Origin of the sequence: Petrotoga sp. SL27, assembly GCF_002924605.1 — a bacterium.
GTDB classification, from domain to species: Bacteria; Thermotogota; Thermotogae; order Petrotogales; family Petrotogaceae; genus Petrotoga; species Petrotoga sibirica.
Genome location: NZ_JAIP01000012.1, coordinates 173014 through 228054, shown reverse-complemented (window position 1 = coordinate 228054; position 55041 = coordinate 173014). Strand labels below are relative to the sequence as shown.

The 55041-nt window shown below is 33.9% G+C and carries 56 protein-coding genes (1 of these 56 only partly in view); 35 read left to right on the top strand and 21 right to left on the bottom strand.

The window, feature by feature from the left end; genetic code table 11:
- From AD60_RS05505 to AD60_RS10175, 3 genes are all read left to right on the top strand, one after another.
- Positions 1-1316: ABC transporter ATP-binding protein (locus tag AD60_RS05505; RefSeq protein ID WP_103927449.1), on the top strand; the 1316-nt coding region annotated here is incomplete at its 5' end.
- A gap of 81 nt (positions 1317-1397) precedes the next feature.
- Positions 1398-1544 (top strand): hypothetical protein, encoded by a 147-nt coding sequence (locus tag AD60_RS10180; RefSeq protein ID WP_158248387.1) that lies wholly within the window; start codon positions 1398-1400, stop codon positions 1542-1544.
- A gap of 132 nt (positions 1545-1676) precedes the next feature.
- Positions 1677-1841 (top strand): hypothetical protein, encoded by a 165-nt coding sequence (locus tag AD60_RS10175; protein ID WP_158248386.1) that lies wholly within the window; start codon positions 1677-1679, stop codon positions 1839-1841.
- A gap of 34 nt (positions 1842-1875) precedes the next feature.
- Here the strand turns inward: AD60_RS10175 and AD60_RS10170 are convergent, their stop codons facing one another.
- Entirely contained in the window at positions 1876-2043 is a 168-nt protein-coding gene (locus tag AD60_RS10170) for a hypothetical protein (protein ID WP_158248385.1), read from the bottom strand.
- Between the two features lie 243 nt (positions 2044-2286).
- Here AD60_RS10170 and AD60_RS05500 point away from each other — a divergent pair, with 243 nt between their 5' ends.
- The 11 genes from AD60_RS05500 to AD60_RS05450 all read left to right on the top strand — a co-directional run bounded on the left by AD60_RS05500 (position 2287) and on the right by AD60_RS05450 (position 13306).
- Entirely contained in the window at positions 2287-3801 is a 1515-nt protein-coding gene (locus tag AD60_RS05500) for an IS1634 family transposase (RefSeq protein WP_158248384.1), read from the top strand.
- Positions 3802-3887: 86 nt separating this feature from the next.
- Entirely contained in the window at positions 3888-4250 is a 363-nt protein-coding gene (locus tag AD60_RS05495; protein WP_103876655.1) for a hypothetical protein, read from the top strand.
- 319 nt (positions 4251-4569) lie between these two features.
- On the top strand, positions 4570-5631 hold the full coding sequence (locus AD60_RS05490; RefSeq protein WP_103876654.1) for a hypothetical protein: 1062 nt from the start codon (positions 4570-4572) through the stop codon (positions 5629-5631).
- A gap of 109 nt (positions 5632-5740) precedes the next feature.
- On the top strand, positions 5741-7000 hold the full coding sequence (locus AD60_RS05485; RefSeq protein WP_103876653.1) for a hypothetical protein: 1260 nt from the start codon (positions 5741-5743) through the stop codon (positions 6998-7000).
- 468 nt (positions 7001-7468) lie between these two features.
- Entirely contained in the window at positions 7469-8110 is a 642-nt protein-coding gene (locus tag AD60_RS05480) for a TetR/AcrR family transcriptional regulator (RefSeq protein ID WP_103876652.1), read from the top strand.
- A 60-nt stretch (positions 8111-8170) separates the two neighbouring features.
- Positions 8171-9403, top strand: coding sequence for a beta-ketoacyl-ACP synthase II (gene fabF, locus AD60_RS05475; RefSeq protein WP_103876651.1), 1233 nt, complete (start codon positions 8171-8173; stop codon positions 9401-9403).
- Positions 9404-9418: 15 nt separating this feature from the next.
- Positions 9419-10267: a DegV family protein gene (locus AD60_RS05470; protein WP_103876650.1), complete on the top strand. Its 849-nt coding sequence runs from the start codon at positions 9419-9421 to the stop codon at positions 10265-10267.
- A gap of 5 nt (positions 10268-10272) precedes the next feature.
- Positions 10273-10692, top strand: a complete 420-nt coding sequence (fabZ, locus tag AD60_RS05465) for a 3-hydroxyacyl-ACP dehydratase FabZ (protein WP_103876649.1) — start codon at positions 10273-10275, stop codon at positions 10690-10692.
- 16 nt (positions 10693-10708) lie between these two features.
- On the top strand, positions 10709-11662 hold the full coding sequence (locus tag AD60_RS05460; protein WP_103876648.1) for a nitronate monooxygenase: 954 nt from the start codon (positions 10709-10711) through the stop codon (positions 11660-11662).
- A gap of 3 nt (positions 11663-11665) precedes the next feature.
- Entirely contained in the window at positions 11666-12541 is an 876-nt protein-coding gene (gene fabD / locus AD60_RS05455; RefSeq protein WP_103876647.1) for an ACP S-malonyltransferase, read from the top strand.
- A gap of 18 nt (positions 12542-12559) precedes the next feature.
- Positions 12560-13306 carry a beta-ketoacyl-ACP reductase gene (locus AD60_RS05450; RefSeq protein ID WP_103876646.1) on the top strand — a complete coding sequence of 249 codons (747 nt, stop codon included), beginning with the start codon at positions 12560-12562 and terminating at the stop codon, positions 13304-13306.
- A gap of 55 nt (positions 13307-13361) precedes the next feature.
- Here the strand turns inward: AD60_RS05450 and AD60_RS05445 are convergent, their stop codons facing one another.
- Entirely contained in the window at positions 13362-15536 is a 2175-nt protein-coding gene (locus AD60_RS05445) for a sodium-translocating pyrophosphatase (protein WP_103876645.1), read from the bottom strand.
- Between the two features lie 15 nt (positions 15537-15551).
- Between AD60_RS05445 and AD60_RS10705 the strand changes: the two genes are divergently transcribed.
- The 3 genes from AD60_RS10705 to AD60_RS05435 all read left to right on the top strand — a co-directional run bounded on the left by AD60_RS10705 (position 15552) and on the right by AD60_RS05435 (position 16643).
- On the top strand, positions 15552-15620 hold the full coding sequence (locus tag AD60_RS10705; protein ID WP_370445634.1) for a hypothetical protein: 69 nt from the start codon (positions 15552-15554) through the stop codon (positions 15618-15620).
- Between the two features lie 192 nt (positions 15621-15812).
- Complete coding sequence (locus AD60_RS05440) at positions 15813-16430, top strand: cyclodeaminase/cyclohydrolase family protein (RefSeq protein ID WP_103876644.1); 618 nt, start codon at positions 15813-15815, stop codon at positions 16428-16430.
- A gap of 24 nt (positions 16431-16454) precedes the next feature.
- Positions 16455-16643, top strand: coding sequence for a hypothetical protein (locus tag AD60_RS05435; RefSeq protein ID WP_103876643.1), 189 nt, complete (start codon positions 16455-16457; stop codon positions 16641-16643).
- A gap of 54 nt (positions 16644-16697) precedes the next feature.
- Here AD60_RS05435 and AD60_RS05430 read toward each other — a convergent pair whose 3' ends face one another.
- The 4 genes from AD60_RS05430 to AD60_RS05415 are packed head-to-tail and all read right to left on the bottom strand — an operon-like array spanning position 16698 to position 20370.
- Positions 16698-17456, bottom strand: coding sequence for an acyltransferase (locus tag AD60_RS05430; RefSeq protein WP_103876642.1), 759 nt, complete (start codon positions 17454-17456; stop codon positions 16698-16700).
- Positions 17457-17489: 33 nt separating this feature from the next.
- Positions 17490-18044, bottom strand: a complete 555-nt coding sequence (nadD, locus tag AD60_RS05425; protein ID WP_103876641.1) for a nicotinate (nicotinamide) nucleotide adenylyltransferase — start codon at positions 18042-18044, stop codon at positions 17490-17492.
- A gap of 15 nt (positions 18045-18059) precedes the next feature.
- On the bottom strand, positions 18060-19382 hold the full coding sequence (obgE, locus tag AD60_RS05420; protein WP_103876673.1) for a GTPase ObgE: 1323 nt from the start codon (positions 19380-19382) through the stop codon (positions 18060-18062).
- A gap of 16 nt (positions 19383-19398) precedes the next feature.
- Positions 19399-20370: a cation diffusion facilitator family transporter gene (locus AD60_RS05415; RefSeq protein ID WP_103876640.1), complete on the bottom strand. Its 972-nt coding sequence runs from the start codon at positions 20368-20370 to the stop codon at positions 19399-19401.
- Between the two features lie 229 nt (positions 20371-20599).
- Here AD60_RS05415 and AD60_RS05410 point away from each other — a divergent pair, with 229 nt between their 5' ends.
- On the top strand, positions 20600-21700 hold the full coding sequence (locus AD60_RS05410) for a nitronate monooxygenase family protein (protein WP_103876639.1): 1101 nt from the start codon (positions 20600-20602) through the stop codon (positions 21698-21700).
- Between the two features lie 127 nt (positions 21701-21827).
- Positions 21828-22994 carry an iron-containing alcohol dehydrogenase gene (locus AD60_RS05405; protein WP_103876638.1) on the top strand — a complete coding sequence of 389 codons (1167 nt, stop codon included), beginning with the start codon at positions 21828-21830 and terminating at the stop codon, positions 22992-22994.
- Between the two features lie 71 nt (positions 22995-23065).
- Here the strand turns inward: AD60_RS05405 and hisC are convergent, their stop codons facing one another.
- The 13 genes from hisC to acpP all read right to left on the bottom strand — a co-directional run bounded on the left by hisC (position 23066) and on the right by acpP (position 34355).
- A complete protein-coding gene (hisC, locus tag AD60_RS05400; protein ID WP_103876637.1) occupies positions 23066-24163 on the bottom strand; it encodes a histidinol-phosphate transaminase in 1098 nt (365 codons plus the stop codon).
- Positions 24160-24816: a bifunctional phosphoribosyl-AMP cyclohydrolase/phosphoribosyl-ATP diphosphatase HisIE gene (hisIE, locus tag AD60_RS05395; protein WP_103876636.1), complete on the bottom strand. Its 657-nt coding sequence runs from the start codon at positions 24814-24816 to the stop codon at positions 24160-24162. The genes hisC and hisIE overlap by 4 nt, the downstream gene beginning before the upstream one ends.
- Positions 24803-25561: an imidazole glycerol phosphate synthase subunit HisF gene (gene hisF / locus AD60_RS05390; protein ID WP_103876635.1), complete on the bottom strand. Its 759-nt coding sequence runs from the start codon at positions 25559-25561 to the stop codon at positions 24803-24805. The genes hisIE and hisF overlap by 14 nt, the downstream gene beginning before the upstream one ends.
- Positions 25561-26247: a 1-(5-phosphoribosyl)-5-((5-phosphoribosylamino)methylideneamino)imidazole-4-carboxamide isomerase gene (gene hisA, locus AD60_RS05385; protein ID WP_166667748.1), complete on the bottom strand. Its 687-nt coding sequence runs from the start codon at positions 26245-26247 to the stop codon at positions 25561-25563. The genes hisF and hisA overlap by 1 nt, the downstream gene beginning before the upstream one ends.
- A 22-nt stretch (positions 26248-26269) precedes the next feature.
- A complete protein-coding gene (gene hisH / locus AD60_RS05380; protein WP_103876633.1) occupies positions 26270-26860 on the bottom strand; it encodes an imidazole glycerol phosphate synthase subunit HisH in 591 nt (196 codons plus the stop codon).
- Between the two features lie 11 nt (positions 26861-26871).
- A complete protein-coding gene (gene hisB, locus AD60_RS05375; protein ID WP_103876632.1) occupies positions 26872-27408 on the bottom strand; it encodes an imidazoleglycerol-phosphate dehydratase HisB in 537 nt (178 codons plus the stop codon).
- Entirely contained in the window at positions 27405-28535 is a 1131-nt protein-coding gene (gene hisD / locus AD60_RS05370) for a histidinol dehydrogenase (RefSeq protein ID WP_341805470.1), read from the bottom strand. Before hisD ends, hisB begins: the two co-directional genes overlap by 4 nt.
- A gap of 52 nt (positions 28536-28587) precedes the next feature.
- Positions 28588-29211, bottom strand: coding sequence for an ATP phosphoribosyltransferase (gene hisG / locus AD60_RS05365; RefSeq protein ID WP_370445633.1), 624 nt, complete (start codon positions 29209-29211; stop codon positions 28588-28590).
- 5 nt (positions 29212-29216) lie between these two features.
- On the bottom strand, positions 29217-30002 hold the full coding sequence (locus AD60_RS05360; protein ID WP_103876629.1) for an ATP phosphoribosyltransferase regulatory subunit: 786 nt from the start codon (positions 30000-30002) through the stop codon (positions 29217-29219).
- Between the two features lie 313 nt (positions 30003-30315).
- Positions 30316-30924: a transglycosylase SLT domain-containing protein gene (locus AD60_RS05355; RefSeq protein ID WP_103876628.1), complete on the bottom strand. Its 609-nt coding sequence runs from the start codon at positions 30922-30924 to the stop codon at positions 30316-30318.
- A 37-nt stretch (positions 30925-30961) separates the two neighbouring features.
- Positions 30962-32407 (bottom strand): alpha-amylase family glycosyl hydrolase, encoded by a 1446-nt coding sequence (locus AD60_RS05350; RefSeq protein ID WP_103876627.1) that lies wholly within the window; start codon positions 32405-32407, stop codon positions 30962-30964.
- A gap of 19 nt (positions 32408-32426) precedes the next feature.
- On the bottom strand, positions 32427-34010 hold the full coding sequence (locus AD60_RS05345; RefSeq protein ID WP_103876626.1) for a CTP synthase: 1584 nt from the start codon (positions 34008-34010) through the stop codon (positions 32427-32429).
- Positions 34011-34097: 87 nt separating this feature from the next.
- Positions 34098-34355 carry an acyl carrier protein gene (acpP, locus tag AD60_RS05340; RefSeq protein ID WP_103876625.1) on the bottom strand — a complete coding sequence of 86 codons (258 nt, stop codon included), beginning with the start codon at positions 34353-34355 and terminating at the stop codon, positions 34098-34100.
- A gap of 267 nt (positions 34356-34622) precedes the next feature.
- On the opposite strand from acpP, the gene AD60_RS05335 reads away from it, so the two are divergent.
- The 16 genes from AD60_RS05335 to AD60_RS05260 all read left to right on the top strand — a co-directional run bounded on the left by AD60_RS05335 (position 34623) and on the right by AD60_RS05260 (position 52523).
- Positions 34623-35165: a hypothetical protein gene (locus AD60_RS05335; protein WP_103876624.1), complete on the top strand. Its 543-nt coding sequence runs from the start codon at positions 34623-34625 to the stop codon at positions 35163-35165.
- Between the two features lie 9 nt (positions 35166-35174).
- Positions 35175-35855 carry a 16S rRNA (cytidine(1402)-2'-O)-methyltransferase gene (gene rsmI, locus AD60_RS05330; protein ID WP_103876623.1) on the top strand — a complete coding sequence of 227 codons (681 nt, stop codon included), beginning with the start codon at positions 35175-35177 and terminating at the stop codon, positions 35853-35855.
- Positions 35827-37230 (top strand): exodeoxyribonuclease VII large subunit, encoded by a 1404-nt coding sequence (locus tag AD60_RS05325; protein WP_103876622.1) that lies wholly within the window; start codon positions 35827-35829, stop codon positions 37228-37230. The genes rsmI and AD60_RS05325 overlap by 29 nt, the downstream gene beginning before the upstream one ends.
- 115 nt (positions 37231-37345) lie before the next feature.
- A complete protein-coding gene (locus AD60_RS05320; RefSeq protein ID WP_103876621.1) occupies positions 37346-37618 on the top strand; it encodes a hypothetical protein in 273 nt (90 codons plus the stop codon).
- Between the two features lie 80 nt (positions 37619-37698).
- A complete protein-coding gene (locus AD60_RS05315; protein ID WP_103876620.1) occupies positions 37699-38004 on the top strand; it encodes an extracellular matrix/biofilm biosynthesis regulator RemA family protein in 306 nt (101 codons plus the stop codon).
- 3 nt (positions 38005-38007) lie between these two features.
- A complete protein-coding gene (gene clpP, locus AD60_RS05310) occupies positions 38008-38622 on the top strand; it encodes an ATP-dependent Clp endopeptidase proteolytic subunit ClpP (RefSeq protein WP_103927448.1) in 615 nt (204 codons plus the stop codon).
- Between the two features lie 183 nt (positions 38623-38805).
- Positions 38806-41259: a DNA mismatch repair protein MutS gene (gene mutS / locus AD60_RS05305; protein ID WP_103876618.1), complete on the top strand. Its 2454-nt coding sequence runs from the start codon at positions 38806-38808 to the stop codon at positions 41257-41259.
- Positions 41260-41312: 53 nt separating this feature from the next.
- Positions 41313-41747, top strand: a complete 435-nt coding sequence (locus tag AD60_RS05300; protein ID WP_103876617.1) for an Asp23/Gls24 family envelope stress response protein — start codon at positions 41313-41315, stop codon at positions 41745-41747.
- Positions 41740-42174, top strand: coding sequence for a transcription antitermination factor NusB (nusB, locus tag AD60_RS05295; RefSeq protein WP_158248383.1), 435 nt, complete (start codon positions 41740-41742; stop codon positions 42172-42174). The genes AD60_RS05300 and nusB overlap by 8 nt, the downstream gene beginning before the upstream one ends.
- Positions 42175-42237: 63 nt before the next feature.
- Positions 42238-44076 (top strand): 1-deoxy-D-xylulose-5-phosphate synthase, encoded by a 1839-nt coding sequence (gene dxs, locus AD60_RS05290; RefSeq protein WP_103876615.1) that lies wholly within the window; start codon positions 42238-42240, stop codon positions 44074-44076.
- Between the two features lie 21 nt (positions 44077-44097).
- Positions 44098-44616 (top strand): hypothetical protein, encoded by a 519-nt coding sequence (locus AD60_RS05285; protein ID WP_103876614.1) that lies wholly within the window; start codon positions 44098-44100, stop codon positions 44614-44616.
- The gene (locus AD60_RS05280; RefSeq protein WP_103876613.1) at positions 44610-46943 is read left to right on the top strand and encodes an endonuclease MutS2; all 2334 of its coding nucleotides are present in this window, start codon (positions 44610-44612) and stop codon (positions 46941-46943) included. The genes AD60_RS05285 and AD60_RS05280 overlap by 7 nt, the downstream gene beginning before the upstream one ends.
- A 17-nt stretch (positions 46944-46960) precedes the next feature.
- On the top strand, positions 46961-49048 hold the full coding sequence (locus tag AD60_RS05275; protein ID WP_103927447.1) for a cell division FtsA domain-containing protein: 2088 nt from the start codon (positions 46961-46963) through the stop codon (positions 49046-49048).
- Positions 49026-49385, top strand: coding sequence for a holo-ACP synthase (gene acpS, locus AD60_RS05270; RefSeq protein WP_103876611.1), 360 nt, complete (start codon positions 49026-49028; stop codon positions 49383-49385). The genes AD60_RS05275 and acpS overlap by 23 nt, the downstream gene beginning before the upstream one ends.
- A 14-nt stretch (positions 49386-49399) precedes the next feature.
- On the top strand, positions 49400-51406 hold the full coding sequence (gene ligA, locus AD60_RS05265; protein WP_103876610.1) for an NAD-dependent DNA ligase LigA: 2007 nt from the start codon (positions 49400-49402) through the stop codon (positions 51404-51406).
- Entirely contained in the window at positions 51393-52523 is a 1131-nt protein-coding gene (locus AD60_RS05260) for a hypothetical protein (RefSeq protein WP_134079987.1), read from the top strand. Before ligA ends, AD60_RS05260 begins: the two co-directional genes overlap by 14 nt.
- Positions 52524-52550: 27 nt before the next feature.
- On the opposite strand, the gene AD60_RS05255 is transcribed toward AD60_RS05260, so the two are convergent.
- Together AD60_RS05255 and AD60_RS05250 are read right to left on the bottom strand one after the other, a co-directional pair.
- On the bottom strand, positions 52551-53567 hold the full coding sequence (locus AD60_RS05255) for a 6-phosphofructokinase (RefSeq protein WP_103876608.1): 1017 nt from the start codon (positions 53565-53567) through the stop codon (positions 52551-52553).
- Between the two features lie 37 nt (positions 53568-53604).
- Positions 53605-55041 carry the 3' portion of a sodium-translocating pyrophosphatase gene (locus AD60_RS05250; protein WP_103876607.1) on the bottom strand. Its footprint extends 546 nt past the window's final position, so 1437 of the gene's 1983 nt are visible here — the last part of the coding sequence; the start codon falls outside the window, past its right edge — the gene reads right to left on this strand; the stop codon is at positions 53605-53607.

Here is a 55041-nt window from a genome sequence, read left to right as displayed (position 1 = left end):
CAATGGCTCTTGTATTACCAACCATGTGTTTAAACTTTTTGAATTTAGTAGTTATTTCTGCTATACTGACTTATCTGAATTGGCAATTATTTTTGATAGTACTTGCTTCTTTACCTTTCTATTGGCTTATTATCAGAAGTTCGCAAACAAAGTTGCAGAATTATTCAAAAATAGAAAGAAAATCTTTTGGAAAATTAACTTCTTCTATAAAAGAAAAGTTAGATGGTCAATTAATTATTAAAGTATTTGGGAAAACAAAATACTTTTCAAATTCATTTTCCAAGGATGCGGAAAATTGGTCTATGCAGGCGACTAAAGCAGGGATATTTCAAATAACTATTTTAAATATAGCCTTTTTTATCAGTTATGTAATTCCTGTGATTATATTAGGATTGGGAGGATTACTTGTGATAAGAGGGAACATGTCTTTGGGAACTTTAATAGCTTTTTATTCTTTTGTGCCATGGATATACGAACCCATAGGGATCATAAATGAAAATTTGGTTCAACTACAACGGGTTGAACCTCTAGCTGAAAGATTCTTTGAAATCCTCGATATGCCAGAAGAGGAAGGTGATGGTATATATCTTTTCCCTAAGGATTACAACATCGAATACAAAAACGTTTCATTCAAATACAGAGACGAGATAGTTTTGAAAAACATAAATCTCTTCTTTGGCAAAAACGAAAAGGTAGCGTTGGTAGGAACAAGTGGATCTGGCAAAAGTACTATGGTGAGTCTTCTTGTGAGATTATATGATCCCACAAACGGTAAAATACTATTAGGGAATAAAAACATAACAGATTACAAATTACAAGAAATCAGAGAAAAGATAAAGTTAGTCAGAGGTAACGAACCCTTATTCAACATGACGGTCAAAGAAAACATAATGTTGGATGATGAAATCACTGAAGAAGAATTCATGAAGGCGGTAAAGAAAGCGAAGGTAGATAAATTCATAGGGCTTTTAGATGAAGGATACGATACTGTAGTAGGAGAAAGGGGAAGTAAGCTATCAGATGGGCAAAGGCAGAGAGTAGCGATAGCAAGAGCATTGATAAGGGAACCAAAGGTATTGATACTGGATGAAGCAACGTCAGGGGTAGATTCACAGACAGAAGAAGAAATATTCGATGAATTGAAAGAGTACAAGATGACTTTGATAATAATATCCCACAGATTGTCAACGATAAGAAAGGCTAACAAAGTGATACTGTTGAAAGATGGAGAGATAAAAGGAGAAGGAGTACATGAAGAGTTATTAAAAAATGCTCCCATTTACAAAGAAATAATAGAAAGTCAGTTGGTTGTATGAAAGTTTAAATACCTACTATTTTGGTAATAGAACCTCTTGTTTTTTATAATAGGATTCACAGTTATTTTTGGTGGCAGTTATTTGACTTCAACTTTTCCTGTGACAGAAGAGTTCAATGACATACTGTTATGGATATTGTTAGGAGCAGGGGTATTTTTATTTTTCTTCACAGTAGTAGCTGGGAAAAAGATAACAAAAGAGACTGTAGTGTTAACGATTCCAGATTAAAGAGATTTAAGAATATGGCAAAGCTATTTTATCTTTCCTTATGGGTAGGTTGCTGGGCAAAGGGGAGCTATATACAAGGTTTCAGAGTTTGTAAAGTCAGTAAGAATTCATATGCAAAGAGGTAGGATAATTATGAAAAAGAAAAAACTTGAACAAAGAAAAAGCAAAGAGGAAAATAATTTTTTTGAAAGATTAAAAGACAAACTTAATAATTATAAGAAGAAGCTAAGGTATAACGCTATAACTCATAAAACGCCGTATAAGAAAAAAGGAAAAAACAAACGTGACGATGGATAATATCAGTATATCTAACAAAATAATTGTTTAGATATCATATTAAATGATAATTAATAACCATTGAAATAAGATAATGGGTGGATTGTATTCCTGTCAATAAAAAGATTATGTCTAATCCAAACAAAGTTTCAATATTCAAAGAACTATTCTTTGTTGAATTCTTCTCTTTCTTCCTCTTCAAAAACATAAAAAGAAACAGCAAAGGTTCCCTCTGTAATACTTTATCGATACATATTTGAACCCCTGAGTTTGACAGTTGAGAGATGATTTTTCAGTAAACCGAACGGAAGAAAGCGGGTTTGAGGGGATAAAACACCTATTTTTTTGAAAAAAATTTTTTTGATGTAGTGACACTTTTTTAGTTTTTAAATATATTATTCTCTTGACTTCATAATATTTCTGTGGTATAATATTAAAGACATTATGAAGTTGGGAGATGATTTGGATGTATGTTAGAACCGTAAAAAACAATCAAGGGAAAGAATACTTAAGAATAGTAGAAAGTTACCGTGAAAACGGTAAGAACAAACAAAAGATTATCGCTAATTTGGGTAGAATCGATACTATCAGTAGAAAAGAAGTGGAAAATATTGTCGATAAATTCGTACAGATATATGATATAAAAGGTTATGTGAATTTGAATAGTGTTGAGGAAGCACCTGATAAGAAGAATTACGGAATAAAGGTAATAGTGGATAAATTGTTTGAAAGGTATGAGATGGATAAGTTCTTTGAAAAGATGGATAAAAAGATAAGGTTCGATGTAGAAGATTTGCTGAAAATAATGGTTATGAACAGAATAATAGAACCGAAAAGTAAGTTGGGAATATTCAAAGAACTAGATTACTACGGCTTCAAAAGAATAGATGAGGCAGAAACAGACGAAGAAGGGATAGCTTTACAATGGATGTACAGGACGCTAGATGTGTTAGCGCAAAAGAAGGAAGAGTTAGAGAAACATCTGTACCGTCAAAGGATGAGTTTATTCAATTCTGTAGTAGATTTAGTGTTTTACGATGTAACGACATTAGCCTTTGAGACACAACAAACGAACGAGTTACTACAGATGGGGTATTCGAAAGATAAGAAGTTCAACGAATCACAGGTAGTTTTAGGGATGTCGATAGATAGGGATAGGATGCCGGTTAGTTTTGATATATATCCAGGTAACACGTTCGAAGGGCATACGTTCAAAGATACGATAGAGGTGATGAAAAAGAGATATCAGTTGGGAAAGGTAATAGTGGTTTCTGATAGAGGGATGATGAGTAGAACCAATATGGAAATAGTAGAGAATTCCGATTACGAATTCATAGTGGGTAAATCGATAAAACAGTTAAAAAAGGTGGATATATTCGATGGAGGATTCACTGAAATAGCAAAAGGGATTGAATACAGAGAAACAGAATACGAGGGTAAAAGATTACTCATAATACATTCAAAGGAAAGGGCAGAAAAAGATAGAAAAGACGAAAAATATGACGGATACTATGGAATAATAACCAACACACAGTTGAATCCAAAACAGATATTAGAGCAATACCATACCTTGTGGAAAGTGGAAGAAAGCTTCAGAACACTAAAGAATTATCTTGAGACAAGACCGATATTTCATTGGACACAGAAAAGGATAAAGGGACACATTGTGATGAGTTTCGTATCTTACATAATGCAAAGAACGCTAGAATTAGAACTAGAAAGGAACAATATAGAATACTCACACGAAAAGATAAGAGAAGCGATTAAAAACATGGAATACATAGATATTAAACCCAACGAACAGCATTTTGCCATTAGGACTAACATGAATCTTTTGGCTCAGAAGATATTGAAGATACTTAATATACCAATTCCAAAAGTAGTAACCCCATATGAGGAATTCATAGAGAAACTAAAACTACAGAACGAAAATAAGGAAATTAAAGGATTAGAAAGGAGCAAAGCGAAAACGCAAGTCTAAAACACTGATAAACAAAGGAAAAGAAAGGCATGTAGTGACACTTTTGAAAAACAGAGAAAGCAAAAAACGCTTTTTTGCAATTATTCATGCCTATTTTAGAATTCTTACGTTTTTGTAACTGTCAAACTCAGGATAATCCAAATGATGTTCCAATCACAGCATCGTTTAGCCGTTCGGTGTCAAAAAGCGTTACAATCTCAACATCTGCAGGATTTAGTCACGTAGTAGAAGCTGAAATAGGTTATTCGGAAGGGTACACAGTTACGGACACTATTGGAGGCGAAGTTACTCTCCAACCTGGTGAATGGGTTTATTGGTATGTTGATTGGTACTTGTGGTACCATTATGGAAACGCTCAATACAGGAATTTTTGGGGGAAAATAACTGATTACGGTAATTGGTCAGCATATGTTCCTAGATATCCTGTCCTAGTTCCTGATATTAATTGAACATTCTAAATAACCTAATCTTTATTAATGCAAAAGTTGCTTTTGTCGATCAAGGGAGTTTCAGTGTTGGATGAACTTTATTAAAAGGATAAAGGGGGAACATTTCCCGGGAATCTTTCCCTTCAAAAAAGTATCGGTATATTCAAAATTGAATGTAACAAACCTTTGCCAGATTGATTAATCATATAAATATTCCTAACATAAAATATTCACTTCCAAGCTAATCTAAAAAATAAAGTGAAGTATGGTATTATATAAAAGAAAAACGAAAAATATTGGTTATATTAAAAACGAACAAACATAGAATGGAGGGATTTTAATGAAAATGATTATTGAAAAGAGGATGTTGTTATTTGTTCTCTTATTCATGTTTACCGCTTTTGGTGTTAGCAGTTTATTTGCTAACGAAGCAAAGGGGGAAAAGGAAGATATGTTTATGAATATTTCCCCATCTCAAACTTTGTCTCTTACTTTAGCAGTTGATAATCCTTCCCCAATTACGGATGCATTTTCTTTTTTCGATAATAAGTTTTATGTTTACTCTGATCCGGATAACCTCCTTGTGGAAAATTTTATCGAAATCTACTCATTTATGAGACCTGAAGATTATACGACACACAGTATTGCTCACACATTTCCGAAAGAAGAATATCAAGATTACGAATTAAGTAACTTAATCTCTGTAAAATTAGGAAGAATACCAGGTGAAGGTTCAGTGTACTATGTTGGTTATTCGGAAAAAATAAAGGAAGTAGTTGTTTTCTCTTTAGAAGGTGATTTAGTCAATACAATAGACGTAGGAATTGATTCAAAAAATGACTTATTGCTTTCCTCGCCTAATAATTTTGGATATATTCAAAATGGATCTTTAAAGAAAGGAGATTTTTGGCTTATCGATAAAAAGAAAAATGAAATTATCATGATGACGATATCAGGTGAGGTTCTTTCTTCAGTTCCTGCAACAGCAGGAATAAAATATGAGGGTATAGATGCCCGACAATTTGAAGAAGTTTTAACTTTTGAAGACAGTTTATTTATTAGAGATTCTTCAAACCATATTTTTCAATACATTTACCCCCAAGGATTTTTTAAGGCGATATTTGTCGAAGAATTGAAAGATGTTGAGATTATCAGTTTTGCAATCGATTCATTAGGGAATATCTTCATACTTTATCATTCTATATCAGGCAACAAGCTCAAAATGGCTGTACTTGTTGAAGAAGATGATGGGAAATATTCAGCTAAAATATTTCACGAGGAACCATTTAGAGAGAAACCGGTAAAATTATTGGCGCACAAAGGATTTTTAATATTAGTTACTAAAGAAAACTACCAGATATATCAAACTTTACCGATAATAGAAAAACTAAAAGGTAAATAACAAAAATACAAGAAATAAAAAATAGCATGTAGTTAAGGTTGAGCAAAAAAATAAAATATGTAATTTGTATTCATATGCAACCTTTCATCAAGAAAGGAAAGGCTACATTATGAGAAGAAAAGTTATGTTTTTGATGTATATTTTGCTAAGCTTATCTCTTTTAGCTAATTCTTCTAACATCTATTGTGCGATTGAAGAACATGTTAAAGCACTAGACACTTATGACAAAAGAACCTTCAGTAACCAAGTAAATCAACTAACCATGGAAGAACAATTAATTAATTTTAATCCCATTCCATCAACAACTTTCACTTTTAATCAAAACGACTATAGTATAAATATTTCTAAGGATTTAAGAGATATCTTGTATATAGGGAAGATAAAAGAAGAAAAAGAGAAAGAAGTTATCAAGGCAAAATTTCAAGAAATAAATGTGGAACAAGAACTCATAATTTCTGTATTCTCGTCATTTTTGAATTACTTCATTCAAGGAGAAATATTAAAAAATTATCAAAATTACTATTCTTATTTTGAAGAAGAAGTTGATAAGTTAGAAAAAGATTACAAGAAAAAATTAATGAGTTATGAAGAATACCTCAGCAAAAAAGTAATGATTTCTCAATACATGGCTAACTTTGATGATATTAATAACTCCTTCGCTTTGAGTGAAAAAAGAGCAACTAATTTGAAAATTATTCCCATAGAAGCTGAAAAGTTGTCAGAATTAAACCTAGAGAATTATATACAATACTTTTTGAACTCTTACAATAATTCAATATCCATTGATTACATTGTTCAAATGATAAGAGAAATTAATGAATATTATTATATTACATTAGCGCCAAAATATTATACCAATGCTCCCAGTATATCCTCCAATTTAACTTACAGAAATTCATATACATTCGATGATCCAAATATTTCATATTCGTTAAATCTTGAAAATACTTTTAATGTGGGGGATTTCTTCTCTTTATCTCCAAATATATCTTATAACGTCTCAAATGGTTTTTCTGTTGGAATATCTTTCAAAACTATATCTACTTTCCCTCCGCAGAATAATATTGATGATTTAAGACTATTAGTGGAAGAGCAAAATAACAATCAAATAATGAATATTTATAATATTCAAAATAATATCGATAAATGGGAATCATCCGTTGAAATCTATTCTATGAATTTAGAACAATTAGAATATTTATTAACTCGTTATCCTAATGATTTAAAACTCATATCAGATTATTTAATGATTTACTCTTCTCTTCTAAATGCAAAGGGTAATTTAGCTTATTATTGTTTCCTTATGGAATGTGAAATTAATACGTTAGAAAAGAAATATAATTTAATTACTAACAAAAAAGAGGAATGAAATTAGTATCCTCTAATATATGTTTCAGATTGGAATAAGTTTAAGTGTTGCTTGCACCTTTGAACTGTATCTTATACTTGGTTGTTCTTTTCCCATCGAATATCAATCGTGATATATTTTGTGTTTTTCAGAATGAAACCATATGATTTAATCCTTTGTTCATATTCAATTTTTTCTACCAGCACTATTTGAAAGAGAATCTATACTTCTTTGGTTCTCTTTTCTTTTTTTGAATTCTTCTTAGTATCTCTTTCTTGAAGCAGATATCTCTTTTTTTAAAAGATTTTTGTTTTCGGAGAGTTTGAGGGGGGTTACCCCCTCAAAGACATCGAATTATAATCTAACCAATCTTTTTCGCGGACATGTAATATGATCTAATGCGAAAACTTGAAATACATTTTTGGTTGTGGTATAATCTTATGAAAGTGATGACCTTTGGTCATTTTTATTTTATTAGAAGGTAAAAATATGAGGGGAAATAGTTTGGAAAAGAAAAATAAAGAGGGAAAGTTGAATTTAATAATGAATGTAGCAGAAAAAATTTTTGTGGAAAAAGGTTATGAGAAAGCTACAATGACCGAAATTGCAAAGAGAGCTAATCTTGCAAAGGGGACGTTGTATTTGTACTTTTCAAGCAAAAAAGATCTATATTTTACTTCTGTTGAAAGAGCATTATCCGCTTTGCTCGCATCGATTATTAAAAAATTTTCTTCTTGTAAAAACGGTTTTGAAAAGGTTGTATCAATGGGAGAAACATACGTATCTTTCAGTCTTGAATACGTTGATTATTATAAATTGATACTGAATTATGAAACCTTGGAAGTTCATTTCGGCGATAAAGATCCTCATGTAAAGAAGGCATATGAAAAGAGTGAAGAGATTTTTCGGCTATTAGTTAGCTCCGTTGAAGAAGGAATAAAAGATGGTTCAATAGATGAAAGATTAGAACCTTTAAAGATCGCAATGGTTTTATGGAGTGAGATAACTGGAATGGTTCAGCAAGTAAGCCTTCGAGAAACGTTGTATGAAAAATGGACGGGGTTAAAACCTCTGCAAATATATGAGTATTATATAGAAGTAACAAAAAAAATGTTGGCTTCTTCTTTATAATCTTACATCTATCAAGATAGCCTTAACAAATTCATAAAATAACAGTCAGGAGGTATGTGGATGCATAAAGTCGTAATAACTGGAATGGGAACTATAAACTCGATAGCAAAAAACACAGAAGAATTTTTAGAAGGTTTAAAAGAAATGAAAAACGGTATAGATAAAATAACTCAGTTTGATACCTCAGATCATAAAGTTAAGATAGCGGCTGAAATAAAAGATTTTGATCCTCAAGAGTATATGGATAGAAAAACAGCCAAACGTTATGATAGGTTTTTGCAATTAGCTATTGCTGCCTCAGATGAAGCTATTGAAGACGCCGGGTTGTCACAAGATCAAGATTGGAGAGAAAATGCTGCGGTAATAATAGGTTCTGGAATTGGTGGTTTTAGAACGTTGTATCGCGAGTTTGGAGTCATGAACAAAAAAGGTCCAAAGTATGTTAGCCCTTTTTTAATTCCAATGATGATTGCTGATATGGCAAGTGGAGTTGTTTCTATAAGGCATAAATTAAAGGGACCAAATTTCACAACGGTTAGTGCCTGTGCTTCAGCTGTCCACTCAATAATAAGTTCTGTGATGTTGATAAGGAGTGGAGAAGTTGATGTGGCCATAACTGGAGGTTCTGAAGCGGTTATTGATCCTATGCCTATAGCGGCTTTTGCTAATATGATGGCTCTTTCTCAAAGAAATGATGAACCTAAAAAAGCATCAAGACCTTTTGATAAAGATAGAGATGGATTTGTGATGGGAGAGGGAGCTGGGATATTAGTTTTAGAATCAGAAGAACATGCAAAGGCAAGAGGAGCCAAAATTTATGGATATATAGCGGGATATGGAATGACAGGAGATGCTTACCATATTAGTCAATCTGATCCAGAAGGTGAAGGTGCTGCAAGGGCAATGAAGAACGCCCTAAAAATGGCTGAATTGGATCCTTCAGAAGTGAATCTTATAAATTGTCATGCCACAAGTACTCCTGTTGGTGATAATTCGGAGGTGAAAGCTATTAAAAAAATATTCGGTGAATTCGCTGATAAACCATATTTACAATCAACTAAAACTTTAATAGGACATACTTTGGGAGCTGCTGGTGCAATTGAATTAATAGCTTCAGTTATAGAAAGTCATAATCATTTTGTTCATGGAATGCCAAATTTAGAAGAGTCCGATGAAGAGATGAAAACACTCAATATCCCAAGAAAGACTCAAGACGCTGAAGTAAATGTAGTTTTAAAGAACTCCTTTGGTTTTGGGGGACACAATGCATCTTTAATTTTTGTTAAATCATAAAAGGGGGGTACAATTATGCCTAAAATAGGAATAGTAACCGATAATACATGTGACATCGATCCAAAGCAATTAGAAGAAATGGGGATAGGCTACGTTTCATTGTATGTAAAGTGGAAAGGTAAGTTTGAAAGGGCTGTGGACATTGATACAGACGACTTCTATGAGTTTTTAATAACATCTGACTATATACCTGCCACTTCACAACCCACGCCTCAAGATTTTGAAGAGGTCTATAAACAAATGTTGAAAGATTACGATGAGTTAATATCTGTCCATCTTTCAGGAAAACTGAGTGGAACTTATAATTCTGCTAGGATAGCTGCTAAGGAAGTAGATGAAAAAAGAATCCATATAGTAGAAAGTTATGAAGCCACATGGGGTTTGGGTTATTTAGTACTAGAATTAAAAAAACTTATAGACTCAGGAGATTATAATGTAGAAGAGTTGAAGAGTTTCGTTGAACATTTTCAAGAAAAAGTGAATGTATACTTTACCGTTGGAAGTTTAAATTATCTTGCAAAAGGTGGAAGAATAGGGAAAGCAACTGCCTTTGTGGGAAGCATGTTAAACATTAAGCCATTGTTAAAACTGGAGAATGGTGAAATACTTCCCGTTAAAAGAATCAGAGGATACAATAAAATAATTAAAGAGCTCACCTCGTTGGCAATGGAAGAAAAAGGCAAAGGAGAGTTAAAAAATATAACCGTTGAACATACGGGAAGCTTGAAATTAGGCGGCGATTTATTAGATGAATTAGTTAAATTGGGAGTTCCAAGGGAAAAGATAATCTTTGAGCCAATGGATATAATAATAGGAATGCATTTAGGACCTGATTCCGGTGGAATAGTAACCACGTGGGAGTGAAAATTATGAATGTCGAGGAAATAATGAAAATATTGCCCCATCGCTACCCTTTTCTGCTTGTTGATGGGTTATTAGAGTTAAATGAGGAAAAGATCAAGGCTTTTAAAAATGTAAGTATTAACGAACCTTTTTTTCAAGGTCATTTCCCAAATTATCCCATAATGCCAGGAGTACTTATTGTTGAGGGTATGGCTCAAACCGCTGGATTATTGCTTCTAAAAGATACGGATGAGAATGTAATTCCTTTGTTTACAGGTATAGATAAGGCTCGATTTAAAAAGGAAGTAAGACCTGGAGATAAATTGATATACGATTTAGAAATTCTACAGAAGAAAGCAAACATGTTCAAATTAAAAGGAATAGCTACTGTTGAAGGGCAAATATGTGCACAAGCAGAGATAATGGTAGGTATCAAAAAGAGTTGAAGATGGAGGTGCTGAATTGGAACCAGTAAAAAATAGGGTTACGGACTTATTGAAAATCAAATATCCCATATTAGAAGGCGGAATGGCATGGGTGGGTACTGCAAAATTGGCTGCAGCTGTTTCTAATGCTGGTGGATTAGGAACTATAGGTTCTGGAAACATGGATGCAAAACTTTTAAAGAAACAGATTGATTTAATAAGAGAGATGACCGATAAACCTTTTGCCGTAAACGTTATTATGCTTAATCCTCATATAGATGAAGTCATAGATTTGATAATTCAAGAAAAAGTGCCTGTTGCCATTTTAGGAGCTGGGAATTCTAGCAAATACATTCCTATGCTTAGAGAAAATGAAATAACAACATTAGCCGTAGTCTCATCGGAAAATCTAGCTTTGAGGTTAGAAAATGCTGGTGCGGAAGCTATAATAGGTGAAGGAATGGAATGTGGTGGACACATTGGAGATGTAACCACTATGGTTTTAGTTCCAAAGCTTTCCAGTATCTTGTCGGTTCCTGTAATAGCAGCAGGTGGAATTGCTAACGGGCCTGGTGCGGTTGCAGCCTTATCCTTAGGAGCAGAAGGCATTCAGATGGGGACTCGCTTTATAGCCACATATGAATGTGAAGCCCATGAAAATTACAAAGAAAAAATAATAAATGCGGGGATTAGAGACACTATAATTACTGGTCAGAAAATAGGTCATCCAGCTCGCATAATAAAAACAAAGTTCGGTAAAAAAATAGCGAAGCTAGAAGTATCTTCACCTGAAGAAGCAGAAGAAGCTTTGGTAGGTAGCCTTATGAAGGCTTTCTTGTATGGTGACGAAGAAAGTGGGTCTTTTATGGCAGGACAATCCGCTGGTTTGATAGAGGAAATAAAAAGTGTTAACGAGGTTATTGAAGATATAATGTCATATATTTTGAAAAATTATGACTTAGAAAAAAATGTCGATAAAAGGAGGAAATAAGTTTTGCGATGTTTTGTGTTTACAGGACAAGGATCCCAATACTTGGGAATGGGAAAGGATATATTAGAAAAAAAACCCGAATATGAATTGTTTTTTGATAAAGTAAAGAATAAGATTGGAGTGGATATAAAAACTATAATATTTGGCACTGATGAAAAAGAGCTTACCTTAACCCAAAATGCCCAAGTCGCTATACTCACAATTAGTTATATGAAGTATTTGAAAGCTTTAGAAGAAGGTTTCAAACCTGATGTGGTAGCAGGTCATTCTTTAGGAGAATGGACAGCCCTTTTAGCTGCAAACGTGATCGATTTTGAAGAGGCAGTTGAAGCGGTTTATTATAGGGGATTGTACATGAGTGAAGCTTTTGAACCAGGAAAAGGCGGTATGGCAGCGGTAATAGGCATGGATTTAAATGAGATTGAAAAAGTTTTAGCCAATTATCCAAACGTTCAAATAGCTAATTACAATTCTCCCTCACAAATTGTAATTAGTGGAGAAATGGAAGAGCTTTTGATCTCTATGGAAAAGCTCAAGGAAGAAGGAGCCAGAAAGGTTGTTCCGTTGAATGTAAGTGGTCCGTTCCATTCCAAATTTCTAAAAGATGCAGAAGAAAGGTTGAGAAAAAAAATTGAATATATAGAATTCAAAAAACCAACGGTTCCGATTGTTCAGAATGTGACGGCGAAGTTTGAGACAGATCCTGTTTTCATCAAAGAAAATGTAATTAAGCAAATAACTTCTCCCGTTAGATGGATAGAGTGTATTGAGGAATGTGTGAATAATGGTGTGGATGAATTTGTTGAAATTGGGCCGACAAAAGTGCTCACAAAATTTATTAAACAAATAAATAAAACTGTCAAATTGCTTAATATATAAAAATCGGGGGTGTTCCCTTTGAAGTTAAATCAAAAGATTGCGATCGTAACAGGTGGCTCTAGAGGAATAGGGAAAGAAATATCACGGAATTTCATAAAAGAAGGAGCCAATGTAATAGCAATCGCTATAGATGAAAGACCTCAAATAGAAGAAAACGAAAAAAGTGATTTTCCAGAAGATAGGTTCATTTATTATCAGGCAGACATAACTGATTTCAGTACGGTTAGTGAAATTGTCACTCAGATATATAACAAATACCAAAAAATCGACATATTAGTAAACAATGCTGGAATGGCAAAAGATAACTTCTTAGTTATTATGAAAGAAGAAGATTTTGATAAAGTAATACAAGTGAATTTAAAAGGAACATTTATAATGACAAAAGCAGTTGCCAAGATAATGAGAAAACAAAAGTTTGGAAATATAATAAACATGGCAAGCGTGGTAGGTATGGAAGGAAACATCGGTCAAACTAATTATTCAGCAGCAAAAGCAGGTATAATAGGGATGACAAAGTCTTGGGCGAAAGAACTTACAATGAAAGGGGAAAATATCAGAGTAAACGCCATAGCACCCGGTTTTGTTAAGACAGGGATGACAAAAAGTTTAAAAGAAGAATTGGTAGAGTATGTTGTAGAAAATACCTGTTTAAAACGATTGGGAGAGCCTCAAGATATAGCAAAATTAGCGGTATTTTTAGCCAGTGATGATTCTTCCTTCATAACAGGACAAGTTATAAGAATAGATGGTGGATTAAGAATTTAATGTTTTAAAATAAAAATCCCGAGGTCATGTGTCTAATAACCTCGGGATTTAGTTTTTAAAAGAGATGGTAAACTTTAAAGATTGAAACGGTTATAAGTGCCGTTACTGACATAATCTTGATTAGTATATCAAGCGAGGGACCAACGGTATCTTTCAGTGGATCCCCAACTGTATCTCCCACGATTGCTGCCTTATGGGCATCAGTACCTTTCCCTTCTCCTTCGACTCCACCAGATTCTATTCTCTTTTTAGCGTTATCCCATGCACCTCCAGAATTAGCAGAAAATATTGCTAACATAACACCACTAAGAGTAGTACCTATCAAAAGTCCTCCTACGAAGTTTGGACCAAGTAAAAGTCCAGAAATTATAGGTGTTAAAGTGGCAATGAGAGCCGGGAATTTTATTTGACTTAGAGAACCTTCGCTACTAATCCTGATACATCTTTCGTAATCTGGGTCTGCAGTTCCCTCCATCAATCCAGGTATTTCTCTAAACTGTCTTCTTACCTCATCAACCATCTTGTTAGCAGCATTTACCACGGCATTTATTAGAAAAGAACTAAAAAAGAAAGGCAACGCTGCACCAAAAATAGCTCCGGCTATTGTTCTTGAATCTATCATGTTCAAGATCAAGATACTTTCTAAATGCCCTACTCCTCCATCTCCAGGACCTGCTTGAGAATAAATAAAAGATGCAAAGAGTGCTAATGCCGCTAAAGCAGCGGAACCGATAGCAAAACCTTTACCTATAGCAGCCGTTGTGTTCCCTACAGAGTCTAGTTTATCGGTTATCTCTCTAACCTCTGGTGGCAAATTTGACATTTCACTTATCCCACCAGCATTATCTGCGATTGGACCGTACGAATCAACTGAAACGGTTGCTGCAACGAAAGAAAGCATACCCATAGCAGCCATTGCTACACCGTATAACCCTGCTATTTCAAAGGACACAAGGATTCCTAACATCAAAAGGAAAACAGGCAGTAGAACACTTTCCATTCCCAAGGCTAATCCTTTTGTAATGACAATAGCAGGACCACCCTTAGCGAATTCGCTTAATTCCTTTGTGGGATGGTATGCATCGTTAGTGTAATATTCCGCTATAAGACCCATAAAAATACCGTCTATTATACCTATAACAGCAGCCAACCAAGGGGAGAAGTATCCTAATCTGAAACCGATATTTTGAAATTCAGTGACACTAATGCCTCTCAAGTAGAAAAAGCTAAGAAAAAAAGTTATAATTAAAGTTAAAAATGCTGATGTCATCAAAGAGAAATTTAAATCTCTATGGGGATCATCAGAAGGCTTTTTTAAGATTATGTATAATATGCCAATCATCGAAGAAATTAATCCTAGTGATATAAAAAGTATCGGATAGTAAGTTAATCTCATGGTAGTATCATGAGAAAGATTTTGAGGACCCAAAAGGAAATAAGAATACAGTATTAGAACTATAGATGAAATTACGGCACCTACATAACTTTCCAACAAATCAGCTCCAAGTCCTGCAACATCTCCAACGTTATCTCCGACGTTATCAGCGATAGTCGCGGGATTTCGTGCATCATCTTCCGGCAGAGCTAATTCTGTTTTTCCAACTAAGTCTGCACCCATGTCCGCAGCTTTTGTGTAAACTCCTCCTCCAACCCTATCAAACATAGCGATTATTGAGCATCCAAGAGCGTATCCTGAAACAGTCATAGTGAAAGGAATGTAATTTATTCCCAACCAGTTGACTTTGATTACCAAATTTTCTGCAGAAAGCTGTCCCAGCCAATTTCCAAAAATAATGTATACTAAAAATAAACCTAATAGAGCCAATCCAGAAACGCTGAGTCCCATAACGCTTCCGCCTTGAAATGCAACTTTTAAAGTTTTTCCTATACTTTTCTCTGTTCGAGCCTTATTGCTAACTCTGACGTTAGCGTAAGTAGCTATTTTCATACCTATGTATCCTGCTAGGGCACTAAAAAAAGCTCCCATTACAAAAGCGATTCCAACATACCATTCTACCACGATACCTAAAGCTAAAGCGATAAATATACCATAAATTGATAATACTTTAAGCTCATGGTTAACAAAGGCGGAAGCACCAATTCTAATAGCCTTTGCAATGTGTTGCATCCTCTCCGTACCTTCATCTAATACAACGACTTGTCTAAAGTTAACACTTGCAAAAATTAAAGCAATAACAGGGACTACTGCCAAAATCCATAGACTACCCACTGTTTCACCTCCGAAGTGTTGTTAGATTTGAAGTATAACATAATACCCCATTTTATTATATCATTTTTTATTCAAAAAAAATAAGGTTTAAAAATACCAATTAAATGTGATTAGGAGCAATTAAACGACTTTAGAAACAATTAGAAGGATATATCCTCCAAATCGTATTTATTGTTTTTCAAATTACTTTTGATAAAATATATACCAAAGAACAGAAGTTATAAGAAAAATTGATATGTATATTGTGTTAAATATCACAAAAAGGAGGAGTTTTATTTGTTATCCGATATGAGCTTAAAAGAATTTTTAGAAAAGCTTTCGTCCAACGAACCTGCTCCTGGAGGTGGAAGTGCTGCAGCATTAGCGGGTTCTATTGCGGCTAGTTTGGGATGCATGGTAACAAATTTAACTATCGGCAAAAAAAAGTACGAAGAAGTTGAAAAAGAAATGAAAAATGTGAAAGTAAAGTTAGAAGAGTATAGAGACAAATTCCTTCAACTCATGGAGGAAGATGCAGAAGCTTTCAACGAGGTGGTAGAAGCATTAAAACTTCCAAAGAGTACTGAAAAAGAGAAAAGAGTCAGAAATGAAAGAATCCAAGAAAAAACAAAAAAAGCCACCCTTGTTCCTCTACAAATAGCCAAAGATGGGTTAGAACTCATGGAACTTTCAGGGGTTATAATAGAAAAGGGTTATAAAATGGCTAAAAGCGATGCTGCTATTTCGCTTATAATGGCTAAAGTAGCTGTTCATGGTGGATTATACAATGTAAAAATAAATCTCCCATCGATTAAAGACGAAGATTTTCTAAGAGACATCAACAGTCAAATTGAAAAAATTGAGGGAGAAGCAAACACCCTTGAATTAAGACTACTATCCAAAGCTAATATATAATTTTAAAAAAGGGGGTGGAACATAATGGATGAAAGAGAAAATTTAAGAGAAGGATTAATGAAAAAAAAGAAAACTTTAGAAGCAGAAAAGAAATCTATAGAAAAGTATATGGGTCCTCATGAACACGATGAATCTCTTGAAAAAGAATGGGAAAGGATTAACCAAGAGTTAGAGCAAATTGAAAAACAGTTGGAAGAAATAGAGAACGAATAAAAAATTGGCCGGTTCTCTACCGGCCATATTTTATGAAACTCATTTGAAAAGGATTTAGGGGTGAAAATAAGTTTGATTTTCCAACAATTCCTCTTTTGGTACGTTTCGAATCTCTTTGGCGGGAACACCGACGTATATTTTTTTTGGTTCCAAATTTTTAGTAACCACGCTTCCGGCGCCAACCAACACATCTTCTCCAATTATTTTTCCTGGTAATATTGTGGCGTTAGCTCCTATTCTTGCCCCCTTTTTGATAATTGGACCTTTGAAAAGCGTTTTTCTCTTCTCTGTTCTTCCTAAAAATTGATCGTTGGTAAAGGTAACTCCTGGAGCTATGAAACAATAATCTTCTATTGTAGAGATGGCCGTAATGTAAGCCTCTGTTTCTATCTTTACGTAACTACCTATTTTACTTTTATTTTCTATTGTTGCGCCTTTTCCGATGATAGTATGTTCTCCAATTTCTACATCTTCTCTTATGCTCGTCAAATCTCCAATAAAAACGTCATTTGATATTTTAGTACCTTTATATAAGATGCAACATGCTCCCACGATGACATTATTGCCCAAAGTTATAGGAGAAAAAGTTTTTGTTTCTGTTATGGCAGAATTTTTAGCTTTAAGAGGAGATTTCCCTATTATAGAATTATCTGATATTGTACAGTTTTCTCCAATAATACTACCTTTTTTTATTATTACATTATTTCCTATTATAGTACCTTTTTTAATAACAACATTTTCTTCAATTATAGCGTTGTAACCTATTTGAACGTTATTATCAATTTTAGCGCTTTTGGCTATATAAGAAGACATTTTTTAGCCCCCTTAGGTGTATAAAAAATAATTTTAAGAAAACTCTTTTAAAACTTCTTTTATTATCTTATCGTCTACCAAACCTTTAACGGTTTTTCCCTTTTTAATCCTTTGTCTGATGTCAGTTGATGAGATTTCAACGATAGGACTTTCCAATTTCACATACTCAAAATCTACACTGTCTGGTTTTTTTTCTTCAAAGTATCTAGGATAGACTACTAATTTTACCTTCTTCAATATTTCTTCCCATTTATACCATTTGTGAAAGTTTTTAAGGGAGTCTTCGCCTATCAAAAGATAAATATTTTTATCAAAGTTCGATAAATATTCGATGGTTCTGATTGTGTATGACGGTGAGGGCAGTTTATTTTCTATATCGCTTACTTCGAAATAATGTTCAAAAAAAACCATCTCACACCAAGAATACCTCTTATCGAAATTTGCTATGAAATCTATGCTCTTATGTGGGGGATTTTTAGAAGGTACTATTAAAAATCTATCAGGTTTAAATTCATCATAAGCTATCTCAGCGATTATTCTATGACCTATATGAGGAGGGTTAAAACTACCGCCAAAAAGCATCAACATGGCAAACACCTTTTCTTATGGAATGTATTCAAAAGCGAAATTTCCAATGTACACCGTATCTCCTTCTTTAACTCCCGCATTTCTTAGAATTTTATTCAGTCCGTTTTTTTCTAATGTATTTAAAATTAATAGACGAGAATCTTTTTGATGGATATCGTATCTGCTTAGCAACTTTTCAACGCCGTCCCCCACAACTTCAAATGTTTCATTATCCCACTTTATAACGTTGATTTTTATATAAGGATCGGGTTCATAGCTGACGGGTTGTATTTTTATTTTTTCTGTTACAATGGATTTCAACCTTTTTTGGAAAGACTTTTGTTGCTCAATTTTTTCTTTACTTATATGATTCCATACCATAGTTATGAGCTCTTTAATGTTTTCACCGGTATAAGCGGAAATTGGGAAAATATCTTTACCCGTTCTATTCTTGAAATCTACTAATCTTTTTTCCAGGGTGTCTTTCTGTATAGTATCTATCTTATTTGCAACTATGATCTCTTTCTTTTTAGAAAGAATATGAGAAAAAGACTCTAATTCTTTTCTAATTTTTATATAATCCTCTACTGGATCATCTCTTTCAAAACAAGATATATCTATAAGATGTACCAAAATAGAACATCTTTCAATGTGCCTTAGAAATTGATCTCCTAAACCTTTTCCCAAATGTGCTCCCTCTATAAGTCCGGGGATATCAGCTACCACGAAAGAATAACCTGTGTCTACTTTTACCACGCCTAAATTTGGAACTATAGTTGTAAAAGGGTAATCAGCGATTTCTACTTTGGCGTTTGAAATTCTTGAAATTAATGTAGATTTACCCACGTTAGGATAACCAATCAAGCCGACATCTGCTACAATCTTTAAGACGAGCTTTAGATTTTTAGATTCACCTTCAACACCTTTTTCTGCGATTTTAGGAACCTGTAGAGTTGAAGTTGCAAATCTCGCATTTCCTCTGCCGCCTTTACCTCCACGAGCAACAACCAAATATTGTTCCGGAGCTTTTAAATCTGAAAGTAATTCGTTGGTTTCAATATCATAGACACAAGTACCTACGGGTACCTCAATCAAAACATTTTCTCCGGTTTTTCCAGCTTTCTTTTTATTTTTACCATTTTCCCCGTTTTTTGCTCTAAAAATTTTCTTGTATTTAAAATCTACCAATGTATTTTTATTGAGGGTTGATTTGATGATAATCGAACCACCATCTCCCCCGTCTCCGCCATCTGGCCCGCCCTTTTCTACGTATTTTTCTCTTCTAAAGCTTACAGCTCCATCGCCTCCTTTTCCAGCAATCACTTTGATATTCACTTCATCTACAAAATCACCGATCAAAACGTTACACCTCCACTTATTTATCAAAAATCCTTTTAATAGAATTTTTATCGAATCCAAATTCTTCTTCCTCTATATTCCCTAAAGGTTCAACGTGGATTATCACATCTTTTATGTAAGGATTTATTTTTTTCAACTCCCTTTCAACTTGAGAGGCTATTTCATTAGCTTCTTTGATTGTCATGTCTTCGTCTACTTCGATATGAAGTTCGACAAAATAGACATATCCAGCTTTTCTCACTCTAATTTTATGGGGATTATAAGCTTTACCAATCTTTTCAACGGCTTCTAAAGTATTGTAATAGATTTCCCCTAACTCTTTTGAACTGCCCATAAACTCATCCGAAGTTTCAAGGAACATCTTTATTCCAACTCTGAATATGAACACGGATACAATAATTGCTACCAACGAATCTACCCACATTATATTTAACGTAAGGTAAAATATTATACCAATGAAAACAGACAAAGAGGTTAAGATGTCATTTTTCATATTTAAAGCATCGGCCACTAAAGAAGAATTTCTTATTTTATTTCCGACGGAGAATTTATACTTATATAAAAAATATTTGGTAACTATCGAAATCAAAGAAATCCATAGTACTAAATAAGGCCTGTGAATTAAAAAATTATGGTTTATTATACTTTGAATGGAACCTGTAAGAACTTGAAAACCTGCGTAAATAATTACTAAAGATAAAACCTTAGTAACTATCGTCTCAGCTCGTTCATGGCCAAAAGGATGGCTCTCATCTGCAGGCTTACTTGAGATTTTCGATGCAATTAAAGTTAGTATCGAAGTTATTATATCTGTAGTTGAATCTATTCCATCAGCTAAAATAGCCATACTACCCGTAATGAAAGAGATAACTAATTTTAAAAAAGCAAGGGCCGTGTTTATTATTATTCCCATCCATGAGACATTTGCGGCTAATTTTTCTCTTTTTGAATTAACCTGAAAAGCTTCTTCATTTAGTGTTTTCTTCAAATAATATTCTCCTTTGTTGACTTCTATGAATATCAGTTAAAATTGAAATGCAGTACACCTCTGTGCATTGCTTATTATACCACAAGTAATATTCTTTAAATGAAATTTTTTTTCACATAAAGTTCTTTTATGATATAATTAAAATGAATAATTAAATGGGTAGGGAGCGGGGCGAAGGGACGCCAAAGCAACTAGCAACTAAAAGTAGTGTAGAGCAAAAAAAAGGAGAGTGAATCTTATAAATATTTTAAACATCAATGGTTTAGTTCCAAAGTTGCCTATAATCCAAGGGGGTATGTCCGTTGGTATTTCTCTTGATAATTTAGCATCTGCGGTAGCAAATGCCGGAGGGATTGGAATAATAGGTACTGCGGGTATTGGGTTAATCGAAAATCCTGAAACGAGAAAAGTGAAAGAAGCCAATATAGAGGGTCTTAAAAATGTTATTAGAAAGGCAAGGGAAAAGACAAAGGGAATAATTGGCGTTAATATAATGACCGTTTTGACTGATTATAAGGAGCTTGTGAAAACATCGATAAAAGAAGGAATAGATTTAATAATATCTGGAGCAGGGTTGCCTTTAAGTTTACCTGAATTTCTAGATAAAGAATCTAAAACAAGGTTAGTTCCTATAGTTTCTTCTTTAAAAGCTGCCCAAATAATATTCAAAAAATGGTGGATGAAATATAAGTACATTCCTGATGCATTTATTGTGGAAGGTCCAAAGGCTGGGGGACATTTGGGATTTAAAAAGATTAACCTGGATAACCCTGAATTTCAACTCGAAGTTACCGTTCCTCAGATAGTAGGTTTCTGTGAGGAAATTAAAAAAGAATACAATAAAGAAGTACCTGTAATAGCTGCTGGTGGTATCAATACACCTGAAAAAGTAAATGAAATATTTGCATTAGGTGCAAAGGGGATACAAGTAGGAACTCCTTTTATAGCCACGCAAGAGTGTGATGCCGATATAAAATTTAAAGAGGCTTTGATAAATGCTAAAGAAGAAGATATAGTAATAATTGAAAGTCCCGTAGGCCTTCCGGGAAGAGCTATCAAAAACAAATTTATAGAAGATGTTTCAAAAGGGATTAAAAAGCCATTCAAATGTCCTTATCACTGTATTAAAACGTGTAATTTTGTTGATGCTCCTTATTGTATAGCCCAAGCGCTGCTTAACGCGGCAAAGGGGAATTTAAATGACGGATTTGTTTTTAGCGGACAATACCGTTACAAAATCGATAAAATTACAGCGGTACAAGAAGTAATAAACTATCTTTTTGGAATCAACGTAGATAAAGCGAAAGAGCCGTCTCCTCAACGCTCATAGAGACGGAAATTTGTGACAAGTTCAGCTAGTCACAAAAGTTGAGAAGATTCATTCCATGCGAAGAGGTTCTAAGTATAAATTTAAAAATTTTAAAGACAACAAAAAATAAAAAAGAGGAGGTCGCGTTATGTTAAATTTTAAATTTGTAAGTCCGACACGAATAATCTTCGGGAAAAAAGCCGAAGAAAAGGTTGGGGAAGAGGTAAAAAATTATTCCAATAAGATTTTATTTCACTATGGGCAAGGAAGCATTAAAAAAACAGGTTTGTATGATAAAGTGGTAAAATCTTTAAAAAATGTAGGAGTTGAGTTTGTTGAATTGGGTGGTGTTCAACCCAATCCCAGATTAAGTTTGGTAAGAAAGGGCATCGAAATATGTAAAAAAGAAGATATTACTTTTATACTGGCTGTAGGTGGTGGAAGTGTAATAGATTCCGCAAAGGCCATAGCAGCAGGAATGAAGTATGATGGAGACGTGTGGGAATTGTACGAAGGGAAGGGAATTTTGAAAGAAGCGCTTCCCGTTGGTGTCATTCTAACCATACCTGCTGCTGGTAGCGAAGCTAGTATGGGATCGGTTATTACAAATGAAGATGGATGGTATAAAAGAGCAATAAATTATGATATTTTAAGACCGGTTTTTGCAATAATGAATCCTGAACTAACTTATACTCTACCACCTTTTCAAACAGCTGTAGGAGCGGTAGATATGTTAACCCACGTAATGGAGAGATACTTCACCAACACCCAACATGTTGAGTTAACCGATAGGTTGAGCGAAGCCACTATGAGAACTATAATCCACAATGCACCTTTAGCCCTTAAAGACCCTTACAATTACGACGTCAGAGCTGAAATTATGTGGGCTGGTACCGTTGCACATAACGGTTTATTAGGAACCGGAAGGGAAGAAGACTGGGCAACTCATGGTATAGAACATGAAGTGAGTGGCATTTACGATGTTGCACATGGAGCAGGTTTGGCTGTTTTATTCCCTGCTTGGATGAAATATGTTTATAGGCACGATTTAAACAGATTTGCTAGGTATGCTGTAAATGTTTGGAACGTCGAAGCTGATTTCTTTAACTTAGAAAAAACCGCTTTAGAGGGTATTAATAGACTTGAAAAATATTACAAAGAGGATTTAAAATTACCAATCACCTTGAAAGAATTGAAAGTTCCCGATGACAGATTCGAAGAAATGGCACAAAAGGCAACGGAAAGAGGACCTGTCGGTAATTTTGTAAAACTTTACAAGGAAGATGTTCTAAATATCTTAAAATTGGCAAGGTAAAAAAGGGCTTTACGCCCTTTTTCCATTTTTAAGGATATTCTTATTCTTATTATTCTTATTATTATTGCTTTTTAACGTTCGTAAGTCTTAATCTGTTTATCAAAATTTTTGACTAATTCTTTAAAAAGAGCTAAAAACTTTTGATTTTCTTCTTTGGTTCCAACGGTTACTCTAATTTTATTTTCTAAAGTCCCAGAGTATTTTCTCAAAAGTATTTTATTTTCTAAAAAGTAGTTGTAAACAGCTTTAGCTGTTAAGCCATCTGTTTTATCAAAATCCAGGAGTATAAAATTAGCATCACTTTTTAAGGCAACTCTTCCAAGCTCTTTTGAAAGCTTATTTCTTTCTTCGATGATGTAATCAATTTTTTCTAAAATGAGATTATAATTTTCTAATAAGGTTTCTACCATCTTTTCAGTTAATACGTTGAAACTGTAAGGGGATTTTATTTTCATTATTTGTTTAACTATTTCTTCATTGGCTATTAAGATACCTGCTCTGATACCTGCCAATCCGAACGCTTTGGAAAATGTTTTTAATATTATAAGATTAGGGTAGTCTTTTAAATACTGGATCATGCTTGTTTTTGAGAAATCCGCATATGCTTCATCAACAATTACAGGGGATCCTGTTTTTAAGGCTTTTAAGATCTCTTTTTGGGGTTGCAAGTTTCCCGTAGGATTGTTTGGTGAGCAGATGAATATCATACTCGTTTGATCATCTGCGGCTTTATCTATGTCTTTTATTTCGTAATTGGTATTCAAAGGGATTTTTTTTACTGAAAGGCCATTGAGGACGGAATAAAATTCGTACATTTCAAAAGTAGGCGGACAAACTATTACATCCTTTCCAGAAAAGATTTTAACCAAGTAAGATATCGTCTCGTCACTTCCATTTCCAACCACTATGTTGTTCATGTCAAGATCTATATTATATTTTGAAAAATATGAGTTTAAGAAAGTCGCTATTTTTTGTCTGATGTTGTCAGCGGTTAATTCGGGGTACCGATTTATGTTTGTTTCTGTTATCTTTTGGAAAAAGATCTTTTTAAGGTCTAAAGAAAGATCGAAGGGATTTTCATTTTTGCTGAGATCTATGAATCCATCGTTGATATAAGTATTAGAAGGTTTGTATTCCTCAAAACTTTTTAAAATTGGGTTGAATTTCAACTTTGTTCACCTCCCTCTGGTGAATGTCTCTTTTTTAATTCTTGAACAACTTCTCCTATATCTATTCCTTCGTAGGTTAATAACACCAACAAATGATAAATCATATCAGCGGTTTCATATATTGTTCTTTCCCTATTTGGAGCAACTAAAACTTCAACAGCTTCTTCTCCAAACTTTTTATAGATTTTTTCCTTTCCTTCATTAAACAAATAAGTTGTGTAAGATCCTTCTTTGGGGTTCTTTTTTCTATCTTTTATAACTTCTTTTAATTGGTTCAGAAAATCCAGTGAGTAATCTATATTGGATTCAGGTAGTTTATCGATATGTTCAATTTTTCTAAAACAACTTTTAGTTCCTAAGTGGCAAGCTGGACCCGTTTGATCAACTTTTAAGAGTAATGTGTCATTATCACAATCTACGTACACTTCTTTCAATTTTTGATAGTTCCCGCTAGTTTCTCCTTTCATTCTGATCCTTTCTTTGCTTCTAGAGTAGTAATGAACATATCCTGTTTCTAAAGTTTTACTAAGGGCTTCTTTGTTCATATAACCTAAAGTTAATACGTCACCATCGAGACCTTGAACTATTACAGGTATGAGGCCATTGTTTTTTTCCCAGTCTAACTTGTCTATTATTTGCTCATAATCTAACATTTATTCCCACCTTCTTCAATTGAATTTTGAGGTCTTTTGCACTGTAGATACCAAAATGGAATATGGATGCAGCAAGAGCGGCATCTGCACCGATTTGAAAAACATCGATAAAATCTTTAACTTCTCCTGCCCCACCTGAGGCAATAACTGGGATTTCTACAGCGTCAACTATTTGTTTGGTTAAATTCAAGTCGTACCCTTTTTTTACACCATCGGTGTTCATAGAAGTAACTAACACTTCCCCGGCTCCCAATTCTTGGCACTTTCTAGCCCAGTCAACAACGTCTAAATCCGTTTTTTTACTTCCTCCATGTGTGTATACATAGTACTTCTCGCTTTCAGCATCTTTTTTTGCATCTATCGCTACCACTACGTTGGAGCTCCCTATTATTTTTGAACTTTCTTTAATTAAATTTGGATTTTCAACAGCAGCTGTATTTATAAACACTTTATCTGCTCCACATTTTATTATTTCTACCATTTGTTCTACCGTTTTCAATCCACCACCTACGGTGAAAGGAATGAAAAGTTCTTTGGCAATCTCCTCAACAAGATTTTTGAGTATATTACGTTTTTCTTTAGATGCAGTTATATCTAAGAATACGATCTCATCCACCCCATCTTTTTCATATTTTTTGGCTAATTGTACTGGATCTCCTGCGTCTTGTATATTCTCAAATTGTACCCCCTTTACAACTCTTCCTTCTTTTATATCCAAGGCGGCCACTATTCTTTTTGTCAGCATTATTGTTCACCTCTTAACTCCTGCAAATTGATTTTACCTTCGTAGAGAGCTTTTCCTATTATAGCCCCATTGAAACCTATTTTTTTCAATTTTTTTAAATCTTCTTTTTTAGTTACGCCCCCAGCATAAATTATTTCTTCATCTTGCCAGAATCTTTTTATGTTTAAAGAAACACCTTCTAAAGTTCCATCTTTGCTTGTGTCTGTATATATGAATCTGTTGGTGTATTTTTTAAAAATAGAAAAAGCATCTTCTAAGGTAATTTGTGAGTTTTCTAACCAACCTTTTGTTTTTAAAGTTCCGTTCTCGACATCCAAACTTATGGTGATATTGTTAAAAGCATTGGTGACATTTTCTAAGAATTCTAAGTTAAAGGCTGCCGTACCTATAATTACATAGCTCACACCTATTTCGTAGGCATCTTTTATGCTTTCAAAGGTTCTTAATCCTCCACCCAGTTCAACTTTCAACCCAGTTGATTGGATTATTTGTTTTACAACATCTAAATTTTTTACAATGCCTTCAAAAGCTCCATCTAAGTCAACAATGTGAATAAGATCAACATATTTTGAAAATTCTTTGGCTATTTCGATTGGATCTCCGTATTCTTTTATTTCATTTTTGCTACCTTTGAAGAGTCTTACCACTTTTTTGTTCATAAGGTCTATTGCGGGTATTATTTTTATGTTGTTGATAGACTTCACCTCGTTATAGATTTTTAAAATTTTCTAATAATTTAATACCTTTTTCGCCTGATTTTTCAGGATGGAACTGCACTCCGAATACATTTTCCTTTTGAACACTTGATGCAAATCTACAAATTTTTCCTCTGCTTTCGTATTCTGTGTATGAAATTATGTATTTTTCCTCAGTTGTTACGTAATAAGAATGTACAAAATAGAAGTAACTTCCATTTTCTATTCCTCGAAAAATCAGATAATCTTTTGTAAATTCAACACTGTTCCAACCTATGTGGGGTACTTTGATATTTTTAAACTTAACCACTTTTCCAGGTAAATATGAAAATCCCGTGCCTTCATCTTCTTCACTGCTTTTAAATAACAGCTGCATTCCTAAACATATACCTAGAAAAGGTTTGTTTTTGTCGATATGTTCCAATATATAATCTTTTAGAGGAAATATATTGTTTGAAACTATTCCAAAAGAGCCTACCCCTGGTAGTATTATTTTATCCGCTGTTTTTATGTCACTTATTTCATTGCTAATAATGCCTCCGACGGCTTTTTGAACATTTGAAAAGTTACCGACTCCACCATTTAATATGACTATTTTCTGCATATGTACCACCTCTAGACTTCGTAAACTCTATTTGTACTTTCGTGTTTGTCACTTGGTTCAAGGGCAGTTTTTAAAGCGCTACCCAAAGCCTTGAAAGAAGCTTCAATTATATGATGAGCGTTTTCACCATTTATTTGCTTCATATGGATAGTTGATTGCAAATACCTTGATAGCCCTAGAACTAATTCTTTGAAGTTGCCTAGGTCAAAGCCTTTTTCAGAGTCTTTAATGTTGATATCTATATTTGTATAAGATCTTGAAATATCAATCGAAACGAGTATAAGAGCGTCGTCCATTGGTAATATAGAGGTTCCGAACCTTTTTATCTTCTTGCCTTCCACTTCATTCTTTAAAAATTGGCCGATTGTTATTCCCATATCTTCCCATAAATGGTGATTAAGGTCGAACTTTGCCTTGATGATTACGTCCTTTTCCATGTAGTAGAATAGAGTTTTCAATAAATGATTCAGAACAAGATCCCCGGTATCAACAAATAATTCTTTAGAATAATTGATTTCTATGTCTGTTTCGTCAGTTTTTCTTCTCATTTCCTCACCTCCATAGATTTTTTGTGTTGGTACATACCTTCGATTTCCGCCATTCTTATACCTAAGTATCTCTCTTTTAACAATTCTTCTTTACTCACTTTTGCGATGGATATTTTTTTTGTAAAATCTGATAGGTTCAAAACCGAGGAGAAACGTGCTGCACCACCTGTTGGAAGTACGTGGTTAACACCCAAGAAATAATCCGCTGCGGGTACAGGTGTGTAATCTCCCAAATAAACAGCCCCTGCATTTTGTATGAGAGGTAGTACTGATTCAGGATCTTTTGTCATTATCTCTAAATGCTCAGGCGCTATTTCGTTGGTTTTAGCTGCACAATCTTCCATACTTTTGAAAAGATATCTCTCTATCCCCTCTCTTTGGCAATATTCATATAATTTTTTAGAAGTAGTGATTAAGAAAGATCTAGATTCATAACCATGTTCAAGTTGGGAGAGCAAGTCGTTTAGAATGTATTCTGGTTTTGCTGTCTCATCTGCTATCACGCAGATTTCTGATGGTCCTGCCAAGCTGTCTATTCCAACTTCTCCAAACACCTGTCTTTTTGCTTCATTCACGTATTGGTTTCCAGGACCAAATATTTTATCTGCTTTCTTCATACCGATGCCGTATGTCATAGCAGCAATAGCTTGAATTCCACCAATTTTGTAAACTTCTTTTATCCCCAACTTTTTTGCTATATAGATGATGTAAGGGTTTATTACCCCGTCTTTTGGAGAGGAAGTGATCAACATTTCTTTTACACCTGCAATTTTGGCTGGAATAGCGACCATCAACAAACTCGAAGGTAGAGGTTTACCACCTGGAACATAGATACCTATCCTGTTTATTGGTCTATTAATCAGTCCATAAGTTGAGTTGTATTCATTGGAATAAAAAATATCCTCTGTTTTTTGTTTTAGATGGTAATTCTCCAATCTTTGAATCGTTTTTTCTATAATTTCTTTATCTTGCGCGGGGATTTCTTCGTCGATATTCCATTCTTCAACTTTTAATTCTAAATCACCATTATAATTATCGAATTGTTTTGAATACTTTTTTACTGCAGGCATTCCGTTGTTTTTTATGTCCTCCAATATCTGTGAAACGTAGTTCTGTAATTCCATTATGTTTCCCTCCTTCGATTTTTTTATGCTGTCTTTAGAAACTTTGAAATTTGTTTTAATTCATATTTTCCTCGTTTTTATATTTCTTTGCTTTATTTATTAAATCGTTTATAAAATCGAACTTAGTCTTTTGGGTTATCCTGTTTACCAAAAGTACCGCAGAGATATCCATTATCTTGTATGCTTCTTTTAAATTGTTTGCTTGTATCGTGTTTCCCGTATCAACAATATCTACTATTGCATCCGCTATACCGGTTTTTGCTGCCAATTCTACCGCTCCATTTAATTTAAGTATTTTCACTTTTAAACCCTTTTCAGAAAAGAAATTTTTTGTAATTTCAGGGTATTTGGTTGCTATTCTGTAGCCTTCCATCTTTTGAAAAGATATTTCTCTGTTTTCGGGTAAAATGATACTCATTCTACATTTACCAAAAGGTAATTCTAATGGTATATAAACTTCGTTGCTCCTTTCAAGGGCAACGTCACTTCCGCATATCCCAATATCTACCCCATTTTCTACGTATACAGGTACATCAAAAGCTCTGGGAAAATAAAAGGTATAACCATTTTCATAAGATATAAGTTCTCTGTGGGCAGGTTCTTTAACATTAATACCTATCTTTTTTAAAAAGTCTTTGCTGTCTTCCAGTAATCTTCCTGATGGCAATGCTGTTGATATAGTTGTCATCTCATCATCTCTCCTATAATATCCAAATTTAAAGCCATTCCACACGAATATTTGCCGTTTATCCTGTATTGACCACCGTTGCCTAAAAGGTAACCATTATCCGGTGAATAGATTTCAAATACAACATCCTCATAGTAATTCATGTATTTAATTGTTCCAAGGTCTATGTATATTCTGGGGTCGTTAAGGTTTTTAATTATTGTGTTTAATTTTGGAATGTTTGTTTCTTTTCCTCTGTAATTGAAAAGAGTTGCTATGGATACTTTTACCTCCTCATCCAACGGGAGATTTTCAATAATCTCGAAATTTCTCAGCTCAACAGCCCTTAAAATTTTATCTCTGTATTGTGGAACTCCTTTTAAAATTCTCTCCCAACTCCTTATTGAGCTTACGTCTATAAAGAAATTTTTTATATCCAACAGTGATAGAATTTCGATGGTTAAACGCAGAATCTCTTCTTCGATTTGAATTTCTTTCCCATTTAATATTTCAAATCCGAACTGCCAAACATTGGATAAATTTTCATCTAAAACTTCCGAAATGTAAAAGATTTTTTCTTTTTCTTCTACTTTATCCATGTCGATCAGCCAAGAAGTCACATCGGGTTTCAAAAGGTAAAAATTTCTTCCATCTGCAAATTTTAGTCCCTTTATTAAATTTTCGGAATACTTTGTTATAGAAGGAGGAAACAGCTCATAAAAATCGTGTTTAACTAGGACAGTTCTGATTTTGCTTACAATATTTGATAATTTCTGAGATTCTGCAAAGATATCTTTTTTCATTTTAAACCCCTTTCTTTTATATTTTAAAAGATAAAAAACCGGTCACGAGAAATCGTGACCGGTTATTACGCTTAGCCTTGTATGCAGTGATTTACAAATAACAACATACATGGCATGTGTTAACTCGGTCACGCCATGTATGATGATGAATATTTAAATTAAACAATGTTTTTGAATTGATGTTTGTTTTAAGATTAGACATTATATTTACCCCGTTTATAATAAATTTTCAAATTAACTAACAAAATTTTATCATATTTTTGCGGCAATGTCAATCAAATAAACTTTTCTCAACAAAAAACAAATAGTATTCTTAAATGATGGGATATCTAATGGCAATTCTGTTTATTTTATAGACTACTTTATTTGCGTAATAAATATTCCCACCGCCATTGTACCAACCTATGGCTTTGTAAGGATCGCCGTGAGTTTCCATCAAATACTTCAAATAGGCTGTACCAACTAGTATGTTGTACCTTGGATCTACTAAAAGCCTATCTTCGATCCAATCTAAACTTGTTTCAGTATAGTTCAAGCTTTCAAAAAGTTCAGAATATTTGTTCACAACAAACTGTGCGGTTGATGGTCTGAGTTGCATGTAACCTACTTCTCCGTAACTGCCAATAATATTTTTGAAATTTGTTTCTGTGTCAATTATTGCCGCAATCATCAGCGGAGATATTTCAAAGAATTTTGAGGCCTCCATAATGGAAGAAACAAGCAAGTGCAACCTATCTTGCGACATCTCCTTCCCAACTGCTACTTTGTATTGTGATGAAATAAAATCGAATAAAACGGTTTTAATCGTTATATCTTCTTTGGCATTTTCTTGACTGTTAACATTTACATAGGGGGATAAAGAGAACGCTGCCAACGAAAACGTTAAGAGCATTATAATAGTAGTGTATCGTTTTTTGTGCATTTTTGTATCACCTCTCTAATGGACCCCCACGATCCCTTCAACTTTTTTTGATTAAATAAACACCGTAAGGTGAAAGTTCAACATAACCTGGTACTGCTTTATTGTTTCCAATAGACAGTAATTCATCTCCATTTTCAAGCAAAACGGAGCATTTGGAAGATTTTAGGTTATAATAAGCTATAAATTCATTTAATTGACTATAACACCTTAATTTTACCATATTTTGGTCAAAATTCAAAATCTCAATTCGTGCATCATCGATCCAGGGGTTAGACTTTCTAAATCGAATCAAATCTTTTATGGTGTTTAAAATGGAATTTTTTTGGTTTATCTGTTCTTCGACAGATTCACCTGAATATGGAGGGTTGAATTTAAAGCCTTTCCATTCTGTTTGACCAGGCCCAAAACCATTTTCATACCAGTGAAATGGTTCTTGACTGTCTTCTGTAAAATTAACATCTTGCGGAATACCTTTCATTCCTGTTTCCTCACCATAATAGATAAAGGGAATGCCAGGAAGTGTGTAAAGAATTGAAAAGCCCAACTTCACTTTCTTTTCATCTTTTAAGTCAGACAGAATCCTTGTCATGTCGTGATTAGTTAAGAAATTACCTGACATAGATAGGACCTTACCATTTGGTAAATACTCTGTCATACATTTTTTCAATGTTTCTACTAGATCTTGAGGTGATTCATTTTTTAAGGTCATCTTTAAATCCTCTGCAAGTGGGAAGTTGAAACCTATATCGAATATTCCTTCGTACTTTCTTACAATTTCCGGTGCATCCCATACCTCACTTATAACTAAGGCATCTTTTTTTATCGATTTTATATAGCTAACCATCTCTTTCCAGAATTCGATATTTTTTTCATGTTGGTAATGGAACCTCATCTTTTCAAGGTCAAAATCAAAAATGTGTTTTGCGGCATCCAGTCTGAAGCCATCAAAACCATTGTCTAACCAGAATTTAAAAATTCTTTTTATCTCTTCCCATAATTCTTTGCTTTCAAAATTAAGGTCAGGTGAGGCAGGACCAAAAATGCCATAAAAATATCTATCACCTATCTTTTGCCAGATTTTACTTTCGTCCCAATGTCTTTTTTCTTCTAAATCAGCCTTCTCGTTGGCCCAAATAAACCAATTTTTGTATGGCTCTTCTCCCTTAAGTGCGCGTTGAAACCATTCTGATGTAACTGCCACGTGATTAATAGGAAGATCAAGGATGAATTTTATACCTTTCTTGTGTCCCTCTTCTAATGCCTCTCTTAAATCTTTTAGATCCCCATAAACAGGATTAACCTCGAAAAAATTAGAGACTGTATAACCGTGAAAGGCTGGAGATTTCATAATTGGTAGCAGCCAGACATGATCTATTCCCAAATCACACAGGTAATCCAATTTTTGTTTTAAACCCTGTAAATCTCCAAGACCGTCGCCATTTGAATCATAAAAAGAGCGTAAATACAATTCATAAAAAGTCATTTGTTTTCCTCCTTTTCATTTATTTGTTTTTTTCAATCGCTTCAATAAATGCTTTGAAGATAGGATGCGGATCTCCAACTTTTGTCTTAAATTCCGGATGGTATTGAATACCGATATAAAAAGGATGAGAACTCAGTTCAATAGCTTCAACGAAATCTGTAACGGCGGATATGGAAAGTTTATTAGGAACATTTTTCCCTTTTTCAAACATATTCTCGAAATCTTTGTAATTAACTTCATAACGGTGTCGGTGCCTTTCAAAGATAGAATTTTTCCCTTCATAGATCTTGTGAAGTTTCGTGTCGGGAAGTATTTCAATATTTTGAGCTCCTAGTCTCATTGTGCCGCCTAAATTAAGCATTTTTTTTTGTTCTTCCATCAAATCAATAACAGGATAAGGAGTATTTTCATCAAACTCAGTTGAATTAGCTTCTTTGTATCCGAAAACATTTCTAGCGAACTCTATCACCATTAGTTGCATACCAAGGCAAATCCCAAGAAGAGGAACATTATTTTCCCGGGAATATTTTATAGCCTTTATCTTTCCTTCGATTCCTCTTGATCCAAAGCCGCCTGGGATAATTATACCTTCATATTTACTTAAAAGTATTTTGATTTCCTCTTCGCTCATTTCTTCTAGCTCTTCAGAGTTGATTAGATCAGGCCTTTTTGCACCACTTAAAAAAACACTTTCCATTATACTCTTGTAGGCATCATCGGTACCTAAATACTTGCAAATCATAGCAATTTTTAAGTTTTTAAATGTTTTAGGACATTTCCAGCTCAATTCTTCAACTTCTTTTGATATTTCCAAATTCAATTTACTAGAAATAAGCGTATGAATATTCTTTTCATAAAGAATTTGAGGAACTTCATAAACGTTTGCTAAATCCGGAAGGTTTACAACATAGTCTAAAGGAACGCCTCCGAACAAAGCTACTTTTTCAAGGCTGGAAAGGTCTATCTCTTTTTCCGTTCTTACCAAAAGCATATCTGGTTGGATTCCTATTCTTCTTAAAAGTTGAACGGATTGCTGAGTTGGCTTAGTTTTAAACTCGTTGGTAACATGTAAATAAGGGACAAAAGTTACGTGTATGAACATAAAATTTTTTCGACCTTTCTCGAAAGACAGCTCTCTTACAGCCTCTAAAAATATTTCACCTTCAATATCGCCAACAGTGCCCCCTATTTCAATGAGCAAGACTTCTGTGTCTATCTCTTCGATCCTTTCTTTTACCCTTTCAGTAACGTGAGGAACCATCTGAACGGTAGCTCCTAAATACCTTCCTTCTCTTTCTTTCTCGATAACATATTTATACACTTGACCTGCTGTCATATTGTTGAAACTCTTCATCTCTATCCCTAAAAATCTCTCATAATGGCCCAAATCAAGATCCGCTTCGTAGCCATCTTCTGTTACAAAAACTTCTCCATGTTGGTTGGGGTTCATAGTTCCAGCATCTACATTCAGATAAGGATCTATTTTCAATGAATTGACGGTTAATCCCAGCTCTTTTAAAAGCCTTCCTATTGAAGCAGAAACAACTCCTTTACCTATACCGCTGAGTACTCCTCCCGTTACTATAATGTATTTTTCAGCCATTATTTTATTTCACCTCTTTTTTAAGAAAAAATTACCATATTTTAAAAAACAAGGGGGAGCGAATGCTCCCCTCATTTTGTGATTAATTCAATCCTCATCGTCGATGTTCAATTTTTCAGATAATAAATTAACCGCATTTTCAACGGTTTTGATTTTTTCTAACTCTTCGTCCTCTATCGTTACTCCGAGTTCAGACTCAAAAGCCATAGTTAAATCCACTAGCTCTAAAGAATCCGCGTCTAAATCATCGGTAAATGAGGCATCCAATGTAACTTCTTCCTCGTCGACACTCAACGTATCTACGATTATTTCTTTTACTTTTTCGAACAACTCATCCTTTGTCATATTTGTTTACCTCCTTAGCCATTATTTATCATTTTCCGAACGTTGGTCATTGATAAAATTCGTGTCAATTATAATGAGTTATTTTGGTTTTGTCAAGTTTCTTATTTTCATAAAAGTAAAATATTTATGAAATTTCTCTTTTTTATGAACTAACCAATATTTTCACGGATATTTATTATGATCTAATCTGTTTTTTAAAAGAAAATAAGGTTATTATGGTACAATTACATATATAATTATACAGATTGAAACAAAGAGGAGATTACATTGAAATATGAGAATGAGAGAAAGTATAGAATACCCGATAAATATATATTTAATAAGTTAGCCTCACTGGCCTTTGATGAATCGCTTATACTTCAATGGTACGATAAAAATGGTTTGAGAACGAGGTTAGAGATTAAAAATGGCCAAAAAGTGTGGACTTCAAATTTTAAAAAGGAAATAACAAAGGGATTAAGAGAAGAGGAAGAAGATTTTCTAAACGAAAAAGAAATCTACTTTGATAATTTAAAAAGTCAAAGGATGGTAATGAAAAAAAGATATCTTTTAAATAAAGACCCGGAAATAGTAGTAGACGAGTTGTTGAACCCTGATAATTGTATAAGATACAAAAAGGAATTTTCGAAGATTATGTATCTTCTAGAAATAGAAGAAAAGGAAAAGAATGTTGATTTAACGAAGTTCTTGATGGATTTTTTAGGCGACATTTTCTGGAAATTGGAAGACTTAACTTATTTAGATGGATACAACAATTCTGACTTTGCAGGGGAACATGAATGCGATTTAAACAAAATTGTTAGGATGTGAAAAATCAAAATGGGAAAATTAATTCTAGTTGGCACACCCATAGGTAATTTTGAAGATATTTCTTTAAGAGCCTTAAAAACTTTGGAAGAAGCTGATCTAATACTCACCGAGGATAAAAGGGTCACCTTGAAATTGATAAACCATTTTGAACTTGGCAAAAAAGAGTTATTTACTTTCAATGAGGCAAACTCAGAAAAGACTATGGACACTGTATTATCTTTGATCGAAAGTCATAATATAACCGCCTTAGTGTCAGATGCGGGGATGCCTGTTTTGGCCGACCCCGGCTTTAACTTGGTACAAAGGTGTTGGGAAAATAGTATTAAAATAGACGTGGTCCCAGGCCCTTCTGCATTGACTTCTGCTTTAGCTGTAAGTGGATTCCCGGCTTCCAAGTTTTTATTCTTAGGCTTTTTACCTCGAGGTAAAAAATTGAGAAGACTTTTGAGAGAGATAAAAGGTTTCGAATATCCAATAGTTTTTTTTGAATCTCCAAATAGAATAATAAAGACCTTACAAGAAATTTTGGATAATTTTGGAGAGATAGAAGTATTCGTTGCACGAGAGATGACGAAGCTCTACCAAGAATTTTTTAAAGGGAAAATTTCTGAAGGGATAAAATTTTTTGAATCCAAAGATCAAGTGAAAGGAGAGCTAACCGTTGTTATTTTCCCAACAAGAAGAATTTAAGTTTGAAAGCATACAAGAGTTGATAGAATATTTGAACAGTATATTCACCAGTTCTCCTCTTTACAGGCAAGAGATCGAGGTTATAGGTGATGTTACTCATGCAAAATACAGTAAAAGAGGGGACCTCTACATTGAACTTTCTCAAAGAGTGAGAAGTTCAAATTATTCTATAACTATAATTTTCAGTCAATCTAATGTTCCATATGTATTTGAACATTGTAGTGTTGATAACGAAAGAGAACTTCTCAATAAAAGGTGGAAGTTTCAGGGCATTGTTAACTTTTGGAAAAGAGAAGCTAAGTATGTAGTATCTGGTTCATCAATAATACCTTTAGGCGCTTCTGAAATAGAAAAGAAGAAAAAAGAAATATTGGAAAAGTTGGAAAAGAGCAATCTTCTAAGAAAAGTGGAACATGAACTAATAGAACTTGATCCAATAAAAAAGATAGCCGTTATTACTTCACCAACCGCTGCTGGTTTTGGGGATTTTCAAAAAAATATTAATCATTCTAGGTTTATTCCTATTGTACACTTATACCCGGCTCCCATGCAGGGTGCAGAAACGGTACCTGGGATCAAAAAAGCCCTGTTTGCTATTTTAAAGTCTGGAATCTATTATGATGTAGTTGTTATAATCAGGGGAGGTGGTTCAAAAAGCGACCTGATGTATTTTGATGATTTTGAGCTTGGTTCTCTTATAGCAAAGTTTAACCGAAAGATTCCTGTTCTTACAGGGATAGGGCATGAACAAGATTCTACAATACCTGATTTTGTTAGTTGGAAAAACTATTCAACACCTACGGAAGTATCAAGAGATATAGTCAATCAAATTAACTATTTTACAGATAATCTAGAAACCTTAGAAAAAAATATAACCTATTCTTTTACCAATGTTTATTATCAGATGGAGAACTTACTCTCTTTCAATACAATTAACAACTTTAAATATTACCTTAGTAGGGAATTAATTAATTTGTTCAGAACTTTGGATGAGGATCATCTTAATATTACTAGAAAAGTTAACCAAATGATTGAAAGTAGTGAAAAATCAATATCTCTCAACAAGTTGGACTATATTCAAAGGTTCATAGAATATAGCATCAAAACTTACAACCAGAACATAATAAGTACAACGAATGAAATTGTATCTGAGTTGAAAAGTAAGTTCGAAATATCAGAAAGAATTTTATTTAGTACTTTTCAAGAACTTACTAAGTCGAGTCCTTTTGCTGCGTTTTTAAATAACGGTGTTTTGGTAAAAAAAGGTGAAGAAATCATAGATAGTGTGGAAAAACTACAGAGGAAAGATGAGGTTAAATTAATATTTAAAGACGGAGAAGCTGATTCGAATATCGAGAATATCAAAAAATGGTGATAATTTTTGCAGCGTTGTGCAAAATAGCTCTTTTAAAATAAATTTTGATTTTGGGGTTCTTAAGGGGATAAGCCCCTTAACGTCCCCCTTTAACCATTGAAAGAGGAGGATAAAGATGGAAGAAATAATTAAACTGAGTCAAGAAGAAATTAAAAAGATGAGCTTCAAAGAACAATTAAAACTCTTGGAACGTATCAACGATTACTTTCAAAATGAAAAGCAAGACGAATTGGATGTTGAAAATGCCCTTGAAATTTATAAAAAAGCATTGGATATACTTACCTATGCAAGAGAAAAATTAGTCAATTTAAAGGAAGAAAAAGCACAAATTGATGAAAGATACGAGAAGATAAAAAACCAATTAAGTGATTCAACTAGCATTGATTAATGATAATTTAAACAAAAAATAATATTTGTTGTGTATAATCTAAGTGATGACAAACATTTTAAAGAGGAAGATGGATAATAATGTTTATAGCGGTTGGAAAAGGTGTTTTTGTGCCTACGGAGAGAATCCATTCTGTTGTCCCTGATTCATTCGTTCAGTTTGGTAAAATAAAAAAGATTTACCAAGGAATTGATGTATTAACTCAATTTGAAAATGAAACTGAGTTAGAAAATTCTCCACCTCCTTTAAATGCCACTGTTAGTTTGATTGATGCTTCATATGGCAAGGCGGTCAAATCTATTATTTATATGGATAGTGGCCAAATAGTGTTAACTGCGCTTGAATCAAAAAAAATTGTAGAAAAGATTAAGAAAGGAAGGCGATAAATTATGGCTATACCTATGCCAGTAGTTATAGAAACGGAAGGAAGATACGAAAGGGCTTATGACATCTATTCTAGATTGTTGAAAGATAGAATAGTTTTTTTAGGAACACCAATAAATGATGATGTAGCTAATGTAATAATTGCCCAGTTACTCTTCCTGGAATCTCAAGATCCAGACAAAGACATATTTTTATACATAAACTCTCCTGGCGGTTCTGTAACGGCAGGATTAGGAATATACGACACAATGCAGTACGTTAAACCTGATATTTCAACTATATGTATAGGTCAGGCTGCCTCTATGGGAGCGGTACTATTAGCGGCTGGTGCAAAAGGTAAAAGGTATTCTTTGCCTTACTCAAGAATTATGATACACCAACCTTGGGGTGGTGCCGAAGGAACAGCCGTTGATATACAAATACACGCTAGAGAGATTTTAAGATTAAAAGATGACCTAAACAACATACTTAGCAAACATACTGGACAACCCTTAGAAAAGATAGAAAAAGATACCGATAGAGACTTTTTTATGAATGCACAAGAAGCTTTAAACTATGGTCTCATAGATAAAGTAATAACAACAAAGAGTGAAGCCACTAAAGAAATCGACAAAAAATAATCAAGTCCAGACTAAAGGATTTCAACCAAATTTTATTAACAATTCAAATTAAAGAAGGCGCCAGAAACGAAGCGCCCTTCTTTTGTTTGAGAGTAGATACATTTGGAATAAACTAATTTTCAAAAAAAAGATTTCGATTTTAAAAGGGTTACAGGGCCCCAAAGAATGCGGGGAGGATCAGTTATGAGTAATTTAACTCCGATGATAAAGCAATATCTAAAGATAAAAGAAGAATATAAAGATTCTATTTTACTTTTTAGACTCGGAGATTTTTATGAAACTTTTTTTGAAGATGCCAAAAAAGTCAGTGAAATATTGCAAATTGTGCTAACGAAAAGAAATGGTCACCCTATGGCAGGCATTCCTTACCATGCTTTAAATAACTATTTAAAAAGGCTATTAGATGCGGGGTATAAAGTAGCTATATGTGAACAAATGGAAGATCCTCAAAGCTCAAAAGGTATAGTAGATAGAAAAGTAACCAGAATACTGACACCCGGTACCATCATAGACGAAGGTATGTTGGAAGAAACAAACAGATTTACAGCCTTGATCACCAACAATGGGAATTTGTTTAAAATAGCCATTTTTGATTTTTCAACGGGTGACTTTTATTTAGACTCATTTGATTTCAAAGAAAGCGAACTATTAGACTTCATCTCTTCTTTTGGTTTGGTACAGATTTTGCTATCCAAGGAGCTTGAACACCTATCAAAAAAGATAAAAAATTTAGCCAATCAGGTTTATGTAGAAATCTTGGATGAATGGTATTTTTCAAACAATTTTAAAGACCATTTGAAAGAAACGTACGAAGTTTTAAGTCTTGATCATTTGGATTACGATGATGAAGAATTAAAAGTAGCCGATGCTGTTTTAAAGTACTTAGAAGTCACACAATTTTCAAAAATCAAACACATGAAACTTCCAAAGCGTTTTAAAACAAAAAACTACATGTTTTTAGATTCCAACACTATAGAAAATCTTGGCATTCTTCCTACAAATTCAAACAAAGGAAAAACTCTTTACGACATTCTAAAATTCACAAAAACCAGTATGGGGAATAGAAAATTAAGAGAGTTCATCCTTACTCCTCTCACCGATAAAGAAAAAATAGAAGAAAGGCTAAACAAAGTCCAGTACTTAGTTGAAGATCCTCTTTTGTTAGAAGAACTAAAAGAATATTTGTCATCTGTAAAAGATCTCGAAAGGATCTCATCTAGGATTTCTTTGATGAAGGCAACTCCAAAAGATCTTATTGCGTTAAAAGATTCTTTGGAAGTGATTCCCTATATAATCGAATCTTTAACTTCGAATCCAGGATTGACCAATTTTTTTGATGGTATAGATGTCCTTAAAGAAGTTAAAGAGTTTATTGAAAATACCATCATCGAAGAACCTGCTATTGCTCCAGGAAACGGAAAAGTAATTAAAGAAGGTGTTTCAGAAGAGTTAGATGAATACAGAAACATATTTAATAACTTAGATAGCGTTTTGAAAGGTATTGAAAAGAGGGAGAAGGAAAAAACTAAGATTAGTAGTTTGAAAGTTGGAAGGAATAAGATTTACGGTTTCTATATAGAAGTTTCAAAAACACAATCTTCTAAAGTTCCTGATGATTACGTGAGAAAGCAAACGTTGGTTAATACGGAAAGGTATACAATAAAAGAATTGGAAGAGGTTGAACAGCGCTTAGCGATATCAGAAGAAAAAATAAAGGTTATTGAAAAAGATATTTACGATAAGGTATTAACTCATCTAAGTCAATATGTGGATAAAATAGAAAAACTTTCCGATAAGATCGCTGAATTGGATGTTTTTAGATCTTTTGCAGAGGTTAGCAGAGTTTACAATTACAAAAGGCCCACTTTTGTGCAAAACTCCAAAGAAATCAAAATAATCAACGCAAGACATCCAGTGGTGGAAAGATTTGTTGATGACTTTACTCCTAACGACTTATATTTAAACGAAGACAAGTTTTATATAATTTTGACAGGTCCTAATATGAGTGGAAAATCAACTTTTATAAGGCAAATAGGGCTAATAAGTATAATGGCACAAATAGGTTGCTTTGTTTCTGCCGAAATGGCGGAAATCCCTATTTATGATGGTATATTTACGAGAATCGGTGCAAGGGATGATATAGTTAGCGGAAAATCAACTTTTTTAGTCGAGATGTTAGAGGTTTCAACTATATTGAATAAAGCAACGAATAACAGCCTTGTGCTCCTTGATGAAGTAGGGAGAGGGACGAGTACATTAGATGGTATTTCTGTTGCATGGGCAATCTCAGAATATTTATTTCAAGTTAAAAGATGCAATACAATCTTCGCTACACATTATACGGAGTTAACTTACATGTCGCATATATATGAAGAAGTAGTTGCGAAGAGAATTAAGGTTGTAGAAACTATGGATGGTGTTATATTTTTACACAAAATTGAAGATGGCATAAGTGATAACAGTTACGGTATAGAAATAGCAAGATTGGCAGGATTTCCCGTCGAAATAATTGAAAGATCAAAAGAAATATTGGCTCAATTGTCAAATAGAGTTGACTTGGAAAATAGATTGAAGAGAATAAAAAATATTAATAAGAAAAAATATGAATCACATGAAAATCAGTTAAAAATGTTTTAATTTATGATATAATTAAAAATAGGTAAAATATTAATCCTAAGGAGGGAAAAACAATGTCTTTGAACGAGGAAAATGATTTTGGAGAAATTAGTATTTCAGAAAATGTGTTAAAAGATTTAGTTTTCAAAAGTGTAGAAGATTATATGAAAGAACAAAAGGTCTATAACGAGAAAATTCAAAAAGATTTGCAAAAGAGTATAAAAATTACAATTAATGATGATTCCAGTGTTAGTGTTTCGTTAAAGGTACCCGCTAAATACGGTGAAAACATCGTTGAATTTTCTAAAAATATTCAAAAAGCTGTTAAAGATGATCTTGAAAGAATTGCAGAGGTCTATATCTCAAACATTGACATATCTATTGAAAATCTTGTAAAACCCGAAGAGTTAGAAGAATACGAAGAAATAGAAGAAGAGACCTTGGAAAATGAAGAAACCCCTGAAAGTGAAGAAAAGGAGGATGAAGAGAAAAGGGAAAAGAATGAGTGAAAACATATCAAAAAAAAGGATGATGAGAAAGTTAATTTTTGAAAGCCTTTTCCAACTATCGGTAAAGGATGTGAAGTTGGAAGATATATTATTCACTTTTGAAAAATTAAACGAAGGGGTACGATTAGAAGAAAGTTATTATTTAGAGGCTAAACAATACATTGAAGATATTTATAAAGATAAAAATGAGTATGATGAGTTGATTAAAAAATATTCAGTTGATTGGTCAATAGAAAGGATAGGAAACATCGAAAAAACAGTGATGAGGATTTTTATCTACGAACTAATAAACAAAAAAGAGATACCTGTCAAAGTAATATTAAATGAATCCACGGAGTTAACCAAAACTTATGCGACACAAAAAGCCGCTGCTTTTGTTAACGGTATTATGGATAAGATTGCACGTTCTCAAGCATCGATTATGTAGAGTCACAAAAATTGAAAGGGGGGAAGTATAGATTTTGAGTAACTAAAAATCTATATAAAATGTATGGCATCACCAAATACTCCTCTGTATAAAGCACTTAAGAACATGGGCTACAAGGAATTAGAAGAAATAGCCCATGAGATTCGAGAGTATATTTTCAACGTTGTATACAATAACAATGGTCATCTTGCCTCAAATTTGGGTGTTGTGGAATTAACTATCGCATTGTACAGGATATTTGATCCACTAGAAGATGTTATTATTTGGGATACCAGTCATCAATCTTACGTGCATAAACTTTTGACAGGTCGTTGGAAAGATTTCAAGACCATACGGAAAAAAGGCGGATTAAGTGGATACACAAATATCTACGAATCACCAGCAGATAGATTTGGAGCTGGGCATGCGGGGACCTCTATAGCAGCTTCCGTAGGTTATGCGCTATCTGATAAAATAAAAAATAGGAAAAGGAATATAGTTACTGTTATTGGAGATGGAGCCTTAGGTTGTGGAATGGCTCTTGAATCGTTAAATCAGTTGAACTATCAAGATGCAAAGGTGAAGATAGTTCTAAACGATAACAACATGGCTATTTCAAAAAATGTAGGAGCAATTTCCCGATTGTTGAACAACTTTAGAATAAAAAAAGAATATACCCAAGCAAAAGAAATTTTAAAGAGTTCTTTGGAAGATTCGTCCGTTGGTAAGGATGTAGAATCAGTTTTAAAGAAAGTCAGAAACGCTTTAAAATACTCTATATACGATACACCAGCATCACTATTTGAAGAGTTAGGAATCAAATATTATGGACCAGTTGATGGACATGATATCAAAAAAATGGAAGAGTTTTTGGGATTTATTAAAGATTATGATGAGAAGTCTGTGATACTGCATGTTGTTACCACCAAAGGTAAAGGTTTCGAAGAAACTGAAAAATCTCCAACTAAATTTCATGGTGTATCAAAAAAAGAAGTGAACAAAGTCTCTTACAGTAAAATTGTTGGACATACGTTATCCCACTTAAAAGATTATGAGTTTTTAGCTTTTACGGGAGCCATGGCCGATGGAACTGGATTAAATATCCTTCAAGATATATGTCCTGACAAAGTAATTGATATGGGTATCACGGAACCAAGTATAGTTACTACTGCGTCTGCTCTATCTTTAGGTGGAGTTTTGCCTGTTGTTGATATTTACTCAACTTTCATGCAAAGAGCATTTGATTCACTTATTCATGATGTTGCCTTACAAAAGACACCGGTTCTATTTTTGTTAGATAGGGCGGGTTTGGTTGGAGAAGATGGTCCCACGCACCAGGGAGTTTTTGATATCTCATATACAAGGTTAATTCCAAATGTAGAAATCTGGACCCCTTTAAACGCACAAGATTTAGCTAATATGATTTATACTTCTGTAATAAATGGTTTGAAAAAACCTAGATTTATTAGATTTCCAAGAGATGGAGAAAAAATAGAAATACAAGATATACTCGACAACCTTCAAATAGTAGATGGAGAATGGAAATATTTAAAAATGGCTGATTCAGGGATATACGCTCTTGCTGTTGGAACTATCTCTCAAAATGTTTATGAAGCTCTGAAAGATTATAATATTAATATAATCGGAGTACGAAGCGTCAAACCTTTAAATGAATATTTTTTGGAAATATTGGAACAAAGAGCCGAATATATCTTTGTTTATGAAGAGGGTAGTTTAAAAGGTGGTTTCAACGAAGATATATTCAAACTGAGAATTAAGAAAATTTACTCATTTGGTGTGAAAGACGAGTTTGTTTCTCATGCCACGAGAGAAGAACAACTAGAAGAGTGCGGCCTTTCTATAGAAACTATAAGGGATAACTTTGAAAAAATCGTCTCTAAGGTTAAAATACAATCATCTTAAAAATAAAAGGGAGAGTAAAAAATGATAAAAAATAAACTTTTTTTAGTACTTTCCATATTCTTTATCATAACTAGCGTTACATATGCTTTTGAGTTATTATTGACCCCTTCTTATTCTTACACGCTTAATTCAACAGGTGATACAAGCATTCAACAAAGTTTAGACTACACCGGCGGAAGGATTTCTTTTTTAGTTCCAACACAAGATAGTGAAGAAATCTCCTATGGCCCTTATTTAGGATTTTTTTACAATTACGAATTATTAGATAGTTTACAAAATATAGAAGATGTTGGAATTTCTTTAGGGTTGAATATGAAATATACAACCGGTATAATTGGCAATTTAGATTTCTTGGTATCCGCCTATGGAGGCGTTCACACGGAAGATTATTTTAAAACCTTTAAAACGGAAATACTTATTAATGGAGGTATCAGCTACAACAATTTATCTCTGTCTGTTGGTTACGAGACCAGGTATTACCAAGGCGACCTAACGGTTAATTATCTACCAATCTCGTTGGGAGTGAGTTTTAAATTTTAGAAAAAACCTACAAGGATTTGGAGATCGAAAAAATATTAAATTTTGTTGCATCCTATAGTCATACCGATTATGGTAAAGAGTATTTTTCAGAAAATGTAAAAATGTACGAAGATCTAACAGAATTAGACCGAGAAGTGAATATTTCTCGTGTTTTTTTTGATATGGCAATTAAAGGTAAATTAAAAGATTTGTATGGTTTAAGTTATATCCCTTCTATAATGGAAAAGATCAGCAACAAGGAAAGTATCGAAGGTAAAGAATTCAGAAAGATTGGAGAGTTTTTGGAAGACGGTTATGCCATTCATAAATATTACAGCGGTATAAATGATTTGCTAACTGATAAGTTATCAGATTACAAACCTCTACTTGATTTAAAGGATCAGATCTTTAAAGTTTTTACTTCTGAAGGAGAAATTAAAGATAACGCCTCGATAGAATTAAAAAGAATAAGAAACGGTATAAACACTGTAAAACATCAATTAAATGTAGAATTCAACAAGATAAAAAGTAAGTATATTAAATACCTTTCTTTAGACCAGCCCCTGGAAAGAAATGGAAGGTTATGTATAGCGTTAAAAAGTGAAAATAGAAATGTTATAAAAGGTATTACCGTAGGAAGATCCGATTCCGGTGCTACTTTGTTTGTAGAGCCAGACACCATTATAGAACTGAATGAAAATCTGATGGATTTATTCTCACAAGAAAAGAACGAAATCAGTAGAATAATCTCAAATTTGACTTTTGAGCTTCAAAAAAACAAATTTAAAATAGAAAAAAACATAGAATTGATAGAATATATAGATGCCAATATAGCAAAAGCTAGATACGCCAAAGATATGAATGCTGTATTCACTCTACCCCAAACTACTAAAAAGATTCTTCTCAAAGAACTAAAACACCCATTAATACCAAAAGAAAAAATAGTCCCCATAGATGTTGAACTTGATAGAAACGGGATGATAATAACGGGACCTAACACTGGGGGTAAAACGGTTTCTCTGAAATCAATTGGATTAGCCTTTTTTATGGCTCATTCCGCTTTACCAGTATTAGCTTTAAATGCTGAAATACCTTTTATAGAAGAAATTTACACGGATATAGGGGACCAACAGGATATATCTCAAAATTTAAGCACTTTTTCAGCACATTTGCTGAACTTAAAAAATATACTTGAAAACGTCGATGAAAAATCCCTTGTATTGATAGATGAGTTAGGAACTGGAACCGATCCTATTGAAGGAGCTGCCTTAAGCAAAGCCATTTTGAAGTACCTATTGATGAAAGGACCAATAATATTTGCCACTTCACATCTATCTGAAATTAAAACATTCTCTCTGGAAGAAGAAAAATTACTCGCTGCTTCTATGTCATTTGATATTGAGACACTTAAACCTACATACAAACTAATGATAGGAGTGCCGGGAGCTTCACATGCAATTGAAATAGCCGAAAGACTGGGGATTGACCCTCAAATAATAGAAGAAAGTAAAAGAAATCTCAGCGAGGAATTTTCACAAAGTGAAAAAGTACTCAGTAGATTAGCTTCTATACACAAAGAATACGAAGAAAGTATAGAAAGGATTAGGAACAAAGAAGAAGAGATCGGCAAAATGAAAAAAGAGTACGAAGAAAAACTTCAAAAATTAAAGAACAAAGAAATAGAAAGTCTCGATCCCGAGTTGTATCAACTTAAAGAACAGATAAAAAAGATGAGAAGCCAAATTCAAAACGTATTAAAAGAAATCAAGCAATACAAAGATCAAATCGATCTACAAGAAATCAGCAAAAAATTAAAAGAATCCGAAAATATGGCCTCACAACTTGAAAAAATTAAAAAAACGTTATCTCAAAAACAAAAAGGGCGAAAAATTGAAAGATCTAAGATAAAAGTTGGAATGAAAGTAAAAACCTCTAATAATATTAAGGGGACGGTAAAAAGGGTGACAAACTCAAAGATAACCGTTCAAATTGATGGTTCTCCCATAGAGATAACTTATAATCCAACGGAAATTGAACCTATAATTAACTCTGATAAAGATAAAAATGAAGAAAAAAGAATTCAAGTTAAAATAGATCAAAAGAAAAATATGAACACTGAATTAGATGTTAGAGGTTATTCAGTAAATGAAGCTATACCAGAAATAGAAAAATTTATTTCTGATTTAATAAGTTCTGGGATAAAAGAAGGAAGAATAATACACGGAAAAGGAACAGGGAAACTAGCTATAGGAATTTGGGATTATCTAAGAAAATCATCTCTAATTAAAGATTTCAAAATCGCCCGAAGTGAAGAAGGGGGAACAGGGGCGACAGTAATAGAAGTTTAAATAATGGGGGAATGGAAATGATCTTTGGACTTGATATAGGTACAAGAACCCTTGTAGGGACATTGGCAGAATATGATGAAGAAACGGAAAATATAATCATCAAGCATTTTGCAGAAGTTGAACACGAAAATAGAGCTATGCTTGACGGACAAATTCATGATGTAAACAAGGTTGCAAAAGGGGTAGCCAAAATAAAGAAAAAACTGGAAGAAGAAAGTTCCATAAATCTTTCCGAAGTTGCCATCGCCATAGCTGGTAGATTTCTAATCTCTTCAATAGGTTCTTACAGCATTGATATTTCAACTTATGGTTACTTAGACAATGAAACAATCAAAAAAATGGAACTTGAAGCCGTTAAAGCATCTACAGAAAAATTAAACTACTCACAAGAAATGTACTGTGTAGGATACTCCATACTTTACTACAGTCTTGATAATCAATGGATTAAACATCTAGAAGGGCAAAGAGGTGACAAAGCAAAAGTAAAAGTTTTGGCAGCTTATCTACCAAAAAATGTTGTAGAAGCAATGATGTCTGTGTTGGATAAAGTAGGATTAAAACCAATCCATGTTACATTGGAACCGATAGCTGCCACAAGTTTAGTTGTACCTGAGGACTTGAGAAACCTGAATGTTGCAATGGTAGATGTGGGAGCAGGAACAAGCGATATATCCATATCAAATAAAGGGGTAATAACAGGCTATGGAATGGTACCTTTAGCTGGAGACGAGATAACAGATACTATATCTCAACAACTTTTAGTGGATTTTAAAACCGCGGAAATGATTAAAAAACAATTATCTCAAAGCGATGAAATTACATACAACGATATTTTGGATAATCCTCAAGTTATAAGAAAAGAAGAAGTAATCGAAATTATCACACCTGTTATAGGCAGCATAACAGATAAAATAGCTAAAGAAATATTGAATTTAAACAGGAAACCTCCTGTTGCTGTGATGGTAGTAGGTGGTGGAGGAAAAGTACCAACTTTCACCGAAAAATTAGCCGGCAAACTTGGACTTCCCAAAGAAAGGGTATCTTTAAAAACTACCAAAAATTTGGAGAATATCATTTTTGAATCAAAAAGAATGGAAGGTAGTGAATACATAACTCCTTTAGGTATAGTAAATGTTGCACTGAAAAAACAGGGTAGTGTATTCAATACTGTTAAAATAAACGGAAGAAATGTAAATATGTTAATCATAGGCAAAGACATGAACGTTTTACAGGCGTTACTACAATCAGGTTATTCTCTAGACAAATTGGTTGGATTACCCTCCCCAGCGATAGCTTTCGAACTGAACGGAAAATTACAGATAAAAAAGGGAAATATGGGTGAGAAGGCAAAAATAACAATAAACGGAGTATCTGCAGATATACATTCTCCCATCAAACCAGGAGACCATATTGAAATAGAACAACCCAAGAACGGCGAACCTGTCAATTTGAAATTGAAAGACGTGATTCAACCCATTGAATTTTACTTAAATGGAGAACCCAAAACCACTTATCCTGTAGTAATAAAAAATGGTGAAAAAGTAGAAAGCTTAGAAGAAGAGATCAAAGATGGAGATAAAATATTTACAACGCCTTCAAAAATAGAGGATGTATTTAAAAATTACAACGAGAAAATTTTCTTCACAATAAATAACCTTCCATATGAAGTCCCTGTGGGTACGATCATCATGAAAGGCGAAGAAATCTTAGATAAAGATTATCAAATAAAAAATGGAGATCTTCTAAAAACAAAAGCCATAAAGCTTCCTAAGATAAAAGAATTCTTGGGTATTGAACCCGAAAAGATGAAAGTATTCTTAAACGGGAAAGAGGTTCATTTAAACAAAGAAGAAATAATTGTATCCTATGACGGGAAAGTTGTGGATATAGAAGCAGAAGTGGCTAATGGAGCGAATTATTCTATAAAAAAAGTAAAAAAGGATGTTCAATTAATCGATGTATTTTCACATCTTTCCATAAACATTGAAGAAATACAATCATATGAAATTTACTTAAACGAAGAAAAAGTTGAAAGCTTTCTACAAAAGATTGAACCAGGAGCGAATGTGAGGTTGTTAATTAATGATCAGAGGAATAGGAATTGACATTGTAAAAGTCGAAAGAATCAACGAAAAAAACGTCCAAAAAATTCTTTCTAAAAAAGAAAAAGAAGTATACGATACTTTTAAAGGGCAAAAAAGAAGAAAAGAATATGCAGCCGGTCGTTTTGCAGTGAAAGAATCATTAATTAAATGTTTCAAAAGGTTTATTCCTTTCTCGGAAATTACCGTGCTAAACAAACAAAGTGGAGAACCTTATTTAGCCGAAGAATCGGTGAAATATCTATTCGAAAAGTTTGGAGGCAACGGAACCATACACATATCTATAGCCCATGAAAGAGAGTATGCCGTAGCAACTGCGGTCGTAATAGATGAAGAATAAGGGGGCACTGTAATTTGTACATACCAAAAAATATAAAAGAACGATATGAAAATTTAAAATCAGAGATAGAAGAACATAACTACAGATACTACGTATTGGCAGATCCTATTATTTCCGATCAGGAATACGATAAGCTATTTAAAGAATTGGTAGAGCTTGAAAAAAAATATCCCGAATTGAAAACTCCTGATTCGCCTACTCAAAGGATCGGGGGGATCGTTGTTGAGGGATTCAATAAAGTCAACCATTCGATACCGATGTTATCTTTAGATAACACCTACAACGAAGAAGAAATCTTAGAATTTCACAAAAGGGTTTTGAAGAACTTGAACTCAAACCATGTTGAGTACTTCTGTGAACTGAAGATAGATGGAGTATCGGTAGCTTTAAGGTACACTGATGGACTATTAACTCAAGCTATAACCAGAGGCGATGGAACTACAGGGGAAGATATCACGCAAAACGTAAAAACCATCCCCTCTATTCCCTTAAGATTGAGAAAAGATCTAACCATTGAGGTACGTGGGGAAATATACATGCCAAAGAAAGAATTTGTGAGAATAAATTCTGAAAGGGAAGAAAAAGGGTTACCTGTTTTCGCTAATCCCAGAAATGCCACAGCTGGCACTTTAAAACTTCTGGATAGTACAGAGGTGGCAAAAAGGAAGTTAAGCTCTTTTATGTATTACGTTATTTCCCCTCAAAATTACAATTTACAGACACAAGAAGAAGCGATGAATTTTCTGAAAGAAGTTGGTTTCAGAATCAATCCTAATTACACAAAGGTTGAAGATATTGAACAAGTCATAGAATTTTGGAAAGAATGGAATCGAAGCAGAAAGGAATTAGAATACGAAGTAGATGGAATAGTAGTCAAAGTGAACAGTTTTGAATTACAGAGAATCCTTGGAGAAACCACTAGATCCCCACGATGGGCAATTGCCTTCAAATTTGAAGCCGAACAAAAAGAGACTAAGTTAAAAGCTATAAAGTTTCAAGTTGGAAGTACAGGGATAATAACCCCCGTTGCGGAATTTGTTCCTATACAACTCGAAGGAACAACGGTAAAAAGGGCAAGTTTGCACAACTTTGACTATATAGAGGAAAGAGATATAAGGGAAGGCGATTACGTATTAATTGAAAAAGCTGGAGGGATAATACCACAAGTTATAGGCCCTATTAAAGAAAAGAGAACTGGGGAAGAAAAAATAATCCAACCCCCTGAAAAATGCCCTGTATGCGGTGGAAAAGTTGGAAAAATTAAATCTTCCGAAGTGGCAATAAGATGTTTGAATCCCTCTTGTCCAGAAAAGCTTTTAAGAACGTTGGAAAATTTTGTTTCAAGAAACGCAATGAATATTCAAGGACTTGGACCAAAGATATTGAAAAGAATCGTAGAAGCAGGCTTAGTTAAAGATATAGCAGATCTTTATTATTTAAACGAACAAAAAATTAGAACTTTAGGGGAAGGTATAGGAGACAAAACAGTAAAAAACATCTTGACCCAAATAGAACAATCCAAAAATAGAGAATTGTACAGATTAATTAACGCTCTTGGGATACCAAATGTTGGTTTAAAAACGGCGAAAGATCTTGCTAATCATTTTAAAAATTTAGACAGTTTAATAGACGCAAAATTCGATGAACTTGTTAAAATAGAGGGTATTGGTGAAGATATAGCAAATGCAATTCTTAAGTTTTTTTCACAGGAAGAAGTTAAAAAGATTGTTAAAAAACTAAAAGATGCGGGAGTCAACACGGGCCAAAAAGAAGAAGAAAAATCAGAAGGGCCTTTAAAAGGTTTAGTTATATGTCAAACCGGTGCACTTTCTAAAATGACAAGGCAAGAATTTGCTGAATACGTTGAATCTAAAGGTGGTACCTTCTCTGAAAACGTAACGAAGAAAACGAATATCCTAGTTGTTGGAGAAAACCCTGGTTCTAAATTAGATAAAGCTCAAAGTTACGGAATTACTATAATGAGTGAAGAAGAGTTCTTTGATAAATATGGAGAAAGTTAGAAAAATAGTAACGCTTCAAATATTAGTACTTATCTTCATTTTTTTTAATACGAAGGGCTTCTCTGAGATAACGACAAACGAAGTTTATCTACTATCTTCAATATACGCAGGAAAAGATTTTACAAACATAACACCTTACCCAATAAATTCAAACAATGAGTTTGAAGCTTACCCTGGTTTCTTCTACAAATCTTTTGATCCCCTGTGGTTGATTGGTGGAATATTTGAAACCAATTGGTCAGATCTGGAAAGAGGGGTATATCTATCTGACTCATTGCCATATGTTACTGGGTTCATGGGTGGATACGATGCAGGAAGTATGAGAATTGTATCAGGAATGTACTTTTTCGATCCTTACTTAACTGAAGATGAGTTAGAAAGGCAAAAAGATACCTCTTTTGATACTAATTCCGACAGAGTTGGATTGGAAGATTTTGGGTATTCTGATCCTTCAAAAACCTTGTTTATACACAGATTAGAATTTAATCTTTGCGATAGAGTTAGACTTTCTTTGAACGAACTAAATTTGATCGGTGGGAAATATCCAGACCTTTCTGATGCTAACCCTTTTGGTATAGCTCATAACAACCTTGGTGAAGGATTCTCAAATAATATGTTGGGAGTAGATGCTTCTATCATTCCTACCAAAGGATGGCAAATATACGGGCAGTTTGCAATGGACGATTTTGTAGTACCCGAAACTGAAGGGGGAGCAACAGGTTACAAACCAACCGCATTCGCTTGGGGATTAGGAACAAGATTAGTTGGTAAAACTTCGAAATACTACATATCTCCGAAGATAGAGTATTATAAGGTTTACACTTGGATGTACAACCAATGGGCACCTTACTTAAAGTACACCGCCAAATATAATGGAGAAGATATCCCAATAGGCTTTGACTACGGAAACGATATGGAAGGTTACTTAATAGGATTGGATATCGCCAATGAAACAACCAGATACAAAATTATCTTCGAACACTACCTCAAAGGTGAAATAAACTTAGCAACACCCTACGATGATGAAAGAAAAACAGATGTGGAAGGTTGGCCCGGCCCGTATGGAGAAACAACGCCATTGATCAAAATATCCTTTTCAATTGAAGTAGAAATATAGCGGTGCAAGAAGCACCGCCAAATATTTTTAGAAAAACAATCTACCCATCTCGTATAATTCTCTACTTATCTCTTTATTCTTCAAAATTTCCTCCGTAAAGGGTTTTTCCACAACATCAAAACCATCCAAACCTAAAGCCACGTTAGATTTTCCTTTTTTAACAGCCTCTATAGCAGTTACACCGAATTTAAAAGCCAAGTATCTATCAAAAGATGAAGGAGTTCCTCCTCTTTGTAAATAATCCAAATCAACGGTTCTACATTCAACATTTTGCAGATTAGATTTTATATACTCTGTGACTAATTCTGCTGGTTTCATGTATTGACGAACTTTGGGATCACCTATTATATTTTGAACCTCTTCGGGGAGTTTGACTTTTTCTTCTACTACGACTATGGAAAATCTTCTACCTGCAGAATATCTTCTTTTAATATTTTCAACCATATCTTTAGGGTCTAATTCGAACTCTGGTACTATTATATAATCTGCACCACCTGCCATTCCACCAATTGTGGCCAACCATCCTGCTTCGTCTCCTCCGGTTTCCACAACTATTACCCTATGACCTGCACTGGCAGTGGAATGAAGTTTATCTAATGCATCTGTGACGATCTGTAATGCAGTTAGAAAGCCAACACTAAGATCCGTCCAGTATAGGTCGTTATCAACGGTGGCGGGTATTATTATCGAAGGTATGCCTTCATTAGCCAATTTTAAGGCGATATTTGCTCCGGTATGGCCTGTTAACAATATCAGACTAGTTATTTGATATCTTTCAAAGTTATTTTTTAACTTTTTCAAATCGTCTGGATTAGCAGTAGGATCATATTTTGAAGAGCCCAAAATTATTCCACCTTCAGGCAATTTACCTGAGACATGTTCTTTGGCAAGGATTGTTAATTTATCTTCAACAAGACCCATAAAACCGTCGTAGACACCAACGACTTCGACATTCTCTTCGGCGCCTTTTACGATGAGTGCCCTGATTACGGCATTTAAGCCTGGACAGTCTCCACCAACATTCAAAACAGCGACTCTTTTCATTATATACACCTCCAAATTTTAATTTTAACAAAGAGTTTCACTCAAAAATTCTAATTAAAATAGGAATAATCACTATAGAAACTATAGACATAAGTTTTATTAAAATATTTATCGAAGGTCCTGCTGTATCTTTTAAAGGATCCCCCACGGTATCTCCTACAACAGAAGCCTTATGTGCCAAAGACCCTTTTCCCCCGTATTTTCCTGTTTCTATTAACTTCTTAGCGTTATCCCAGGCACCTCCAGAGTTGGCCATGAATATCGCTAACATAACGCCTGAGCCTGTTGTTCCTGCTAACATTCCTGCAACAGCTTGCTTGCCTAATAACAGATAAATAATTATTGGAGCTATTACAGCGATTAAAGAAGGAAGTATCATATATTTCAAAGCACCATCGGTAGCTATCTTTACACACTTACCGTAGTCTGGATCAGCTTTTCCTTCCATTAATCCAACAATTTCTTTAAATTGCCTTCTTACTTCTTCAACCATAAGATTTGCAGCGTTACCAACTGCTTTCATTACCAAAGAGGAAAACAGAAATGGAAGCATAGCACCGATTAACAAGGCGGTAAATACATTCGCATCATTCAAATCAACTATGGAAATATTTGTTAACTGCAAATAAGAGGCGAACAAAGCCAAAGCTGTTAAAGCAGCGGATCCTATTGCAAAACCTTTCCCCATTGCCGCGGTTGTATTCCCTACAGCATCCAACTTGTCCGTTCTTTCTCGGACGTAAGGTTCTAAATGAGCCATTTCCGCAATTCCGCCGGCATTATCGGCGATAGGGCCATATGCATCGATAGATAAACTCATACCCAGTGTCGAAAGCATTCCAACAGCTGCGATAGCTATTCCAAAAAGGCCGTAAAAGTAGAATGAAAGTACAATAGCTGTTCCTATTAAAAGAATTGGTAAAAGCGTTGATTCCATCCCTAGAGCAAGACCATTGATAATCAGCGGAGCAGAGCCTGAAGGAGCACTTTTAGCAAGCTCTGTAACGGGTTTTTTTGCAGTGTAATATTCTGTAACGCTCCCTATAAGAATTCCAACCACCATACCCATAATAACAATTAAACCTGAATAAAAATTCCCGAAAACTATTTTCGATAAGAAAAAAACAACTATAGCTTGAAGAAATGATGTCAGATATGTACCAAAGTGAAGGGCCTTTTCGGGTTCAACTTCCTTTGTCGTTTTGATGTAGTAATTAACAAAAATAATACCAAAAATTGATAATATCAAACCTGATGAAGCTACAAAAAACGGAAAAAGTGCCCCCTTAAATGAAAAAGCGATGCTTCCTAACACTGAAGCAGAAAAGATCGAGCCTACGTAAGATTCGTACAGATCGGCGCCCATACCTGCAACATCCCCCACATTATCTCCCACATTGTCAGCAATGACCGCTGGGTTTCTTGGATCATCTTCTGGAATATTTGCTTCAACCTTACCAACCAGGTCAGCCCC

Excerpts from the sequence above, each read along its gene's own strand:
- AD60_RS10175 (WP_158248386.1), top strand. The coding sequence starts at position 1,677 with ATGAAAAAGAAAAAACTTGAACAAAGAAAAAGCAAAGAGGAAAATAAT.
- AD60_RS05500 (WP_158248384.1), top strand. The coding sequence starts at position 2,287 with ATGTATGTTAGAACCGTAAAAAACAATCAAGGGAAAGAATACTTAAGA.
- AD60_RS05495 (WP_103876655.1), top strand. The coding sequence starts at position 3,888 with ATGCCTATTTTAGAATTCTTACGTTTTTGTAACTGTCAAACTCAGGAT.
- AD60_RS05490 (WP_103876654.1), top strand. The coding sequence starts at position 4,570 with ATGAAAATGATTATTGAAAAGAGGATGTTGTTATTTGTTCTCTTATTC.
- AD60_RS05485 (WP_103876653.1), top strand. The coding sequence starts at position 5,741 with ATGAGAAGAAAAGTTATGTTTTTGATGTATATTTTGCTAAGCTTATCT.
- AD60_RS05480 (WP_103876652.1), top strand. The coding sequence starts at position 7,469 with ATGAGGGGAAATAGTTTGGAAAAGAAAAATAAAGAGGGAAAGTTGAAT.
- fabF (WP_103876651.1), top strand. The coding sequence starts at position 8,171 with ATGCATAAAGTCGTAATAACTGGAATGGGAACTATAAACTCGATAGCA.
- AD60_RS05470 (WP_103876650.1), top strand. The coding sequence starts at position 9,419 with ATGCCTAAAATAGGAATAGTAACCGATAATACATGTGACATCGATCCA.
- fabZ (WP_103876649.1), top strand. The coding sequence starts at position 10,273 with ATGAATGTCGAGGAAATAATGAAAATATTGCCCCATCGCTACCCTTTT.
- AD60_RS05435 (WP_103876643.1), top strand. The coding sequence starts at position 16,455 with ATGGATGAAAGAGAAAATTTAAGAGAAGGATTAATGAAAAAAAAGAAA.
- AD60_RS05430 (WP_103876642.1), bottom strand. The coding sequence starts at position 17,456 with ATGTCTTCTTATATAGCCAAAAGCGCTAAAATTGATAATAACGTTCAA.
- nadD (WP_103876641.1), bottom strand. The coding sequence starts at position 18,044 with ATGTTGATGCTTTTTGGCGGTAGTTTTAACCCTCCTCATATAGGTCAT.
- AD60_RS05405 (WP_103876638.1), top strand. The coding sequence starts at position 21,828 with ATGTTAAATTTTAAATTTGTAAGTCCGACACGAATAATCTTCGGGAAA.
- hisIE (WP_103876636.1), bottom strand. The coding sequence starts at position 24,816 with ATGTTAGATTATGAGCAAATAATAGACAAGTTAGACTGGGAAAAAAAC.
- hisF (WP_103876635.1), bottom strand. The coding sequence starts at position 25,561 with ATGCTGACAAAAAGAATAGTGGCCGCCTTGGATATAAAAGAAGGAAGA.
- hisH (WP_103876633.1), bottom strand. The coding sequence starts at position 26,860 with ATGCAGAAAATAGTCATATTAAATGGTGGAGTCGGTAACTTTTCAAAT.
- hisB (WP_103876632.1), bottom strand. The coding sequence starts at position 27,408 with ATGAGAAGAAAAACTGACGAAACAGACATAGAAATCAATTATTCTAAA.
- AD60_RS05360 (WP_103876629.1), bottom strand. The coding sequence starts at position 30,002 with ATGAAAAAAGATATCTTTGCAGAATCTCAGAAATTATCAAATATTGTA.
- AD60_RS05355 (WP_103876628.1), bottom strand. The coding sequence starts at position 30,924 with ATGCACAAAAAACGATACACTACTATTATAATGCTCTTAACGTTTTCG.
- AD60_RS05350 (WP_103876627.1), bottom strand. The coding sequence starts at position 32,407 with ATGACTTTTTATGAATTGTATTTACGCTCTTTTTATGATTCAAATGGC.
- AD60_RS05345 (WP_103876626.1), bottom strand. The coding sequence starts at position 34,010 with ATGGCTGAAAAATACATTATAGTAACGGGAGGAGTACTCAGCGGTATA.
- acpP (WP_103876625.1), bottom strand. The coding sequence starts at position 34,355 with ATGACAAAGGATGAGTTGTTCGAAAAAGTAAAAGAAATAATCGTAGAT.
- rsmI (WP_103876623.1), top strand. The coding sequence starts at position 35,175 with ATGGGAAAATTAATTCTAGTTGGCACACCCATAGGTAATTTTGAAGAT.
- AD60_RS05320 (WP_103876621.1), top strand. The coding sequence starts at position 37,346 with ATGGAAGAAATAATTAAACTGAGTCAAGAAGAAATTAAAAAGATGAGC.
- AD60_RS05315 (WP_103876620.1), top strand. The coding sequence starts at position 37,699 with ATGTTTATAGCGGTTGGAAAAGGTGTTTTTGTGCCTACGGAGAGAATC.
- clpP (WP_103927448.1), top strand. The coding sequence starts at position 38,008 with ATGGCTATACCTATGCCAGTAGTTATAGAAACGGAAGGAAGATACGAA.
- mutS (WP_103876618.1), top strand. The coding sequence starts at position 38,806 with ATGAGTAATTTAACTCCGATGATAAAGCAATATCTAAAGATAAAAGAA.
- AD60_RS05300 (WP_103876617.1), top strand. The coding sequence starts at position 41,313 with ATGTCTTTGAACGAGGAAAATGATTTTGGAGAAATTAGTATTTCAGAA.
- nusB (WP_158248383.1), top strand. The coding sequence starts at position 41,740 with ATGAGTGAAAACATATCAAAAAAAAGGATGATGAGAAAGTTAATTTTT.
- dxs (WP_103876615.1), top strand. The coding sequence starts at position 42,238 with ATGGCATCACCAAATACTCCTCTGTATAAAGCACTTAAGAACATGGGC.
- AD60_RS05285 (WP_103876614.1), top strand. The coding sequence starts at position 44,098 with ATGATAAAAAATAAACTTTTTTTAGTACTTTCCATATTCTTTATCATA.
- AD60_RS05275 (WP_103927447.1), top strand. The coding sequence starts at position 46,961 with ATGATCTTTGGACTTGATATAGGTACAAGAACCCTTGTAGGGACATTG.
- acpS (WP_103876611.1), top strand. The coding sequence starts at position 49,026 with ATGATCAGAGGAATAGGAATTGACATTGTAAAAGTCGAAAGAATCAAC.
- AD60_RS05260 (WP_134079987.1), top strand. The coding sequence starts at position 51,393 with ATGGAGAAAGTTAGAAAAATAGTAACGCTTCAAATATTAGTACTTATC.
- AD60_RS05255 (WP_103876608.1), bottom strand. The coding sequence starts at position 53,567 with ATGAAAAGAGTCGCTGTTTTGAATGTTGGTGGAGACTGTCCAGGCTTA.